Below are 53712 nucleotides of genomic sequence, written 5' to 3'. Positions count from 1 at the left end.
CTTCTCGGGCGGCGGCGACCTGGGCATGGTGCAGGACATGACCACCGACGACACCGTGCGCCAGCGCGTGTGGAAGGAAGCGCGCGACCTGGTCTACAACCTCGTCAACTGCGACAAGCCCATCGTGAGCGCCATGCACGGCCCGGCCGTGGGCGCGGGGCTGGTGGCGGGGCTGCTGGCCGACATTTCCCTTGCGAGCAAGAACGCGAAGATCGTCGACGGTCACACCCGCCTGGGCGTGGCGGCGGGCGACCATGCGGCCATCGTGTGGCCGCTCTTGTGCGGCATGGCCAAGGCCAAGTACCACCTGCTGCTGTGCGAGCCGGTGAGCGGCGAGGAGGCCGAGCGCATCGGCCTGGTATCGCTGGCGGTGGACGAGGCCGACCTGCTGCCGCGCGCCTACGAGATCGCCGACCGCCTCGCGGCCGGCAGCCAGAGCGCGATCCGCTTCACCAAGTACGCGCTGAACAACTGGCTGCGCCAGGCCGGGCCGACCTTCGACGCCTCGCTGGCGCTGGAGTTCATGGGCTTCGCCGGCGCCGACGTGCGCGAGGGCGTGGCCTCGCTGCGCGAGAAGCGCGCGCCGAACTTCGGCTGAGCCGAAGTCCGCGGGATCAGGCCTTGCTCAGCCCCTGCAAGGTCTGCAGCAGCACGACGCGCGTCTGGCCCAGCACCATGCCCTTCCACTCGTCGTTGTCGCAGTAGAACGCGTCGCGCAGGCGGCGGCGGATCTCACGCTTCTGCGCTTCGGACGCCTCGGGGTGGCGGCGCAGCCAGGTGTCGGCGCGCAGGCGGTCGAGCACTTCCAGGTCGGGCAGCGTGCCGAACTCCAGGCCCATGGGCGCGACGCGCGCGTTCGGGCATTCGTCGTAGGCGGTCGAGATCACCGGGCCCGACACGTCGGCCGAGGCCGAGTCGCCCGCGAAGGGCGCGAACACGTCGGCGCCCCACCAGGCGTGGGCCAGCGCGAGGTCTTCGGGCGTGTTGCGGCCCGGGTAGATCTTTTCGCCGTGGCCGTAGGGCCCCAGGCCGGTGTGCACGTCGATCCAGCCCAGGTGCGTGGCCGAGGCCGCGTAGCCGCGCAGGATGGCGCGGATGGTGCGGTTGCTCCACGACGGCGCGGTGCCCCCGTAGAACAGGCCGTCGGGCGAGGTGTACTGCCCGCGCGTGACGGCCGCGCGGAAGGCGGTCATGCCGTGCGTGGCGATGTAGCTCGCCACGGCCGCGTCGTCGGCGGGCGTCGGCGGCCAGCTGGCGGGCAGGACCAGCGGCTCCACGTCGGCGTACTCGGCGTTCACCGGCAGCGGCGCGCTGAAGTCGATGTGGTTGCGGTTCAGGTCGATGTTGTCTTCGTTGGTGCGGTGCAGGTGCGAGAAGCCGTGTGGGTTCACCGCATGCACCAGCAGCAGCGCGACGCCCGCGCGCTCCAGGCGCGTGAGCAGGTCGGCGTCGTTCAGCGTGGCCACCTGCGCGCCCGAGCCGCAGAAGCCCTCGGGGCCGTGCGTGCCCGAGGTGACGAGCAGCACTTTCCTGGCGTCGGCCGCGCCGATCAGCGCGACGTCGGTGGCGAGTTCTTCGCCGAGCGCGCCGCGGTGCGTGGGGTGCACGAACGACTCGATGGTGGCGCCGCGCGCCGCGGCGGCCTCGAGGAACTTGGCGCGGGCTTCGACGTACGTGCCCGAGAAATGGCGGGTGGCGGCGGTGGCAGGCTGGGACATGGCGGGAAGATTCCTGTGCATGAAGGCGGGAAGGAGGAAGACGGTATCAGGCCGGCGCGTGGGCGTTGGCGGCATCGATGTCGCGGCCGGTGTGGTCGCGCAGCCAGAGCAGGCCCAGCAGCGACACCAGCGTCATCGCCACGAGGTACCAGGCCGGCGCGAGCTTGCTGCCGGTGGCGTTGACCAGCCAGGTGCTGACGAAGGGCGCGAAGCCGCCGAACAGCGCCACGCCCACGCTGTACACCAGCGACATGCCGCTGGCGCGCACCGCCTTCGGGAACATCTCGGGCAGCATCGTGATGCCCGGCACCGTCTGGCCCACCAGGCCGATGCTCAGCACGCCGAGCACCACGAACAGCACCGTGGGCGTCGGCGAGGCGTTGAGCCACAGGAAGCCCGGGTAGATCAGGATCGCCAGCGCGATGCGGCTCCACAGGATGAGCGGCTTGCGGCCCACGATGTCCGACCACTTGCCCACGAAGGGCGCGAGCGCGAACGACAGCAGGCCCGTGAGCGCCGCGCCGAACAGCGCCACCGACGGCGTGAGGCCGAGTTCCCGCACCGCGTAGGTCGGCATGTAGAAGGTGACCACGTAGGCCGCCGTGGTGCCGCCCACCAGCGCGAGGATGGCGGCCAGCACCGTCCTGCCGTGCTGCGTGCAGACGATCTTCAGGCTGCTCTCCCGCGGTGCCTTGGCGTCTTCGGGCGCGATGTGCAGCGACTCCTCGAGGTGGCGGCGGATGTACATGCCCACCGGCGCGATCAGCATGCCGAGCACGAAGGGCACGCGCCAGCCCCAGCTCTGCATCGCCTCGGGCGTGAGCGAGAAGGTGAGCGCGCCCACCACCACGGCGCCGAGCATCACGCCCAGGCCCTGGCTCGCGAACTGCCAGCTCGCCATGTAGCCGCGGTTGGCCGGCGTGGCGTGCTCCACCAGCAGCGTGGTGGAGGCGCCGACTTCGCCGCCGGCCGAGAAGCCCTGGATCAGGCGCGCCAGCACGATCACGATCGGCGCCGCGACGCCGATGCTCGCGTAGGTCGGCGTGAAGGCGATCAGCGCGCAGCCCAGCGCCATCAGGAAGATCGTGAGCGTCATGGCCTTCTTGCGGCCCGCGCGGTCGGCGTACGCGCCGATCACGATGCCGCCCAGCGGCCGCATGATGAAACCGACGCCGAAGCTCGCCACCGTCAGCAGCAGCTGGCCATAGGAACTGAAGGTGGGGAAGAACAGCTTGCCGATCACCAGCGCGAGAAAGCCGTAGACCGTGAAGTCGAAGAATTCCAGTCCGTTGCCGATGGTGGTGGCCACGATGGTCTGGCGCCGGCGGGCCGGCGAGGAAGGCGAGGGCTGGGAAGCGAGGGTGTTCATGTGTCTCCTGTGTGTATCGGGGGCGCGGGCCGCGGGGGCCCGAACCGCGGCGGATGCTAGAGACTCGCCGCTGTCATGAAAAGACAATAATTGGGCGTTAACGATAACTTTTGGTTGTCACTCCAAAGATGAAACCCAATCAGTTGCATGCCTTCGTGGCCGTGGTCGAGCAGCTCAGCATCCGCGCTGCCGCGCGCGTGCTCGGCATTTCGCAGCCGGCCGTGACCAAGATCGTGCGCGAGCTGGAGCGCGAGGTCGGCGCGCCGCTGGTGGAGCGCAGCGTGAAAGGCGTGCGGCTCACGCAGTTCGGCCTGGCCTTCGCGCCGCGCGCGCGGCTGCTGCTGGCCGACATGGAACGCGCCCGCGACGAGATCGCGCAGATCCGCGACGGCGCCACCGGCTCCGTCTCGCTGGCCGTGAGCGCCTCGTTCGCGCTCACCGTGCTGCCCGCCGCCTTCAAGGACTTCCACACCCGCCTGCCGGCGGTCGACGTGCAGTTCAGCGAGGCGGTGCTGCCGTGGATGCTCGCGCGGCTGCGCGATGGCTACCTCGACTTCGCGGTGGCGCACATCGTGCCCGGCACGCTCGATCCGCAGTTCGAGGCGCTGGAGCTGTTCCCGGTGCAGCTGGTGGTCGGCCTGCGCGAGCGCCATCCGCTGCGCAACGCGCGCTCGCTGAACGACCTTTATGCCGCCGAATGGGTCCTGCCGGGCGACGACCACGGCGGAACCAACGCCGTGGCGCCGCTGTTCACCCCGCTCGGGCTGTCGCCGCCCACGCGCGTGCTGCAGGGCCACTCGGTCACCGTGGCGCTCGCGCTGGTAGGGCACATGGACCTGATCGGCCTCTTCGTCGAGCCGCTGGCCGGGCTCAGCTTCAAGCGCCACGGCATCCGGCGCGTCGACGTGCGCGAGACATTGCCGGTGCTGAACGTGTGCGTGGTGCGCCGGCGCGGGCAGCCGTCGACGCCGGCGGCGCAGCATTTCATCGAGTGCATTCAGCGGGCGTCGGCGATGAGGGCGGCGTAGCGGCCCGCCGGGCCTTTGCTCAACGCGAGAACAGCACCAGTGCCACGAAAAGCAGTTTGACGCCGAAGGCCACGAGGGCGCTGGCGACCACCATCAGCACCACGAAGGCGACGAAGTAGGCCGCGCGTCGGCCCCAGTGCGGCACGCTCGGCACGGCATACCAGTAGAGCAGCGCGGCCGCGCCGAGGTTGATGGCCTGGACCGCATACATGGTGACGCGCGAGGCTTCGGGCGAGTCAAGGACCGATGGGCCCAGCCACATGCACAGAAGTCCCAGCAGCGGAACCACGGTGACCCAGGCGAGCACGCCGAGCGCCAGGCGTCTGGCCGTCTTCATCGCAGGGCCTCCCGTCCGGTCGATGTTTCACTGGCAGTCATGAATTCCTCCTTGATGGCGTTTCGACATGGAACGCTCTGGCGTCCGATCCTATCGGCAGGGTCCGGCAACTGTTGTCAAATGAGAACTCCTCTCATCCATAATCCCTCCCGCTTCCGCACGCCGGAAGCGTCACCAGGCCGCCGGGAGGTGCGCCGCCAGAAGAACATCCAAGGGATTTGAATGAAGAGAGTTTGTGTGAGCCTCGCGCTCGCCGCCGTACAGGCAGCGCTGGCGCAATCCGTGCCTGCGTCCGCTGCCCCCGAATCGCGGGCAAGCGAGTTGAGCACCGTCAACGTCGAGGCCTCGCGCGCCAACGGCTTCCTGGCCGAGACGGTCGAGGCGGGCACGTTCCGGGGCGCGTCCGTGATGGACGTGCCGGCCACGGTCAACACCGTGACGCGCGAGGTGATCGAGCTGCAGGGCGCGGCGGGCGTGTACGACGTGCTGCGCAACACGGCCGGTGTGACGCGCCAGCAGAACGGCGGTGACACCTTCGACCAGCTCGTCATCCGCGGCATTGCCGTGGAGAACCGCACCAACTACCGCCTCAACGGCGCGCTCGCGATTCCCAACGTGTCGGAGATTCCGATGGAGAACAAGGAGCGCGTCGAGGTGCTCAAGGGCGCGTCGGCGCTGTACTACGGCTTCACCACGCCGGCCGGGGTGATCAACTTCGTCACCAAGCGCGCGGGGCGCACGCCCGTCACCTCACTGGGTATGAGCGTCGACAACCAGGGCGGGCTGCAGGGCCAGGTCGACATCGGCCGGCAGTTCGGCGAGAACGACCAGTTCGGGCTGCGCCTGAACGCGGCCGGCGGCCAGTTGGGCTCGACCATCGACGGCGTGGACGGCGACCGCAAATTCGTCTCGGCCGCCCTCGACTGGCGCGTGAACCGGCGACTCACGCTCAAGGCCGACATCGAGCACTACCGCAAGCGCATCACCGAGCAGGCCGGCATCGCGCGGCTCGCGGCCGTCAACGGCGTCATCGCGCTGCCGGCGCTGCCCGATCCGCACAAGTTGCTGGCGCCGCCCTGGGCCGTGTTCGAAGCCGAGGTCACCAACACCCAGCTGCGCGCCGACTACGCCCTGAGCGACCACTGGGCGCTCAGCGTGGAGGCTGGCCATTCCGAGGCCGAGCGCGACCGGCGCCTGGCGCAGTTCGGCACCTACAACGTGCGCACCGGCATCGGCCGCCTCACGGGCAACGTGCAGCACCTCGAGCAGCGTTCCGACCTGCTGCGCGCCGAGCTGTTCGGCACCTTCGCCACCGGCGCGCTGCAGCATGAGCTGACGCTCGGCGCGGCGCGCAGCGACAAGACGCAGGCGCCTGTCTTCCAGCGCAACTACGGCGGCGCGACCACGCTGCAGAACCTGTACAACCCCGTGCCCATCGGCGCGCTGGCGCTGAGCGCGCTGCCGTCGCGGCCCACCTCGGGCGCACAGGACAGCGAGGAGCTGGGGCTGTACGCGCTCGACCGCATCACCTTCTCGCCGCAGTGGCAACTGGTGGCCGGCCTGCGCCACACGCGCTACCAGAGCTGGCAGGGCGCGAGCGCCACGCTGCCGGCCCTGGACTACAGCGTGCGCAAGACCACGCCGCTGGCGGCGCTGAGCTACAAGTTCACGCCCGACCTCATGGCCTATGTGTCGTACTCGCAGGGCGTGGAAGAGGGCGAGGTGGCGCCGGCCGGCACCGCCAACCAGAACACACGCATGCCGCCGGGCGTGAGCCGGCAGAAGGAAGTCGGCCTGCGCTGGCTGACCGGCGGCGGCACGCTGCTGTCGGGTGCGCTGTTCGACATCGAACGGCCCGGCGCCTACACCGACAGCGCCAACACCTTCGTGGCCAGCGGGCGCCAGCGCTACCGCGGCCTCGAGGTGTCGGCGCAGGGGCGGCTCACGCCCGCGCTGGCGTGGCAACTCTCGGGCCAGTGGCTGGACGCCGAGTTCCGCCGCATCAACGCGCAGTACGACGGCAAGCGGCCCGAGAACACGGCGCGCACCACGGCGAGCGCCTTCCTCTCGTACGACATCGCGGCGGTGCCGGGGCTGTCGGTCAACGGCGGCGCGTACTTCACGGGGCGCCGTCCCGTCGGCGACCTGAACCAGGGTTTCATCGGCGGCACCACCGTCTTCGGCCTGGGCGCGCGCTACGTGGCGCAGCTCATGGGCAGGCGCACCACCTTCCAGCTGAACGTCGACAACGTGGGCGACAAGCGCTACTGGTCGGCGGCCGGCACGCGGCTGGCGGTCGGCACGCCGCGTACGATCAAGGCCCTGGTCAAGATCGATCTCTGAACCCGCGCGCCCCGCCCTGGCGGGGCTTCCTGTTTCTCGTTTTCTTCTGTTTTTCATGGCTTTGCTGCGACGCGTCTGGTTCCAGATCCATTGGTTCATCGGCATCACGGCGGGCAGCGTGCTGGTCGTCATCGGCCTGAGCGGGGCGACGCTGTCGTTCCGCGCCGAGATCACGGACCTGCTGAACCCGATCCCCGCGGCCTCGGCCGCACCGCTGGCGCCGCCCGCGCTGCTCGAGCGCCTGCAGGCGGATTCGCCGGGGCGCCGCATCGCGACGCTGACCGTGTTCGCCGAGCCCGGGCGTCCCGCGCGCGTCGGCTTCGCACCGCCGCCCGGCGAGCGGCGCGGCGAGACGCGCTTCGTCGATCCCGCCACCGGCGCGCTGTTGCCCGACCCCGTGGGCGAGCACTTCTTCGAGTTCGTCGAGGAGCTGCACCGCTGGATGCTGCTGCCGCGCGACGACGGCAAGCCCCTCACCGGCTCGCTGGCCGGCCTGTTGCTGCTGCTGGCGCTGTCGGGCCTGTACCTGCGCTGGCCGCGCCGGCCCTTCGCGTGGCGCCAGTGGCTGCGCATCGACTTCGCGCTGCGCGGCCGGGCCTTCCTGTGGAACCTGCATGCGGTGGTCGGCACCGTCGCGCTGCTGGCCTACGTGGTGTCGACCACCACCGGCATGTACTGGGCCTTCGACGGGCTGCGCAAGGCGGTGGACGGCGCGGCGGGCGAGGGCCGCGTGGTGCGCGCCGAACGCGCGCCGGCCGATGCCCCGGTGACGCTCGACCTGGCGCGCGTCTGGCAGGCGTTCGTCGACACCACGGGCGGCGACTGGGCCCTGGTCACGCTGCGGCTGCCCGCGCGCAACGGGGCGCAGGTCGAGGCCAACTACCTGCGCACGCACCCCGAGCACGAGCGCGCGCGCAACCGCCTGTACCTGCACGCCGCAACCGGCGAGACGCTGCGCCACGAACGCTATGCCGACAAGCCGCTCGCGGGCCGCCTCGTGAACAGCATCTACCCGCTGCACATGGGCACCTACTGGGGCCTGCCGGGGCGCATCGTGATGATGCTCACGAGCCTGGGGCTCGCGCTGTTCGCGATCAGCGGCTGGATGATGTACCTCGGCCGCCGCCGCACCGCGAAGGCCGTGCGCGCCGAGCGTGCGCGGCTCGATGCGGCCGCCGTGCCCGCCCCGGCGGGCGATGCGGGGCAGGTGCTGGTCGCCTTCGCGAGCCAGACCGGCCATGCCGAGCGCCTCGCGCTGCAGACGGCCGGCGCGCTGCAGGCCGCCGGTGTCGCGGCGGTCGTGCGTCCTGTGTCGGCACTGAGTGCTGACGCGTTGCTGCACTTCCGTCAGGTGCTGTGGGTGGCAAGCAGCTTCGGCGAAGGCGAGCCGCCCGACAGCGCGCGCGCCTTTGCCCGTGCGTTCGCGCGGCAGAGCGGCCCGGGCCTGCGCCATCTGCGCTACGGCCTGCTCGCGCTCGGCGACCGCCATTACGCGACCTTCTGCGGCTTCGGCCGCAAGCTCGACCACGACCTGCACAACCAGGGCGCGCAGCCGCTGTTCCCCATGATCGAGGTGGACGGCGAAGACCCGGCAGCGCTCGCGCGTTGGCACGACGCGCTGCGCGAGACCTTCGGGGTGCGCGATGCCGCGTGGCCTGTGTCGACCGCACCGGCTTTCGACGCCTGGCGGCTCGACGGCCGGCGCCTGCTCAATGCGGGCAGCCAGGGCGATCCGCTGTTCGAGATCGAGCTGCGACGCGTCGATGGCAGTGGCACGATGGACTGGACACCCGGCGCACTGGTCGAGATCGTGCCGCGCCAGATGCACGACGACGGCGCCCCGGCGCCCGCGCCGCGCAGCTACTCGGTCGCGTCGATTCCGTCCGACGGCGCCATCCAGCTGCTGGTGCGGCAGGCGCGGCACGACAACGGCCTGGGCGTGGCCTCGGGCTGGCTCACGGTCGGCGCGCCGATGGGCACGGAACTCGCGCTGCGCCTCGTCGCCAACCCGGGCTTCGCGCTGCCCGACGATGCGCGGCCCTGCGTTTTCATCGGCAACGGCTCGGGCTTTGCGGGCTTGCGTGCGTTGCTGCGCGAGCGTGCACGCCGCGGCCACGGCCGCAACTGGCTGGTGTTCGGCGAGCGGCAGGCGGCGCACGACGGCTTTGGCGCGGACGAGGTCGCGGCATGGCAGGCCGGTGGCCTCGTGGCGCGTGCCGACTTCGTCTACTCGCGCGACCAGGCGCAGCGCGTGTACGTGCAGGACCGCCTGCGCGAGGCTGGCGAGGTGCTGAAGCAGTGGGTGGACGAAGAGGGCGCGATCGTCTTCGTCTGCGGCAGCCTCGAAGGCATGGCGCCGGGCGTGGATGCGGCGCTCACCGAAGTGCTGGGCGAGAGCGGCATGGACGCGCTCATCGCCGAAGGGCGCTACCGCCGCGACGTGTACTGATCAGGCGGGCGGAAAGCTCACGCCCGGTTCGCCGGCCTGCCACGGCGCGTGCTTGGTCATGATGCGCGCGAACATGTCCGATGCGGTCCAGCCCGCGAGCCAGGTTTGCAGGCGCGGCCAGGGCTGCGTGTCGAACCACGCCGCATCGACCATCGCGAACTGGCGCACGAAGGGCATGAGCGCCGCGTCGGCCAGCGTGGCATGCGCGCCGGCCAGTTGCGCCGACATCGCGAGCCGGTCTTCGAGCCCTTGCAGGAAGCGCGCGCCCTCGTCGCGCGCCGAGCCTTCCGACGCGGGGTAACGCGCCGGGTACTTGTAGCGGTCGAGCAGCGGCTTGAAGTCGTTGTCGCACGCCGCCACCAGCGCGAGCAGGTCGTCGAGCGTGCCGCGCTCCGGCGTCAGCCAGCGCAGCGGATCGTGGCGGCGCAGCGCCCACAGCATCACGTCCAGGCTTTGCTCCAGCACCGCCGCGCCGCCGTCGAGCACCAGCACGGGGACCGTGCCCTTGGGCGAGGCCGCGAGCATCTCGGCGGGCTTTCGCTTGAGCTCGACCTCGCGCAGTTCACAGCGCTGTTCGCTCGCCACCAGCGCGAGCCGGGCCCGCATCGCATAGGGGCAGCGGCGGAACGAATAGAGCACGGGGAGGGCGGAATCGGGCATGCGAACGACAGGTGGACAAGGGGAGCCGGCCGATTGTCGGCCCGTGCCCGCCGGGTCGCGCGGCGGCGGGTTTTTCCTCACAATCGACCGCCATGGGCGAACGTCTTTTCCTCCGGCTCCACGACGACCCGCTGCACGGGCCGGAGTCGGGCGTGCCCGACGGCACGCTGCAGGTGCTGCCGATCGCGCCGGCCCTGCGGTCGCATGTCTCGCACCTGCTGATGTACCGCGAGACCTTCGCGCCCGGCCACGAGGTGCGCGAGCGCGTGCTGCCCGACGGCGCGATCCGGCTGGTCTTCAACTTCGGCGACGCGCCCTCGGCCGACGACGCGCCGGGGCAGGCGGTCGAAGCCATCGGCGCCTTCGCCGCGCCGGCCGTGGTGCGGATGCGCGACACGGTGGAAGGCCTGTCGGTGGCGCTGCGCCCCGGCGCGGCGGCGGCGCTGCTGGGCGTGCCCGCCGGCGAGATCGCGGGCCGCGCGGTGCACCTCGACGAACTCTGGGGCGGCGAGGGCACCACGTTGCTCGCGCGCATGGCCGAAGCGCGCGGCGATGTCGCACGCGCGCAGCTGCTGCAGCAGGCCCTGATGAAGCGCCTGCAGAAAGCCGGCGCTGGCACGCCGCCGGCCGCCGCGATGCATGCCGCGCGGCTCATCGCCGCCGCCGACGGGCGCCAGGCATTGCGCGAGGTGGCGCAGGCGGTCGGTGTGGGCGAGCGCCGGCTGCAGCAGCTTTTTCATGCGCACGTCGGGCTGTCGCCGCGTGCCTGGGGCCGGCTCGCGCGGCTGCATGCCTGCCTGCGCGCGCTGCGCCTGCACAGCGCGCCGGCCTGCGCCGACATGGCGCTGGACCACGGGTTCTACGACCAGTCGCACCTCGTCAACGAGTTCCGCGCTCTGTGCGGCGTGACGCCCACCGAGTTCCTCGGGCGCAGGGTTTCGGTTTCTTCCAAGACGGCGCGCTGAGGCCGGCCTATCGTGGCGGCTTGTCCTGCCCAAGGACCCTCACCGAACGAAGGAGCAATGAAAAATGACAGCAGCCCCCTCCACCCCTGACGCCGCGCACCGTCCGCTGATGGGCCGCGTGGCCGTGGTCACCGGCGCCAGCCGCGGCGCGGGCCGCGGCATCGCGCAGGAACTGGGCGCGGCCGGCGCCACCGTGTACGTGACCGGTCGCAGCACCCGCGCGCGGCCGGCCGACAGCTACGGCCAGCTGCTCGCGCTGTCCGAGCTGGCCGCCTTGCCCGGCACCATCGACGACACCGCCGACGAGGTCACGCAATTCGGCGGGCGCGGCATCGCCGTGGCCTGCGACCACACGAAGGAAGACGAAGTGGCAGCGCTGTTCGCGCGCGTCGAGCGCGAGCAGGGCCGGCTCGACCTGCTCGTGAACAACGCCTGGGGCGGCCACGAAACCTTCACCGGTGTCTTCGAGGCGCCGTTCTGGGAACACCCGCTGGCCAACTGGGATTCGATGTTCGACCGCGGCGTGCGCAACCACCTCGTGGCCAGCCGCTGCGCCGCGCCGGGCATGGTGCGCCGCAAGCAGGGCCTGATCGTCACCACCACCTTCTGGGACCGCGGCCACTACCTGCGCGGCAACCTGTTCTACGACCTCGCCAAGGCCTCGATGACGCGGCTGGCCTTCGGCATCGCGCAGGAACTGCAGCCGCACGGCGTGGCCTCGGTGGCCGTGTCGCCGGGCTGGATGCGCACCGAGTTCGTGCTCGCGGGCCACAAGACCGACGAGGCGCACTGGCAGGAGCGACCCGCGCTGGCGCGCACCGAATCGCCGCGCTACCTGGGCCGCGCCGTGGCCGCGCTGGCGGCCGATGCGCAGGTGCTCGACAAGACCGGCCAGGTGCTGCGCGTGGGTGACCTGGCGCGTGCCTACGGCTTCACCGACATCGACGGGCGGCAGGTCGAGGCGTTCGAGATGTAGCGTCAGCCGAGTGTGCGCACGTCGATGCGAAAGCGCAGCTCGGGCGCGCCGCCGAGCCCGGGCTCGGTGATGAACTCCTCGACCAGCACGCCGCCGTTGGCGCGGATCACGCGCTGCGAGGCGAGGTTGTCGGGGCTGGTCGTGATCTCGACATGGTCCAGCCCGATGGCGCGCGCATTGGGCAGCAGCGCGCGCAGCGCGGCGGTGGCATAGCCCCGGCCGCTTTTCCACGGCACCACGCCGTAGCCGATGTGGCCCAGGCAGTAAGACGGCAGGGCGTTGGTGCCCGGCTGCCAGCGCAGCTGGATGCTGCCGCAGAACTCGCCGTCCCACAGCCAGCGCCGGTAGCCCGGCAGCCGGGGCACGGTGCCGCCGGCGGGCAACGCGACGGGTGGGCCCTTGGCCTCGCGGTCGACGAGGCCGGCAAGAAAGGCGTCGGGGTCGGCGCGGATCAGCGCCAGCTCTTCGCGGCCGGCTTCGGCCCGCAGGTTGTTCGGCGACCAGCCGCGTTCCAGTGCGGCGATGTAGCCGGGCAGGTGCTCGGGCGAGGGCCAGACGAGTTGCAGTGCGGAAAGGGACATGGGAAACGGTCCTTGTTTTTTGATCAGTACGAGCGCAGGGCGATGCCCCAGCGCCCCTCGGCCTGCACGACGATCCAGAGGTTGGCGTGCGTGCTGAGCACCGCGCCGGCCGCATCGCGCCGCGTGTAGTGCACGACGAAGTGCACCTTGTCGTGGCTCACGAGCACAGGCTCCTTTTTCTCGTACTGTGTGGAGGCCCAGCCGCCGGCCTTGAGCGTGTCGAAGAAGTCGGCGGGGTGCCGGCCGGGCGCGGGCCAGTCGAGCCGCCGCGCACCGGAGAGCATCGTGTGCGGAAAGTGCAGCTCGGCGTCCATGCCGCGCGTGTCCGAGGCGTTGAACGCGGCCGTGAAGCGGTCGAGGCAGGCCGACGCGGCGGCGACGACGGCCGCGTGCGGTGCGTCGGAGGGCGGCGGGGCGACGAAGGCAGAGAAATCGGTCATGCGCTGGATGGTAGGCGAGCGAGCGCCTGTCGGTCACTCTTGCAATAAATGCAACTGAGTTGCGTCAATCCATATAATGCAATTCTGTTGCAACTATGGAGCCTGCCCTCATGGCCGATCGCCTTCCCGTCACCGTGCTGTCCGGCTTCCTGGGCGCCGGCAAGACCACGCTGCTCAACCACATCCTGCACAACCGCGAGGGCCGCCGCGTCGCGGTGATCGTCAACGACATGAGCGAGGTCAACATCGACGCCGCGCTGGTGCGCGAGGGCGGTGCCGCGCTGTCGCGCACCGATGAGAAACTGGTCGAGATGAGCAACGGCTGCATCTGCTGCACGCTGCGCGAAGACCTGCTGATCGAGGTGAAGCGGCTCGCCAAGGAAGGGCGCTTCGACCAGCTCGTGATCGAGTCGACCGGCATCTCCGAGCCGCTGCCCGTGGCCGAGACCTTCACCTTCGCGGGCGAGGACGGCCAGAGCCTGGCCGACGTGGCGCGGCTGGACACCATGGTCACGGTGGTCGATGCCTTCAACTTCCTGCGCGACTACGGCTCGCCCGACAGCCTGGGCCAGCGCGGCCAGTCGCTGGGCGACGAAGACACGCGCACGGTGGTCGACCTGCTGATCGAGCAGATCGAGTTCTGCGACGTGCTCGTGGTCAACAAGACCGACCTCGTGACGGCGGAAGAACGCGAGCGGCTGATGGCCATCTTGCGCAGCCTCAACCCGCGTGCGCGCATCGAAGAATCGGAATTCGGCCGCGTCGCGCTCGACCGCGTGCTCGACACGGGCCTGTTCGATTTCGAGCAGGCCGAGCAGGCGCCCGGCTGGCTGGCCGAGCTGCGCGGCGAGCACGTGCCCGAGAGCGAGGCCTACGGCATCCGCAGCTTCGTGTATCGGTCGCGCCTGCCGTTCCATCCGCAGCGCTTCTGGGACCTGGTGCAGGGCGAGTGGGAGGGCGTGGTGCGCTCCAAGGGCTTCTTCTGGCTCGCGAGCCGGCCGACCCGCGCGGGTGCGTGGTCGCAGGCCGGCGGCGCCTGCCGCTACGGCGTGGCGGGCCTGTGGTGGGCGGCCGTGCCGCGCGAACACTGGCCGACCGACCCCGACGGGCTCGAACTCATCCGCAAGAACTGGGACGACGCCACCGGCGACGCGCGCCAGGAGCTGGTGCTGATCGGCATCGGCATGGACGAAGCCGCGCTGCGCGCACGGCTCGATGCCTGCCTGCTCACGCCCAACGAGATGCGCTTCGGCCCCTCGTGGTGGCAGAACCTGCCCGATCCGTTTCCGTCGTGGAACGTGTGAGCGCGCGGGCGGTTCAGTCGCCGGCGCTGCCGGGCTGCATCGCCTGCTGCACCAGCCGCGCCATGGCCGATGCGTTCTCGCTGCCGACGGCGGTCAGGCCCTGCACGGTGCCTTGACGGTCCTGCAGGGCTTCGTCCTGGCTGGCCTTGAGCTTGCCTTCGAGGCGGTCGATGGGGATCTCGATGCCCACCACGGCGCGCGCCAGCTTGCGGATGAAGGTCTCGGGCGCGTCCGTGGTCTGCCAGGGCACGGGCTGGCCGGCCTCGTTCGCCGCGGTCAGCCGCGCGAGCAGGTCGAGCAGCCAGGCCTCGTCGTCGATGGCGCGCGCGATGCCGTGCGCATGGGCGACGGCGTAGTTCCAGGTCGGCACCACCTGGCCGTGCTCGGCCTTGCCGGGGGACCAGCCGGGCGTGATGTAGGCCTGCGGCCCCTGGAACATCACGACCGAAGGGGCCGGGGCATCGAGCCGACGCCACACGGGATTGGCGCGCGACACGTGGCCGCGCAGCGTGCCGAACGGGCCGCGCGAGCGGTCGAGCAGAAAGGGCAGGTGGTTGGCGACCAGCCCGTCGGCGCCCGGCACGACCCAGGCGCCCAGCGGATGCGCGTCGATCAGCGCGTGGCTCGCGCCGAGGTCGGGCTGGCGGTGGTGCCGGGAGACGTACACGTGCAGCGCGATGAAACTATCGAGCGCAGTCGCCACACATGCCGTGCAGCGTGAGCGCCGTGTGCCGCGTGTCGATGCCCTGCTTGCGCAGCGCCTTGCCGAGCCGGCCCATCACCTTGGGCAATTCGGGGTCGGAGGGCAGGGCCAGCACCTTGTGGCACTGGTCGCATTCGAAGGTGTTGCCCGAGGCGGTGTCGACGTGCCGCGCGAAGCGGTTGACCCGGTCGGCGCCCACGCGGCGGTCGCACAGGCCGGCCTCGACCAGCCGGTCGAGCACGCGGTAGAGCGTGACGCGGTCGGGCGGCTCGCCCGTGGCGGCGGTGTAGGCGGCGGCCACTTCCTCGTGGGTCAGCGGCTGCGAGCCGTGTTCGAGCAGCTCGAGCACGGTCTGGGCGGCGCGCGTCACGCGCAGCCCGCTGCCGCGCAGCAGCGCCTCGCTGTCGAAGGCGGGGCGGGACGACGAGCTTTTCAGGGGCGGGGTGGGGGTCTTCATGCGAAACGCCATTGTGTTGCATCCGGCGCCCCCTTGCGACGGCAAGGACAGCCGGGGGCCCGGATGTTGCGAGGTGCAAGTCAGCCAACCGGCCGTTTCGCCGCGGCCCGGGTCGCCCGAATGCGCTAAGGTCTGGGCATTCGCATTCCTGAATACCTTCGTTGACCATGTCCCGTCCTCCCATCGAAATCGAAACCGCCCCGAACCCCACCGCCACGGTGATCCTGATGCACGGCCTGGGTGCCGACGGCAACGACTTCGTGCCGATTGCCGGCGAACTCGACCTGTCGGCCGTGGGCCCGGTGCGCTTCGTGTTCCCCAACGCGCCGGTGATTCCGGTCACGCTGAACAACGGCTACCAGATGCCGGCGTGGTTCGACATTGCCGGGGCCGATTTCAATGCGCAGGAAGACGCCGCGGGCCTGCGCCGCTCGCAGGCCACCATCGAGGCCGTGATCGCGAATGAAAAGGCCCGTGGCATTGCCGCCAGCCGCATCGTGGTGGCCGGTTTTTCGCAGGGCTGCGCCATGGCGCTGCTGACCGGCCTGCGCCACACCGAGCGCCTGGCCGGCATCGTCGGCCTGTCGGGCTGGCTGCCGCTGGCGGCCAGCACCGCGGCCGAGCGCCATGCCGCCAACCACGACACGCCGGTGTTCCTCGGCCATGGCCGGCAGGACCCGATGGTGCCCCTGGCACGCGCCACGCAATCGCGCGACGCGCTCGCCGCTCTGGGCTACGCCGTCGAATGGCACGAGTACGCGATGGCGCATTCGGTCTGCATGGAAGAAGTGGCCGACCTGAACGATTTCCTGCTGCGCGTGCTGCGCTGAAGCACAGGCCGCTGCGGCAACCCACGAGACAGACAGACACAGAAGGAGACAGCCCATGATCCTCGTCATCGGACACGCGCTGGCAAAGGCCGACACCCTGCAGGCGATGCTGGCCATCAGTGTGGAACACGTGCTGCGCTCGCGCGCCGAGCCCGGCTGCATCTCGCATGACGTCACGACCGACGTGCAAGACCCGCTGCAGCTCACCTTCGTGGAGCGCTGGAGCGACATGGCGGCGCTGCAGGCGCACTTTCGCGTCGATGCGTCGCGTGCTTTCGGCAAGGCGCTCGCGGCCATGGCCGACGGCGTGCCGTCGATCCATGTCTACCAGTCGGAAGAGATCGACCTCGCGGCGGGCCGCGCCAAGGCCTGAATTTCGAACCCCGCTGCGCGCCGCAAGGCCGGTGGCATTTGAGAGGGTAGCTATGAAAAAAGTAGCAAAAAACAGCATAGCCGGATGCGGGATTCCCTGCTTCAGCAGTGCCTGTCCGCCCGTGCTACCTTCCAGCCCCACAGAAGATTGATGGGTCATAAGAACATGAGCAACAGATTGCAGGAGAGGCTGGGTGCACTCCCGGCCGCGCGATTGAAGGGAATGCGTCGCGGCATCGAGAAGGAAAGCCTGCGCGCGCTGCCCGACGGCAAGCTGGCCCTCACGCCGCATCCGCTGGCGCTGGGCTCGGCGCTCACGCATCCGCACATCACGACCGACTTCAGCGAATCGCAGCTCGAACTCATCACGGGCGTGCACGCGGGCGTGGAGTCGGCGCTCGAAGAGCTCACGCGGGTGCACCAGTTCACCTACCGCGTGCTCGACCAGCTCGGCGACGAGCGCCTGTGGGTGTCGAGCATGCCCTGCGGCCTGCCGACCGACGAGACCATTCCGATCGGCCGCTACGGCTCGTCGAACGTGGGCCGCGCCAAGAGCGTGTACCGCATGGGCCTGAGCCACCGGTATGGCCGCCGCATGCAGACCATTTCGGGCATCCACTACAACTGGTCGCTGCCGGAGGTGTCGAGCGAAGAGTATTTCGCGCTGATCCGCAACTTCCGCCGCCAGGCCTTTTTGCTGCTGTACCTGTTCGGCGCCTCGCCGGCCCTGTGTTCGAGCTTTGTCGCGGGCCGCCCGCACGAGTTGCAGCCGTTGGGCGACGGCAGCATGTACATGCCGCACGGCACCTCGCTGCGCATGGGCCGCCTGGGCTACCAGAGCGAGGCGCAGGCCTCGCTGGCCGTGAGCTACAACAGCCTGGAGGGCTACGGCGCCTCGCTGCAGGACGCGCTCACGCGCCCGTGGCCGGCCTACGAGGCCATCGGCATCCGCAACCTGGGCGGCGACTACAACCAGCTGGGCACCAGCCTGCTGCAGATCGAGAACGAGTTCTACGGCACCATCCGCCCCAAGCGCGTCATCCACTCCGGCGAGCGCCCGCTGCATGCGCTGCGCGAGCGCGGCGTGGAGTACGTCGAGGTGCGCCTGATGGACCTCGACCCCTTCGAGACCGTCGGCATCAACGCGCAGACCATGCGCTTCATCGACGTGTTCCTGCTGCACTGTCTGCTGAACGACAGCCCCGACGACACGCCGCAGGAAATCGCCGACCTGGCGCAGAACCAGCACCTCACGGCCGCGCGCGGCCGCGAGCCGGGGCTGAAGCTGCGCCGCGACGGGCGCGAGGTCGGGCTCACCGACTGGGGCCTGGAGCTGGTCGAGCAGTGCCTGCCGATTGCCGCCGCGCTCGACGCGGCGCAGGGCGGCACGCAGCATGTCGATGCGGTGCGCGCCGCCAAGGCCGGCCTCGAGAACCCGGACAGCCTGCCCTCGGCCCGCGTGCTCGCGGCCATCGAGCAGCAGCACGGCAACTCCTTCGTCGGCTTCGTGCGCGCCCAGTCGGAGCAGACCCGCGCCGCGCTGCTCGCGCTGCCGTTCACGGCCGCGCAGCAGGCCGGTTTCGAGCAGATGACGGCCGAGTCGATCCAGGCGCAAAAGCGCATCGAGGCGGCCGACACCATGCCCTTCGAGATCTACCGCGAGCAGTACGTCTCGCCGGCGCGCCTGGGCATGGCCCCCGGCCGCCTGCCGGTCGCAGCCTGAAGCGCCGCCAGGGGCGGGCGGCGCACACCGACAGCGCCGCTGGCCGATGGCCTACAGCCATTGGCCTGTCCGGCCCACCGTGGCCCTGCGGCCAGCCCGGAAGATGGCGCCATGCGCTGCCAAGTTCCGGACCCGAGACTCCCACCATGACGCTCCACGCCTACCTGGTCGAGGACAGTCCGGTGATCCGCGAGAACCTGGTCGACTTTCTCGAGGACGTGGCCGATGCGCACGTGATCGCCTCGGCCAGCACCGCCGACGAAGCGCTCGACTGGCTGCGCGATCACAAGAGCGATTGGGACCTGGCCATCGTCGACCTGTTCCTGCAGCGCGGCAACGGCCTGGCCGTGCTGAACGCCTGCCGCCAGCGCTCGCCGCACCAGAAGGTGGTGGTGCTCAGCAACTACGCCACCGCCGACATGCGCCTGCGCTCGCAGCAACTGGGCGCCGACGCCTTCTTCGACAAATCGGCCGAGCTCGACCAGCTGGTGGCGTACTGCGCGACCGTCCAGCCGTCGCATGGGTGACTCCCGCGAGGGGCGCCCGAGGGCAAACGGGGCTGGGAACTGAGGTAAAACGCCGGGTTGCCGCCCGTCGGCACCCCTTTCCCAACTCCCTACAGACAGCGAGCAGAGACCCATGAGCAACAGCACCTCCATCGACTTCAAGGGCCGCGTGGCCATCGTGACCGGCGCGGGCGGCGGCCTGGGCCGCCAGCATGCGCTGGCACTGGCGGCGCGCGGCGCCAAGGTGGTGGTCAACGACCTGGGCGGCGCGCGCGACGGCTCGGGCGGCTCGGTCAGCGCCGCGCAGGCGGTGGTCGACGAGATCAAGGCGGCCGGCGGCGAAGCCATGGCCAACGGCGCCTCGGTGACCGATTTCGAGGCCGTGCAGGCCATGGTCAAGCAGGCGGTCGACGCCTGGGGCCGCGTCGACATCCTGGTGAACAACGCCGGCATCCTGCGCGACAAGAGCTTCGCCAAGATGGAGCTGGACGATTTCAAGCTCGTGGTCGACGTGCACCTGATGGGCGCCGTGAACTGCACCAAGGCCGTCTGGGCGCTCATGAACGAGCAGAAGTACGGCCGCATCGTGATGACCACGTCGTCGTCGGGCCTGTACGGCAACTTCGGCCAGAGCAACTACGGCGCTGCCAAGCTGGCGCTGGTGGGCCTGATGCAGACGCTGAGCATCGAAGGCGCCAAGAACGACATCCGCGTGAACTGCCTGGCGCCCACCGCCGCCACGCGCATGACGGAAGACCTGTTCCCCAAGGACATGCTCGAGGCCTTCCGCCCCGAGGCCGTGGTGCCCGCGATGCTGGTGCTGGCCGCGCAGGACGCGCCCAACCGCACCATCCTCTGTGCTGGCGCCGGCACCTTCGAGGCCGCCCACATCACGCTGACGCAGGGCGCCTGGCTGGGCATTGCCGCTGACACGCCCGAGCAGCTGGCCGCGCGCCTGTCGGAAGTGACGGCCCGCGAAGGCGAGGCCGTGCCGCAAAGCGGCGCTGCCCAGGGCGCGAACGAAGTCGCCAAGGGCCAGGCGAACGCCGGCCGGGGCTGAACTTTCGTCACTCGGTGCATGGCGCTTGACTTCGAGCGCACTCGAGCATTTCCAATGAATTCACCGGATGTCCGGTGTCTTCATTCATCCAAGGAAATCACGCCATGCACACGATCGACAACAAGGCCCTGGTCCAGCGCATCCACGCGGAGCTGGACAGGGGCAACGGCCAGGCCTTCATCGACAGCCTGGCCGACGACGCCAGCTGGACGCTGGAAGGCAGCACGCCCTGGTCGCGCACTTACCAGGGCAAGCAGGCGATCCGCGAAGAGCTGATCAAGCCGCTGTTCAGGCAGTTCGCCGGGCCCTATGTGAGCAAGACCGAATGCATCATTGCGGAAGGCGACCGCGTGGTGGTGCTGTTCAGCGGCGACGTGCCGACCAAGGCCGGCAGGCGCTACAACAACCGCTATTGCTACGTCTACCGACTCGAAGGAGGCCAGGTGAAAACATTGACCGAGTACTTCGACACCGCGCTGGTCGAGCGGGCGCTCGATGCGCCAACCGCCCATGCCGGCTGACGCCAGCACTGCCACGCCGTCATTCCACATCGGCGAGCTGGCCGCGCGCACCGGCCGCACGGTGCACGCCATCCGCTGGTACGAATCGCAAGGCCTGGTGCCCGGCGTGGCGCGCGACGCGGGCGGGCGGCGCGTGTACGGCGAGCTGCATGTGGGCTGGCTCGACCTGATGGACCGGCTGCGCCGCACCGGCATGTCGATCGCCGAGATGCGCGATTACACGGCGCTCGCGATGCAGGGAAAAACCACGCTGCGCCAGCGGCGCGACCTGCTCGAGGCGCACCGCGCGCGCGTGCACCAGACCATTGCCGACTGGCAGCAGGCGCTGTCGCTGGTCGATCGCAAGATCGATTTCTACGACGCCTGGATGGCCGACGGGCGGCGCCCGCCGCTCATTCCGGTGGAAACGCCGCAGCGCCTGCCCGCGCCGAAGCGCAAGCCGGCGCGCTGAGCTTCGACTCGACTACTCGGCGACGAAGCCCTCGCCGTCGCGGCGGATCGAATCGCGGGCGCGGTGGTTGTTGAGACGGCCCAGCGTGTTGTCGAGCAGGCGCTTGAGCTTGTCGGCCGCGCCGCGGAAGGCCTCGTCGAGGCTGGCGGCGTGCTGTGTCACCGCGAGCGGCTGGTGGTGCGCCAGGCGTGCTTCCATCACGCAGCACTTGTCGCCGCCGCCGGCCTTGTCGTGGTTCTCGTCGCTCAGGTGCACCTCGACGCGCGTCACGTCTTCGACGAAACGGCTCAGGTGCTGCTTGATCTCGGTGTCTGCCCAGCGCTCCAGCGTGTCCTTGTTGGTGATGCCATTGCTCGTGTTGACCTGGATCTGCATTGCGTATGTCCCTGCTGGATGGTGAACGAGCCTTCACTGTGCACCCGAAAGAGTGCCCCTGCGCGTAGGTGTGTTGCCCCTTTTTGCCGGGGCATGGCCGCGTGCTCAGCTCTGGATGTAACTGGTCAGCTGCGTGATCGTCTGCTCGTGCTCGGAAATGATGTCGTCCATCAGGTCTTGAATCGAGATCATGCCGACCACCTTGTCGCCGTCGACCACGGGCAGGTGACGGAACTTGCGCTGGCTCATGAGCGCCATGCAGGCGTGGGTCTGGGTCTGCGGGGTGACGGTCATCACGTCGGGCGTCATGATCTCGGAGACCTTCACCTCCTTGGAGTTCTTGCCCTGCAGCGCCACCTTGCGGGTGTAGTCGCGCTCGGACAAAAAGCCCACGAGCTTCTCGCCGTCCATCACCATGAGCGCGCCCACTTCGAAATGCGCCAGCGTGGCCAGCGCGTCGAACACACTGGTATCGGGCGAGGTGCGCCAGGCGGCGGAATCGTGGCGCTTGAGCAGTTCGGAGACGGGTTTCATCGCAGGCACTCCATTCAGGGGTTTCGATCCGGCCGACGCACGTGGCGGCGCCGTGCTTCGGACAAATCATAGGGGCGGAATCGCCCCGTGCGATGCAAAACCCTCCGGGGTGTTGCGCGTGTCATGCCGCGCACACGAACCCCGGTGTCCTCAGAGGGTGCTCAGGGGGCCGTGGCGAGCACGCGGCTCAGCGCCACGGCGTTGCCCGCGACGTCCTTCACGAGGCCCTGCGCGTCGAAGTTCACCTGGAACTCCGACCAGCTGTCGCGCCAGTAGCGCCACACCGATGCGTCCAGGCTCGGGTTCTCGCTGGCCACCGGGTAGCCGATGGCCATGAGCACCTGTTCGCGCGTCATGCCGGGCATCACCTTGCCCGCGACGATGGCTGCGCCGACCGCGGGCGGGAAGCTCGCGATCTTGCGCTTCGGGTCTTCGGTGACCACGTAGCGCTTGGCGAAGTCGATCAGCGTGATGTTGCGGCTGTAGTCGTTCTTGATGCGCTGGGGCTTGCCCGCGAGATCGACGTTGAAGAAGCGGAAGTCGTAGGCCGTGATGCGCGCCGGCGTGCCCACGGCGACGATGCTCGTGCCCTGTTCGTCGTAGTTGATGTCGCTGATCGAGTCGCCGTACGTGCGCATGTTGCAGCACAGGAAGCCGTCGGTCAGCGGGCCGGGCGGCGGCGATGGGCGCTGGGCATGCGCCACGGTGGCGGACAGGATGGTGGTGGCCGCGAGCAGGGCGGCGGCGGCAAGGCGCTGGACCATGAAAAGGATCTCCCTCGGTGTGACTTTTTGAAACGGCTGCAGGCGCAGCGCGCGGATTCTAGGGGTGATCCGGCGGCCAACAAGCCAGTGAATACGCCAGTTGGTGCTATCAAAAGCGCAGCAGCGAGAAATCGGTCCGTTTCCCGGTTCACAATGCGCACCCGGCTTGCGAGGCCGGACCCCTTCCAGACAGCGCGAAAGAAAGAGCATCCATCGATGGCGATCCAGTGGTTCCCCGGTCACATGTATTCGACCCAGAAGGCCATCACCGAACGGGTGAAGGACATCGACGTGGTGATCGAACTGCTCGACGCGCGCCTGCCCGGCTCCAGCGCCAACCCGATGCTGGCCGAGCTCACGGCCGGGCGGCCCACGCTCAAGGTGCTCAACAAGCAGGACCTGGCCGACCCCGCGCGCACCGAGGCCTGGCTGGCGCACTACAACGCGCTGCCCGACACCCGCGCCATTGCGCTCGATGCCAGCCTGACCATGCCCGCGCAGCGCATCGTGCGCGCCTGCCACGAGCTGTCGCCCAACCGCGGCGGCATGGCCAAGCCGATGCGCGTGCTGATCTGCGGCATTCCCAACGTGGGCAAGTCGACCCTCATCAACACGCTCACCGGCGGGCGCAAGGCCAAGACCGGCGACGAGGCCGGCATCACCAAGCTGGAGCAGCGCATCACGCTGGCCGACGACTTCTACCTGTGGGACACGCCCGGCATGCTGTGGCCGCGCATCATCGTGCCCAAGAGCGGCTACAACCTCGCGGCCAGCGGCGCGGTGGGGCGCAATGCGTTCGATGAAGAAGAAGTGGCGCTGGAGCTGCTCGACTACCTCAAGGCGAACTACGCCGACGGTCTTGTCGCGCGCTTCAAGCTCACGGAACTCGACACCGCCACCCTGGCCGGCATGAAGGACGAGGACGTGCTCGACACCATCGGCCGCAAGCGCGGCGCGCTGCTGGGCAAGGGCAAGGTCAACCTGCAGAAGGCCGCCGAGATCGTGATGCACGAGTTCCGCGCCGGCAACCTGGGGCGCATCACGCTCGAGACGCCCGAAGAGTTCGCCCAATGGCTGGCCGCCGGCCAGCGCGCCGACGCCGAGCGTGCCGCGAAGAAGGCGGCGCGTGGCAAGAAGGGCAAGCAGAAGCCTGAAGCCGCGCCCGCGGACGGCAGTCGCACGGCGGACGAGTGAAGGTTTTGCGCGCGGCACGCTGAACGCCGCGCGGGCCGCCCCTATCATCGAGCGATGCAACGTCTCACGCGCCAGCGCAACGCCGTTTTCTCCGCCTTCAGCGACGCCGGTCGCGTGCTGACCGCCCCCGAAATCCTCGAACACGCACGGGCCATCGTGCCCGAGATCAGCCTGTCGACGGTGTACCGCCAGGTCTCGCTGCTGCTGGCCGACGGCGAGATCGCCAAGGTCGAGCTGCCGGGCGAACCGGCGCGCTATGAAGTGGCCTGCAAGGCTGATCCACACGATCACGCTTCGCACGGCGCCGGTGGCGATGCAGGGCTCCACCACCATCACTACTTCCATTGCTCGCACTGTGGCCAGGTGTTCCTGCTGCACGCGTGCCCGGGGCCGATGCACGACCTGGCCCCCAAGGGCTTCCAGGTGACGCACCACGAGGTCACGCTGCATGGCTTATGCGCGGCCTGCGTCGACGCCGGCGCGAAAGCGCCGAAGGCGCATCCGCCGCACTGAAGACGGCGGGCCCCGGGGTGCGGGGAAAGTTAACAAAGTTATTGAGAATGAATTCGCAATAACGTATATTCGCGTGTCCGAACGAACTCCCCGGCCACGCACATGCAAGTCCTGTCCTCGCTCAAGGAAGCCAAGAAGCGTCACCGCGATTGCCAGGTGGTGACGCGGCGCGGCCGCACCTACGTCATCTGCAAGTCCAACCCGCGCTTCAAGGCGCGGCAAGGCGGCGCGAAAAACAAGAACAAGCGCTGACGCGCGGCGGCCTCGCTGCCGCCTTCCATTCCCCTCGATGACCGCATCGGCGTGCCCACGCCGGGGCGTGCCTGCGCGCGTCTTTCCTTTCCTTCTTCCTTCCATCGGAATCCCTCCGCCATGCTCCGAGCCTCCGGCCTCACCAAACGCTACGGCGCGCACACCGCGCTGGACCGCCTCGACCTCGACATCCGCGGCGGCGACATCTACTGCCTGCTGGGTGCCAACGGCGCGGGCAAGACGACCACCATCAACCTGTTCCTGAACTTCATCGCGCCGACCGACGGCACGGTGCAGATCAACGGCACCGACGTCACGCGCCACCCGGTCGCGACCAAGCAGGACGTGGCGTACATCCCGGAGCAGGTCACGCTGTACGGCACGCTCTCGGGCCTGGAGAACCTGCGCTTCTTCGCCGGCCTGGCACTGGGCCACGAACTGCCGCGCGAACGCCTGCTTGCGCTGATGACCGAGGTGGGGCTCGACCACGCTGCCGCCGACAAGCGCGTCAGCATGTATTCGAAGGGCATGCGCCAGAAGGTGTGGATCGCGGTGGCGCTGGCCAAAGAGGCCAAGGCGCTGCTGCTCGACGAGCCCACCTCGGGGCTCGACCCGCACGCCGCCGCCGAGTTCTCCGACCTGCTGCGCCGCGCGGGCGACCGCGGCGTGGCGGTGCTCACCACCACGCACGACCTGTTCCACGCGCAGCAGACCGCCACGCGCGTCGGGATCATGAAGCGCGGCCGGCTTGTCGAAAGCCTCGACGGCGCGCAGATCGGCCAGACCGACCTGCAGTCCCTCTACCTGCAACACATGAGGGCCTGACCCGATGACGATGCGCTGGATCGCCCGACGCGAATTCACCGAACGCCTGCGCGACGGCCGTCTGTACTGGGCCGGCGGTCTTGTGGCCGTGCTGCTCCTCACCGCGCTGGCCGTCGGCTGGGCGCACCAGCGCGGCGCGCATGCCGAGCAGGTGGCCGCGCAGGCCATGGACTACCGCGACTGGCTGCACCAGGACAAGCGCCATCCGCACGACGCCGCGCACCAGGGCATGCACGCCTTCAAGCCCGAGTCGCCGCTGTCGATGGTCGACGCGGGCATCAACCCCTACATCGGCAGCACCGTGTGGCTGCAGGCGCACCGCCAGAGCGAGGTCAAGTTCAACGCCGCGCAGGACGCGACGGGCCTGCAGCGCTTCGGCAACCTGTCGGTGGGTTGGATCTTGCAGGTGCTCGGCCCGCTGCTGGTGATCGTGCTGGGCTTCAACGCCTTCGCGGGCGAGCGCGAGCAGGGCATCCTGCGCCAGACGCTGAGCCTGGGCGTGGCGCCGCTGCGCCTGCTGGCCGGCAAGGCGCTCGCGCTGTCGGCGCTGCTCGCGGTGCTGCTGGTGCCGGCGGCACTGGTCGCGGCCGTCGCCGTGGCGGTGGGCGCGGAGCCGGGCGGGCGCGTCGACGCGCTGCTGCGGTTAGGCGCGTGGTCGTTGGGCTACGCGGTCTACCTCGGCATCTTCGTGTGCCTGGTGCTGGGCGTGTCGGCGCTGTCGTCCACCTCGCGCATGGCGATCACCGTGCTGCTCGCGCTGTGGATCGGGCAGGCCGTGATGGCGCCGCGCGTGCTGTCCGAGCTTTCGCGCACGTGGTTCCCGAGCCCGACGCGGCTCGAGTTCAACAAAGCGCTGGGCGCGGAACTCAAGGCCGTGTCGAACCAGGTCTGGCAGCAGAACTTCGGCACCACCGAGCGCTGGGGCCGCGACGTGCCGCTGAGCAAGTGGGGCATCGCATTACGCCTGGACGACCAGGCCTCGTACCCCGTGTACGACCGCCACTACGGCCGCCTGTGGGACACCTGGGAACAGCAGCAGAAAGTGCAGGAGTGGAGCGGCCTGCTGCTGCCGCTGCTCGCGGTGCGCAGCTTCTCGATGGGCATGGCGGGCACCGACTTCTCGCACCACCGCCGCTTCACCACGGCCGCCGAGCTGCACCGCCGCAATATCCAGGACCTGATGAGCAAGGACCTCGTGGCGCATGCCGATCCGCTCGGCGACCGCCACTTTTCCTACCAGGCCACGCCCGAGCTCTGGGCCACCGTGCCGCCCTTCGACTACCACCCGCCCGGGGCGGGGTGGGCGCTGCGGCACCAGGCGCGCAGCTTCCTCGTGCTGTGCGCCGGCCTGCTGCTCGCGGCGGCGTTCGCGGCCTTCGCCACCTTGCGCCAGCGCGCGCTCTGAGAGGGGATGCCACCCATGTCGTCCCTCCATCCTCCCCAAGGCCGTCGCCTGCTGGCCGTGATGCGCCAGGAAGTGCGCCTGATGCTCGCCGAGCGCGGCCTGTGGGTCGTCGGCGCGCTGTTCCTGCTGCTCGTGGCCTATGCCCTGGGCAACGGCCTGCTGCAGACCGCCCAGCGCGACCGCGCGCAGGCGGCCGTGGCGCAGGCCGACCGCGACACCCGCACCGCGCAGCGCACGCTGCTCGAAGCCATCCTGGCCGGCACCGCGCAACCCACGCCCTTCGAGAACCCGGCCGACCCCTCGCGCATGGCGAGCGGCTACGGCGGCCAGCACGTGCTGCTGCCGACCGCGCCGCTGGGCCCGGTCGCGCTGGGGCAGAGCGACCTGTTTCCGAGCCAGTACCAGGTCACGAACCAGAGCCGCGTCGTGTTCATGAACCCGAGCGACATCGAAAACCCGTGGCACCTGCTGAGCGGGCATTTCGACCTGGCCTTCGTCATCGTCTACCTGCTGCCGCTGCTCATCTTCGCGCTCAGCTACAACCTGCTGTCGGCCGAGCGCGAGAACGGCACCCTGCGCCTGCTGCTGTCGCAACCGCTGCGGCTGCGCACGCTGCTCGCGGGCAAGCTCACGGTGCGCGCCGCGGTGCTGCTGGGCCCGGCCGTGCTGCTGCCGGTGGCGGTGCTGTGGATCGCGCGCCATGCGGGGCTCACGGCGGGCGGCGCGGGCAGCGCCACGCTGTGGTGGGCGCTGTTGGTCGGCGCCTACGCGCTGTTCTGGTTCGCGCTGGTGGTGGCGGTGAACGCCTTCGGTGCCTCGTCGGCGACGAATGCGATGGTGCTCGTCATCGCCTGGGTGCTGCTGGTGCTCGTGGCGCCGGTGCTGCTCAACCTGGCCGTCACGCAGGCCGCGCCCGCGCCGTCGCGCACCGAGCTGGCCACGCGACAGCGCGTGGTCACGGCCGAGGCGATGAAGCGCTACCAGGACCTGCTGGGCACCGAGTACCAGCACGTGGGGCAGGGTGCCATCCTCGTGCCGCGCGAGGGCAAGATCGAGATCGCCGGCCGCTCGCTGGCCAACTACCGCATCCAGCGCGAGGTCGACGAAGCGATCCGCCCCGCGCTCGCGCGCTTCGACGCACAACAGGCGGCACAGCAGGCGCTGGTGGGCCGCTTCGGCGCCGTGTCGCCGGCGGCCGTGGCCTACGAAGGCATGACCGCGCTGGCCGGCAACGGCGCACGCCGCCATGCGCGCTTCGACGCGCAGACCGTGGCGCACCACGAAGCCTGGAAGGCCTTCTTCTTCCCGCGCATCGACGCGCGCGATGCGCTCGCCCCGGCCGACTTCGACCGCATGCCCACCTTCGCCTGGCACGAGGAGCCCGCCGAGCTCGTGCGCGGGCAGGCCGCGCTGGCCGTGCTGCAACTGCTGGTGCCGAGCCTGCTGCTGTTCGGCCTCGCGGCCTGGCGGCTGCGGCGCTTCTCGGTGGCCTGACGCTTTCTTCATTTCTTCCACGCACCGTTCCATGACCCCGTTCACCCGCACCACCGTCGCGCTGGCCGCCTTCACCGCCTTGCAAGTCGCCTCTGCACAAGACAGCAGCAGCAACAACGCCGAACTCGGCACCGTCACCATCGAAGGCAGCCGCGATGCGAACAGCCTGCACCTCGATGAGTCGAGCGGCTCGGCTTCGCGCCTGGGCCTCTCGGTGCGCGAGACGCCGGCCTCGGTCGAGATCCTGTCGCAGGATGCGATCCAGCAGCGCGGCGCGCGCACTTTCAGCGAAGCATTGCGCGGCATGGCGGGCCTCTCGGGCGGCGGCCCGCCGTCGTCGCCGACCACGCTGTCGCTGCGCGGCTTCACCAGCCTCATGTACCTCTACGACGGCGTGCGCAGCTCGGGCGCGGGCGTCACCAACCGCGTGCAGGACACCTGGAACTACGAGCGCATCGAGGTGCTCAAGGGCCCGGCCTCGGTGCTCGACGGCGAGGGCGCCATCGGCGGCATCGTCAACTTCGTGACCAAGCGGCCCGACCGCAGCAACCCGCACAAGGAGGCGCTGCTCTCGTACGGCAGCTACGGCTCCACGCGCGCGGCCTTCGGCTTCGGCGGCGCACTCGGCGAGGCCAGCGCCTACCGGCTCGACTACAGCCGCAACGACACCAAAGTGGGCACCATCGACCGCAACGGCGAGCGCATCGACCACTTCACGAGCGGCCTCTTGGTGGACCTGGGCGGCTCGGTGAAGCTCGACCTGTCGTTCGACTACCTGCGCGACGACAACGACGCCTACTGGGGCACGCCGCTCGTGCCGCGCAGCTTCGCCACGCAGCCGACGAACGTCGTCAGCACGCCCGACGGCCGCGTGATCGACCGGCGCATGGCGCGCACCAACTACAACGTGCGCGACGACGAGAACTCGTCGGAGACCTACTGGCTGCGCGCGCGCCTCACGGGGCAGGCGGGCGGCGGCTGGTCGTGGCGCAACGAGTTCTCGGCCAACCAGTCCAAGCGCATGTTCCGCAATTCAGAGAGCGCCACCTTCGTGCCGCCCGCCAGCATCGCGCGCGACCAGACGCTCATCACGCACGACCAAGACTTCTGGCTCGACCGCTTCGACGCCACGCACAAGGGAAAGATCGCCGGCCTGGACAACCGCTTCGTCGTCGGCGGCGAATACAGCGAAACGCGCTTCGGCAGCCAGCGCCGCTTCTCGAACAGCAGCCCCGCCACCGCCGCGCAACTGCGCGTGCCCGTGTTCGACCCGTACACCGGCTACTTCGACGACAACCCCGCGCTGACCACCGGCGCGGGCAACCGCGCCGACACCTTCTCGCGCGTGAAGGTCGCCTCGGTCTTCGTGGAAGACGCGCTCAAGCCGATGCGCGACCTCACGCTGGTCGGCGGCCTGCGCCACGACCGCACCGAGGTCGACCGCCGCATCTGGGACCTGAACGCGGGCAGCGTCACGCGCTTCGGCGCGAGCTACCGCGCCACCTCGGGGCGCATCGGGGCGGTGTACGACCTGTCGCCGCAGTCGAGCCTGTATGCGCAGTACACCAACGCCACGCTGCCGGTGGGATCGCTCTTCCTGCTGTCGGCCTCGAACGCTGCGTTCCCGATGTCGCGCGGCAAGCAGGCCGAGGTGGGCTTCAAGCAGAGCCTGCCCGCGGCGAACCTGGAGTGGACGGCCGCGCTGTACAAGATCGAACTCGACAACGTGCTCTCGCGCGACCCGAACAACGCGGCCACCACCGTGAACAACGGCCGCCAGTCATCGCGCGGCCTCGAGCTGTCGGCCGTGTGGAGGCCCACGCGCGAATGGACACTGGCGGGCAACCTGGCGGCGCTCGATGCGCGCTTCGACACGCTGGTCGAAGCCGGCAACGTCTCGCGCGTGGGCAAGACCCCGCCGAACGTGCCCGAGCGCATGGCCAACATCTTTGCCACCTACCGGCCCGACGGCTCGAAGTTCGAGTACTTCGCGTCGTTGAACTACACGGGGCCGATGTACACCGACAACGCCAACCAGATCCGCATCAACGGCTTCACCACGGTCGATGCGGCCGTGAGCTACCGCCTGAAAAATGCGCTGCTGAGCTTCCGCGTGCGCAACCTGACGGACCGTCTCTATGCAACGTGGACCGGCCGCGCCGCGAGCCAGGTGCTGCTGGCGCCGCGGCGGACTTTCGAGGTGTCGGCGAAGTTCGACTTCTGACGCCGCCGTGTTGCGCGCTCAGCGCATCTGCAACCGCGCATCCTTCGGATACCCGATCGTGTAGTCCGCCGACACCCGCGCCGTCTGTCCCGCGTCCAGGTCGAAGCGCCACATCGCCAGCCCCGGCTGCTTGTTCCACGCCTGCTCGGCCGGTTGCGGCGCAAAGCGCGTGGTCACGCGCACCTGCTCGTCGACCGACACCGGCGCGGCCTCCAGCACCTGCACGGCGATCGGCGTGCGGTGGCGGTTCTCGACCACGTAGGCGCGCTGCACCTGGCGCTCGGCACGCGAGCCGACGAAGCCGCCCGAACCCTGGTTGTCGCGCTCGGGTTCGGCCTGCACGCGCACCAGTTCGTCACGACCGAACGAGAGCGAGAGCTTCGCGTCGCTCGGCGCGTTCCAGCGGCCCTGGCCGACGAAGTTGCCGTCGCGGTACAGCTGCATCGGGCCGGCCGGCCACACGCCCGAGGGCTGCGCCATCTCGGCGATCAGGAAGGCGCTCGGGTCCACGCGCGGGCTGGTGCGCGCGGCGAGCTGCGCGGTGTCCTCATGCTGGCCCAGCGCCAGGGTCACGCGCTGGCCGTTGGAAGGCACGTCGATGCTTTGCGGCACGGCGAATTCGGTGGCGAAGCTGTTGTCGAACACGCTCACATCGAACAGCGGCTCGCGTGCGCGCTCCATGGCCATCTTGCGGTCGGCGGCAATGGGCGAGGGGGCGGCGGCCATCGGCGCGGCCATGTACGCCGACTCGGCATTCGCGCGCGGCGGCGGCTCGATGCCGATGCGCCACGCGCTCGGCGTGCGCCCCGTGGTCTCGCGGCGCGGCTGGCCGGTGGACAGCACCAGCTTCACGCCGCGCCAGTCCTCGCCCGTGGCCTGCGCCACCAGCGCCTGGCGCTCGATGCGCACCTTGCGCGTCGTGGTGTCGAGCAGCGCGCGGTAGCTGGGCGTCCAGCCCGGGCCGTTGACCTGGTAGCTGAGCTTCACGTCGGCATCGGCACTGGCGGCCAGCGTGACGGTGACGGCCGTCACCTGCGCGCCTTGGCCCTGCGTGCGACCGCGCTCGGCCAGCAGTGGCTTGAGCTGGCGGTCGAGGTCGGTCTGCTGGCGCTGGATCTGGTGCTGCTTGAGCAGCGCGTCCTGGCCCGAGCGGCGCATCGCGTCGGTCACGGCTGTGAGGTTGCGCGCGTCGACCGGCGCCCGCGCGCCGGGGCCCGACTCGCCGCCCGACAGCCCCTTGAGATATCCCGTGACCATGCCCAGCGCATCGGTCTCGGCCTGCAACGCGGCCTTCTGGTCTTCGAGCTCGCGGATGCGGCCGTCGAGCGCGCTGGTGGCGCAGTTCGCCGAAAGCTCGCGCGCCTCGCTGAGCACGGAGGTCTCGCCCACGCGCACCGCCGCGCCGGCCGACACCTGCAGGCTCTGCACGTCGAGCCCGGCCGGCAGACAGGCGAAGGTGACCGACCGGCTGCCCGCTGCGACGCGCGCCACGCGCTCCACCGTGGCGCTGCCGGGGTAGACCTTGACCTGGGTGATGCGCGAGGCGTCGGCCTGCAGCTGCGCATGGGCGCCGGCACCTGCGGCCAGCCAGAGGGCAGCGACGGCGGTGGCACGCAGGAGGGGACGGGCGGAGAACGGTGTGTGCATGGAAAGCCTTCCGGAAGAAAGTCGGTGACGAATCTCCGCTTCTACGGACGGGGTGGGCGAACGGGGTTAAGGCGTTGCGAAGTTTTTTTCATGACGCCGAGGTGACGCGGGCGCGTTGCTGTCGCGCAGGCATCTGTCGGCGCCGAACCGGTCACCCAAGAGACGGTGCGCGGCGGCCCGGCTTTCTAGAGTGGGCCTCACTTTCCACATTCATCTTGAGAGGACACCCCCCATGCTCGACACGATCCAGGCCATCAACCGTTCGGCCGCCTTCAACCGCTGGGCCGGCTTCGACGTCACACAGGCCGCCGACGGGCAGGCCGAACTGCGCATGAAGTGGCGCGAGGAAGACATGGGCCAGTACGCCGGCTTCCTGCACGCGGGGATGATCGCCGCGCTGCTCGACACCGTGAGTGGCTTCGCGGCCGCCACCGTGGCGGGCCGCGTGCTGGCTTCGCATTTCTCCATCAACTGCATCTCGCCCGCCATCGGCGAGGCCTTCGTGGCGCGCGGGCGCGTGGTGAAGGCGGGGCGCAAGCAGGTGTTCGTCGGGGCCGAGCTGTTCGCGCAGCCTGAAGGCCAGGGCGAAGACAAGCTCAAGCTCGTGGCGACGGCGAACGCCATCCTGGTGCCGGTGGACGAGGCGTCGACGACGCCGAAGCCGAAGCAGGCGGCGTAAGCACCACCGCAGGCTCGGCCTCGGGCTTGCGCTTCAGCCCGAAGAGCGGGCGCAGCCAGCCGATGCGGCGGATCAGCCCGTCGGTCAGCAGCCAGCAGCCGGCAATGGTCACGGCGACCAGTGCCACGGGCTCCCACACCGGGCCCAGCGCGAGCGGTGCCAGCAGCGCCACCCCGGCGACGATCAGCGTCTGGTGCAGCATGTACCAGGGGTAGACCGACTCGTTGGCCCAGCGCAGCCACGGCCAGGGGCGGTTCAGGTGGCGATGGCCATGGCCCAGGATCGTGGCGACCGCGAGCCACAGGTAGGCGGTGCGCAGCACGTCCATCAGCAGCCATTGGGGCGAAACAAGGGCCCCGACGCGCAGCGCGATGAGCGCGCCGATCGCCGCCACCGCCAGCAGCAGCGACACGCGACGCAGCCGTTCAAGCTCGCGCCAGACGCCCGTGTCCACGCCCATCCAGTAGCCGTAGAGGAAGACGGTGAAGTAGATGCTGTGCAGGTGGAAGTCCCACACCAGGTTGTGCGTGGCCGGAAAGTGCCGCGCCAGCAGCACCGTCCACGCCAGCAGCGGCAGCGCGGGCAGCACCAGCAGCTGCCAGCCACGCAGTCCGTTGAAGCGCCGCCGCACCCATTGGCCGGCCGCCGAGCGCCACAGCGGCAGCGTCAGCGCGACCAGCGCCGTGTAGACGAACAGGTAGGGCAGGTACCAGAGGTGGTTCCAGGTGATGCCGAACTCCGCCCCCGCGAACGCGCCCTTGGGCCAGGGCGCGCCCATCGACAGGTAGCGCAGCAGGAAGGTGCCGAAGCCCGGCGCCACCAGCCCGCGCGCCACGCCCTCGGCGTAGGCCTGGTAGGGCACGACCACCGCCATGCCGAAGGCCAGCGGCAGCATCAGCCGCAGCCCCCGGCTGCGCAACAGGCCCCAGGTGCCCTGGCCCCGGCTCAGGAGGCCAAGCGACACGCCCGAGATCAGGAAGACCAGGTCCATGCGCCACAGGTTCAGCACCCGCATCGGCCACGGCAGCCACTCGGCCGTGTGCGGGCTCTTCAGGTGCCAGGGCCAGTCGGCCACGTAGTACATGCCCACGTGGTAGAGGATGACGAGCAGGAAGGCGAGGGCGCGCAGGGCGTCGATGTCATGGCGGCGTGGGTCGGTCAGGTGGGTGGTTGCGGTGGTCATTGCAGGCGCCTCGAAGCGAAGAAGCCGCGATGCTCGGGCCCGCGGCCCCGGCGGGGGTCGGTGAGGGGACGGATCGCTCCCGCTTTGTGACGAGCGGTGCCCCGCAGGGACGAAATGGGCCGACCCCAGGGGGCCGTTTTCGCGAGAATTCCCCGCATGCGAGACCCGCGCAAGAACCTGTACGAACGCTACGAGCCGATCCGGCGGTACGTGGAGGTGGGTTTCTGGATCGTGGTCATGGCGGTGCAGGCCGTGTTCAACACCTCGGTGGCGCTGGTCGATGCAGGGCGGCGCGCCGTGCCGCACGCCACCTGGGAGATTCTGGTGTGGGAGGGTTCCAGCCACCTCGTGCTGCTGGCGCTGGTGCCGGGCATCGTGGCGGTCGAGCGCTGGCTGTCGCCGCTGCCGCGCAGGCATCTGCTGCGCTACCTGGCGGGGCATGCGGTGGCCAGCGTGGTGTTCAGCGTGGTGCACGTGGTGGCCATGTTCGCGCTGCGCGCGCTGGCCTACGCGGCGGTCGGCGAGCGCTACGACTTCGCGGACTGGCGCGGCCAGTGGGGCTACGAATACCTGAAGGACGTGCGCGCGTACGTGTCGATGGTCTTCGGCATCTGGGCCTACCGGCTGTTCATGCTGCGGCTGCAGGGGGAGGCGCGGGTGCTCGACGCGCCGGAGGACGCAGGGGCGGCCCAGGCTGCGATGCCACCGGTGGCCGCCGAGGCGCCCGCCGACGCTGCCGTGCCTCCCGCGCCCGCTGTCGAAGCGCCGCCGGCGCCACCACCCGTGGTGGCCCGCCCCGAACGTTTTCTCGTGCGCAAGCTGCGCCGCGAATTCCTCATCGCCGCCACCGACATCGACTGGCTGCAGGCCGAGGGCAACTACGTCGGCCTGCACGTCAACGGCCACGACTACCTGCTGCGCGCCACGCTCACCGACTTCCTGACCCAGCTCGACCCCGCCACCTTCGTGCGCGTGCACCGCAGCCACGCGGTGAACCTGGGCCGCATCAAGGAGATCGAGCCGCTGGACGGCGGCGACGCCCGGCTGCACATGCGCGACGGCACGACCGTGCCCTGCAGCCGGCGGTATCGCGACGCGCTGCGCGGCGGCGCGGGCTGAGGGTTTCGGCGCGTTCCGATCCGGTGCGCGTCCCGCGAAATCGGCCCATTCCTGGGTCGTTTCGCACCATTCAAGAGCCTGCAGGCACCATTTTTGCTTTCTTGCGCCGGCGCCCCGAGCCGTTCGGGTGCGACGCACCAAATCAAACCAAAAACCTGCAAGAAGCTCTCATGGACGCACTCAAACAGGGCGCTGACGCGCTGTTCATCCTTCTCGGCGCCATCATGGTCCTGGCCATGCATGCCGGCTTTGCCTTTCTCGAACTGGGCACCGTGCGCAAGAAGAACCAGGTCAATGCGCTGGTCAAGATCCTGGTCGACTTCTCGGTGTCGACCATCGTGTACTTCCTGGTGGGCTACGGCGTGGCCTACGGCACGCATTTCTTCGTCAGTGCCACCGAACTGTCGGCAAGGAGCGGCTACGAGCTGGTGAAGTTCTTCTTCCTGCTGACCTTCGCGGCGGCCATTCCGGCCATCATCTCGGGCGGCATCGCCGAGCGCGCCAAGTTCTGGCCGCAGCTGATCGCCACCGCGGTGATCGTCGGTTTTGTCTACCCGCTGTACGAGGGCATCGCCTGGAACAAGGCCTTCGGCATCCAGGGCTGGATCGCCTCGGTCACCGGCCACGAGTTCCATGACTTCGCCGGCTCGGTCGTCGTGCACGCCGTGGGCGGCTGGCTCGCACTGCCGGCCGTGCTGCTGCTGGGCGCGCGCCGCAACCGCTACCGCGGCGATGGCTCGCTCAGCGCGCACCCGCCGTCGAACATCCCGTTCCTGGCGCTGGGCGCGTGGGTGCTGTGCGTGGGCTGGTTCGGCTTCAACGTGATGAGCGCGCAGAGCATCGACAAGATATCGGGCCTGGTCGCCGTCAACTCGCTGATGGCGATGGTCGGCGGTACGCTGGTGGCGCTGGCCATGGGCAAGAACGACCCCGGCTTCGTCTACAACGGCCCGCTCGCCGGCCTCGTGGCCGTGTGCGCTGGCTCCGACCTCATGCACCCGCTGGGCGCGCTCGTGGCGGGCGGCGTGGCCGGCGCCATCTTCGTCTTCATGTTCACCCGCACCCAGAACAAATGGAAGATCGACGACGTGCTCGGCGTGTGGCCGCTGCACGGCCTGTGCGGCACCTGGGGCGGCATCGCGGCCGGCATCTTCGGCACCCAGGCGCTGGGCGGCATCGGCGGCGTGAACCTGTGGGCGCAGCTCATCGGCACCTTGCTTGGCGTGGTCTGGGCGCTGATCGGCGGTGCCGTGGTGTACGGCGTGCTCAAGGCGACGATGGGGCTGCGGCTGTCGCAGGAGGAGGAATACGACGGGGCGGACCTGTCGATCCACCACATTTCGGCGACGCCGGAGCGGGAGGTGAATTGGTAGTCGTCAGTCTTCGCTGAAGCGCATGGCGATCAAATACGCTTCATTTTTGAAGCGTATGGGCACGGCATGGCCGCCCGAAGCACAAATGCGCGGCCTGTAGCAAACTCGTCTGGCCGCTCATTCCATTCCAGCATCCCCCATGACCCAATCGCCCCCCGCCCTCGAAGTCCTCCCCCGCGACCTGTCCGCCTACCGCGAGGGCAACGTCGGCATCGACTACGTGCACCGCTTCGAATCCGGCAAGCCCGGCCCGCACGTGCTGATCAACGCGCTGACGCACGGCAACGAGATCTGCGGCATGACCGCCGCCACGCACCTGCTCGACACCGGCGTGCGCCCGAAGATCGGCACGCTCACCGTCAGCTTTGCCAACGTGGCGGCCTACGAGTCCTTCAACGAGGCGCTGCCGTTCGACAGCCGCCAGCTGGTGCACAACCTCAACCGCGTGTGGTCGCCCGAATGGCTCGACGGCAGCGAGGACAGCCCCGAGCTGCGCCGCGCCCGCGAACTGCGCCCGGTGGTGAGCGCGGCCGACCACATCCTCGACATCCATTCCACGAGCCAGCCCGTGATCCCGTTCTGGGTGTACCCGGCCTTCGACCGCAACGCCGAGGCCGCCATGGCCATCGGCCGCCCGTCGGTGCACCTGGTGATGCCCGACGGCCTGGGCTCGGGCACGCCGCTGATCCAGCACGGCCAGCATGGCCGGGCCGACGGCAAGGGCGTGGCGCTGGTGGCCGAGTGCGGCCAGCATTTCCTGCGCTCGGCCTCCGAGCTGGCCACCGCCATCTCGCTCGACTTCCTGGCGCACTTCGGCCTCATCGACAAGGACCCGGCCGTGCCCGCGCCCGGCGAGCAGCGCCGCTTCGAGCTGCTCCAGACGCACGTGATCAAGTCGGAAGACTTCGCCTTCGTGCGCCCGCTGATCGGCTTCGAGACCTTTGCCAAGGGCGAACTGATCGCCACCAACGGCCCGGACGAAATCCGCGCGCCGTGCGACGACTGCACGATCTTCATGCCCGCGCAGCGCACGATCGTCGGGCGCGAGGCGGTGTACCTGACCAGACCGCTCTGAGGCCGGCGCCCTTCAGTTCAGCAGATCAGCAGGTGCCGCGGTTTGTCCGCGGTGCTGTAGTCGGCATGCCAGTAGTGCGGGTCGTCGCAGAGGCTGAACGCGGCCTGCTTGCCGGCGTGCCGGGCCGTGAAGTGCCGTTGCAGCGTGACGTGCACCGAGCCCTCGTCGGGCCAGTCGATGCCGACATCGACGACGCGGTTGCCCGCGGCGACCTCGGCGGCGACGATCCGCTGCAGGGCGGGGTGCAAGAGGGTGTTGAGGCGGGCGAGGGCTTCGCGGCGTTCGGTGGGTGCGAACGAGGGGGCGAGGCAGGCTTCGGCGAACATCGCTGGACGGGTCATGGCTCGCTTCCCGGCTAGACCGTTGCGGATGCCTTCGATTTCGGGATCGTCCGGCCTCGGCACTTCGGATAGTTGGCGCAGCCCCAGAAGCTGCCATCGTTCTTGGACGATGTCTTTTCGATCATCTTGGTGCCGCAACTCGCACAGGTCGGCCGCCAGTACTCGCCTTCGTAGGCCACGGCGAGCAGTGCCGCTTGTTGTTCCGGCGTGCGCTGGCCGATCAGCTTGAGCAGGGCCGCGCCGTCTTGGGCGTGGATGCCGTTCGCCTTCGCAAACGCCGCCGCTTCCGCCGAGAAGGTCGAGCTCGTCACGTAGGTGCCGCTCTTCAATTGGTGCGAAGCCATCACGCCGAAGAACTCGCGCATTTCCTTCACGCCCACGGCTTTGCCTTGCCAATGCTTGCATTGGACGACGCGTGGGACGTCACTGTGCCTGGACTGGAGCCAGATATCGACGCCGCCGTCCGCGCCGTGCGATTGGCTGCGCGTGGTGAACCCGGCTTGTGCGTAGAGCGCTTCGCACAAGGCCTCGAAGCGACGCCATTCGATGGCCTGGAGTACGGCGGGGCTCCACTGCGACTCCTGCCCCGCATGGGGTGTTGTCGAAGGCGAGGGTGACAGCGTGGGCTCGCGACGCTCGGTTGTCGAGGTGGGCGCGGGGCGTGCGGGAGTGCGAGCTGCTGCGGGCTCGATCTCCACGCGAGCGGCTTGACGTCGGACGACGTAGTGCAAGCCCAGCAGCACGGCCCCGATCGCCAGTGCGACCCAACCGGCAGGTCGGAGCGCCGGCCCCAGCGTGCCCACGATCGGCCCTTTCAGGAAGGCGGGGGCGACCACCAGCAGCAGGATGCCGACGAAGATCGCCATCCAGGCCTTGCCGGCCAGTTCCTGTCGCGCCCGCTCGCGTCGGCGCTCGGCTCGTGTCTGTTTTGCCATCGGTCGCTCGCCTCGCTCCTCGAAAGATCTCTTTATAAGCCGGGGGCGGGCGCCCGGGTCTTCACCGTGCGACCGCGTTGCTCTGTGCATCTCGCAGCGCGTTGTCCGCGGCTTGCCGCGCCTGCGAGCTGCCGGACTCGGGGGCACGCGCTTCTTCCGGTGTTTCGGGCGGCTTGTTGATCTCCTTGACCAAGCCGGCCAGGTGTGAGTCGTCGTCCCCTGCGCACTGCGCGGGTGGTCGCTTCAAACGGGCACCGTCGAAGTGCCAGCCGGCGGTGCCGCCCGTGGCGGCCTTTGTGCGTAGCCAGAGTTGTTCCCAGCGCGGGAATGCCGCCGGGTCGTCGCGCCAGTACAAGGCCTGCAGCATCTGGGACAGGGCCACTTGCGTTTCGCGTTGGGACGGCTGTGTCGAAACGAGGATCTCGGCCACCTCGAAAAGTCGCGGCGTCGAGATGAAGTAGCGCTGCCCCATGCGGGTGCGCTGCGTGTCCGGCCCTTCGGGCATCAGATATCCCGAGCCGCCGCTCCCGCTGTCGGCGCCCAGGACGCAGAGCGCTTCGGCCGGCGTGAAGTGCCGCAGGTCACCGAGCGCCGACGCCGTGGCCTTCCGGTCGCCGCGCGCCACGGTCTGGCTGAACGCCCGGAATTCCTTGTACGAAGCGTCCCGATCCGCCCGACGTGCGGCGTCGGCGATGCTGAAGGCAACGATCACCAGCACGACGCCTCCAGCGAGCCCCGCAACGCTCGCACCGAGGGTCCGGGTCGCGCCGCCTGCGGCCAAGACCGCCACGAGGACGACCAGCACGGCCGCCCCGATCGCATAGGGCAGGAGGTACGCGAACCACAGCGGCAACAGGCTCAGGCCGATGAGACACAGGCCCGTGAGCACGGGGACAACGGCGAGCCAGATGAGAAAGGACTTGGTTCGGGTCGTCATGCGCCGAGATTCCCGAGGGCGGTGAGGGCTTGTTCCTGCGCGCGACTCAACCCGCAACGAACAACGCCGGGTCCACCATCGTCCGGTTCAGCATCACCCCCCAATGCAGGTGCGGCCCGGTCACCCGCCCCGTCGCTCCCACCGCGGCCAGCTGGTCGCCGACCTTGAGCACGTCGCCCACTTTCACATCCCAGCGGCTCAGGTGGCAGTACATCGTCAGCAGACCGCCGCCGTGGTCGACCCAGACGGTGCCGCCGTTGAAGAAGTAGTCGCCGGTGTCGATCACCTTGCCGGCCAGCGGCGCGCGCACGGGCGTGCCGGTGCCGGCCGCGATGTCCATGCCGCTGTGCGGATTGCGCGACTGGCCGTTGAACACGCGGCGCAGGCCGAACGAGCTGGAACGGCGGCCCGGCACGGGCACGCGCATCTGCAGCGCGGTGTCAGGGCGCAGGTCGGTGAGGGTGGCCATCACGCTGGTCAGGTGATCGCGTTCCTTGACGTAGCGGGCCTCGTCCTCGGGCGACAGGTCGACCGTGCGCGGCGCCACCGTCAGGCGCTGTTCGCGGTACTGCTTCGCAGCCACGGTGTAGGCGATCTGGCGTTCGGGCTTGCCCTCGGCGCGCACGCTGATGCTGGCTTCGCCGGGTGCGGTGGCGAGCGGAATGCCGACCAGCGCGGTCCATTCGATCGGATCGCCGAGCACCAGCACTGGCACATCACCAGCGAAGGCCTTGGGACGCGTGGCCGCGGGGCCGAGCGACAGGCGGGCGACGCCGCCGGGCACCAGCAAGGCGCGTGGCCAGACATCGGGCGCCTGCGGCTTGTTGTTGTTCTTCTTGGCCGGGGCCGCGGCGCCGGCGGGCAGCGCCAGCAGGCCGAGGGCGCCGAGCACGGCGCTGCGGCGGTTCAATGCGGCAGCAGGGAGATCGGAGAGAGGAAGGTTCATGTGCATGGACAGGATTCGAATGAAGAGTTAGTGGTGCGGCGGCTCAGCCGCCGCTCTGTTCCCGCCAGGTTCCGGGCGCGAGCCCGTCGAGCGTGTAGGGCCCGATGGCGGCGCGGATGAGGCGCAGCGTCGGCAGCCCCACGGCCGCCGTCATGCGCCGCACCTGGCGGTTGCGGCCTTCGCTGATCGCCAGCTCCAGCCACGCGGTGGGAATGAGCTTGCGCTCGCGGATGGGGGGCTCGCGGTGCCACACGTCGGGCGGTGGATCGAGCCGGCGCGCCCGTGCGGGGCGCGTGGGGCCGTCATTGAGCTGCACGCCGTTGCGCAGCGCCGCCAGCGCTTCGTCGGTCGGCACGCCCTCGACCTGCACCCAGTAGGTCTTCTCCATCTTGAAGCGCGGATCGGCGATGCGCGCCTGGAGCTTGCCGTCGTCGGTGAGCAGCAGCAGGCCTTCGCTGTCGGCATCGAGGCGGCCGGCGACGTAGACACCGGGCAGGTCGATGAAGTCCTTCAGCCCGCGCCAGCGGCCCTCGGGCGTGAACTGGCTCAGGACGCCGTAGGGTTTGTTGAAGCGGATGAGGCGGGAGTCGGTTGGCAGATTCATGGGCGGGTGGCATCGCGTGGCGCATCGGCCAGCTGCGGCAGATAGTCTCGCACCAGTTCTTCCACGGTGTCCGCTTGCAAGCTGTCGCGTCCAGACTTGAGTGGATCGCGATCGGGTCGCTGGGCCAGCCACCGCTTGAAGCGCACGAAGGCGAGTGGATACACGGTGTTCATGCGCGCCATGTGTCCGGTGGTGCCGACCACGACGGCCGAGAAGCGCGGGGCGCTCACCAACTGTTCTGCGTTGTGGGCTTGCACGGCCCAGAAGTCATCTTCAGCGTCGCTGAGCTGCGCCGGGTGGGGGTCTTGCTCTTGCGCTTCGCGACGCAGGATGTCGACCTCGAAGCCCTTGCTGTTGACCGCCGTGTAGCGTTGATCGGCGATCAAGGCGAAGGTCTTGTCGACCTTGCGCAGCAATGCCAACATGGACGAATCGAGCCGCTTGAGCTGCGTTGCCAAGCGAAAACGCTTGCGCGTGTCCCAGAGCAGGTCGACATCGCGCGTGGCCACGGCGGCACTCTGCAGGCGCACGCCCGCTGCTGCTTCGTAGGCGTAGAGCGCGTGCGTGCCCACCACGGTGAAGTGCTCCGCGATGTCCGCGCGCTGGAGCATGTCGAGGATGTCGATGACGATGGTCGGCACGCGGCCGACGAACAGCGCCCGGTTCATGCGCTGATGGCGGGCGAGTGCCTCGCCGAGATCCTTGACGCGTCCCTCGGCTTCTTCCTTTCTGTGGATGAAGCTTGCGTGGATGGCCTCGGTCTCGGGGCTCCGTGCCCCGAGGCTTTTTTGTGCGTTGCGGGTGCTGGTGCGCACGAGGTATTCGACGCCGTTCACCGTCTTCCAGTACATGCCACCGCGCACGCCCGCGGCTTGCACTTCCGCCGCTTCGAGGGCCTCGAACGTGGCTCTGGCATCAATGTACTGGCGCCGGGCGTCGTCGCCGATGTCCTGGAAGTCCATGACTTTCCGTATAAAAACAAAGAGTCTTAATTTATACGGAAAATTATTTCAAATCAATAACTTATGTAAACCTGCGAAGCATGAAAAAAGCCGGAGCCACAACGGCCCCGGCTTCGCAGGAGAACGCGACCAGTGGGCTTACTTGGCCCAGCTGTCTCGCATCCCCGCCGCGCGGTTGAACACCACCTGTCCGCCGGCGGCGGCGCCCTTCGTGTCGCGCACGAAGTAGCCATGCCGCTCGAACTGGATGCCCACGCCCGGCTCGGCCTTCGCCAGCGACGGCTCGACGAAGGCCGTGCACACCTCGAGGCTGTGCTTGTTCAGCTCGTCCAGCAGCTCGCCGCTGCCGGGATTGGCTTCGGCGAACAGGCGCTCGTACAGCCGCACCTCGGCCTGCACGGCATCGGCTGCGGCGACCCAGGTGATGTTGCCCTTGACCTTGATCGCGTCCGCGCCGGGCGTGCCGCTCTTGGTGTCGGGCACCAGCGTGGCCTGCACTTCGAGGAGCTTGCCGTCGGCGTCGCGCGTGGCGCCGGTGCATTCGATGACGTGGCCGTACTTGAGGCGCACCTTGTTACCGGGGAAGAGGCGGAAGAAGCCCTTGGGCTGCACGTCTTCGTAGTCGGTGCGCTCGATCCAGACCTCGCGGCCGAGCTTGAATTCGCGCTTGCCCATCTCGGGGTGGTGCGGGTGCACGGGCGCGGAGCAGTCGTCGAGCACATCGTCGCCGCCCATCAGCTCACCCCAGTTGGTGATGACGAGCTTCACCGGGTCGAGCACGGCCATGGCGCGCGGCGCGATGGGGTCGAGGGTGTCGCGCAGCGCGGCCTCCAGGCTGGCGTACTCGATCCAGCCGCCCGACTTGGTGGTGCCGCTGCGTTCGCAGAACAGCTGCAGCGCGGCGGGCGTGTAGCCGCGGCGGCGCAGGCCGGCGATGGTGGGCATGCGCGGGTCGTCCCAGCCGTCGACGTGCTTTTCTTCGACGAGCTGGCGCAGCTTGCGCTTGCTGGTCATCACGTGGGTCACGTTCAGGCGCGCGAACTCGTACTGGCGCGGGTGCGGGCTGGCGACGAGGCCGCCTTCGGCGAGGCGGTCGAGCAGCCAGTCGTAGAAGGGGCGCTGGTCTTCGAATTCGAGCGTGCAGATGGAGTGGGTGATCTGCTCCAGCGCGTCTTCGATCGGGTGCGCGTAGGTGTACATCGGGTAGATGCACCACTTGTCGCCCGTGTTGTGGTGGGTGGCCCGGCGGATGCGGTACAGCGCGGGGTCGCGCATGTTGATGTTGGGGCTCGCCATGTCGATCTTGGCGCGCAGGATGGCGGCGCCATCGGCGAGCTTGCCGTCGCGCATCTCGCGAAAGCGCGCCAGGTTTTCGTCGGGTGTGCGGCTGCGAAAGCGGCTGTCGGTGCCGGGCGTGTTGAAGTCGCCACGGTTGGCGCGCATTTCATCAGGCGTCTGCTCGTCGACATAGGCCAGGCCGGCGCCGATCAGGTACTCGGCGGCTTCGTACATGAAGTCGAAGTAGTTGCTGGCGAAGTACTCGTGTTCCTGCAGCGTGCCGGGCGCGCTGGGGCGGTCGGCCAGGTAGGTTTCGTAGCCGAGCCACTTCACGGCGTCGCGGATGGAATCGACGTACTCCTGCTCTTCCTTCTCGGGGTTGGTGTCGTCGAAGCGCAGGTGGCACACGCCGCCGTATTCCTTGGCCAGCTGGAAATTCAGCCAGATGCTCTTGGCGTGGCCGATGTGCAGGTAGCCGTTGGGCTCGGGCGGAAAGCGCATGCGGACCTTGGCGGGGTCGGGCATGCCTTGGGCGTGGTGGGCGGCGTCGCCCGGGGAACCGCCCCAGGTGCGGCCTGCGTAGGCACCCTGTGCGAGGTCGTTCTCGATCACATGGCGCAGGAAATTGCTCGGTGCAGCGGTCGTTTTGGTGCCGCTTTTGTCGGTCGGGGAGGTCATCGCGTCATTCTAGAGGGGGGCCTGCAGGGGTTACTTTTGGCAACGCTCTTCACAATGCAGCGTCCACGCGGTTTGCATTTGGGGCGTTCAATACACACATGGGCCCACAACGCCCCCTCAACAAGGAGTTCCACATCATGAGCGTCACACGTTCTACCTTCTTCAAATGGGCCGCCGCCGGTGCGGTGGCCTTCGGTGCGCTGTTTGCCGCCACCTCGGCCAGCGCGCGCAGCGACGTGAGCTGGTCGATCGGCGTCGGCGTGCCCGGCGTGGCCGTCGGCGTGGGCGCACCCGCCTACTACCCGGCCCCGGTCTATGCACCGCCGGCCCCGGTGTATTACGCGCCGCCGCCCCCGGTCTACTACCGTCCGCCGCCGCCGGTGTATTACCGCCCGGCCCCGGTGTACTACGCACCGCCGCCGCCGGTCTATTACGGCCCGCGCTACTACGGTCGCGGCTACTACCGCGGTCACGGCCATGGGCACGGCCACTGGCGCTGATTTACAACGCCATTCGTGACTGAATGAAAAAAGCCGGCCCCGAAAAGGCCGGCTTTTTTGCTGGGCGCTCGATCCGCAGATTTCACATGGCGCGAAACAGGTGGGCGTAGAGCCGGCTGACCGGGATCTTCTCGGCCCGCCCGCGCAGCGCCAGGTGCAGCTTGCCGGCCTCGTCGCGGTGCACCGCCTCGATGGCCGCGCTGCGCACCACCACCGCCCGGTGCACCTGCCAGAAGGTGTCGGCATCGAGCTGGGGCAGCAGCTGCTTCAGGGGCGTGCGGATCAGGTATTCCTGCGTGGCGGTGAGCACGCGCAGGTATTTGTCGGCGGCCTCGAAATACAGCACCTCGTCGATCGGCACCATGCGCACGGTGGCGCCGCCGGCATCGCTCGCGGCAATCATGCGCAGCGGCGCTGCTGACGGCGACGATGCCGACGAAGCACCGCCGGCGGCGCCCAGCACCTGGCGCCACTGGGCGAGCGTGCGCTCCAGCGCCTCGTCAGGCGGGACGGGTGGCGTCATCGACGGCGCCGCCGCCGCCAGCGCCTGCCGCAGCCGCGCCACGGTCTTGCGCAGGCGTTCGGGCTGCACGGGCTTGAGCACGTAGTCGATGGCCTCGGCCTCGAAGGCGCGCGCGGCGTACTCGTCGTAGGCGGTCACGAACACCAGCTGCGGCATCGGCGCTTCGTCGGTGGGCCAGCTGTCGGCCAGCTCGGCGGCGGCGCCCAGGCCGTCGAGGCCGGGCATGCGGATGTCGAAGAACAGCACCTGCGGCAGCAGCCGCAGCGCCTCGCGCACGGCGCTGCGGCCGTCGCGGGCGGTGGCGACCACGCGCAGCTCGGGCCAGGCGGCGGCCAGTTCGGCCTGCAGGGCCTGGGCCAGCAGGGGTTCGTCTTCGGCGATGAGGGCGGTGAGGGGCATCGTCTTCTTGTCGTCGTGGGGCCTGTTCAGGCGGGCAGGGGAAGGTTCAGGGTGACGCGCGTCCCGCCGCCCGTCGGCGCGGGGGCCAGGCTCAGGCGGCCTTGCTCACCGTACACGGTGGCCAGCCGCTCGCGCACCTGTTCGAGCCCGAAGCCGCCACCTTCCGAGGGCTGCTGCGTCGCATCGAGTCCGACGCCGGTGTCGCTCACCTCGATGACCAACTGACCAGCCTCACGGCGCGCACGCACGGCGATCTCGCCGCCTTCGACCTGGGGCTCGAGCCCGTGGCGGATGCTGTTCTCGACCAGCGGCTGCAGCAGCAGCGGCGGCACCGGCGTGTCGCGCAGGTCGTCGGGCAGGTCGAGCGTGTAGCGCAGGCGCTCGCCCATGCGCACCGACATCAGTTCGAGGTAGTCGCCCAGCCGGTCGAACTCGGCCGACAGCGGATGCGACAGCGCGCGCGAGCCGCTGAGCGTCATGCGCAAATAACTGTTGAGCCGGTCGAGCATGGCCACGGCGCGCGGCGGATCGACGGTGATCAGCACGCGCAGGTTGGCCAGCGTGTTGAAGAGCATGTGCGGCTCGAGCTGGGTTTCGAGCAGCTTGAGGCGCGCCTCGGTGGCATTGCGCTGGGCCAGTTCGATCTGGCTCTGCATGTACTTGCTCTTGCCGAGGCTGTAGAAGAGGAAGCAGATGCCGGCCCCCGCGATGATGGTGATGGTGACGCCCGTGGCCAGCTTGTGGCCCCGCAGGTCGAGAAAGTCGAAGGCGGGCGCGCCGCTCCAGGCGTCGCCGATGAGGTTGCCGGTGAGGAAGCCGAAGGTCACGCCCACCACGACCAGCAGCGGGCCCCACGGCCATTTCGGCCAGAGGGCGTCGCGGTGTCCGGTGATGAGGAGCCGACCGCCATCGATGAACAGCCAGCTCGCGGTGCCGATCGCCAGCGAATAGACCATGTGGGCGGCCCAGCTGCCGCCGCCGGCGATGGTCAGTGCGCTGGCGATCATGCAGTTGAAGACCGCGGTGATCAGTCCATGCCGCAGCATGGACTGGAGGTTGGTGGTGCTGAACCGGGCACTGAGCCCGGCGGCAAGGGGCGACAGCGACAGGCCCAGGCTCACCGGCGGTCCTCGCCGCCCAGCGCGCGGCGTTCGCGTTCCAGCAGCCGGTCGTACAGGCCGCCGCCGGGCGCGATGAGCCAGACCACGGCGCCGTGGATCAGCAGGCCCAGGCCCCAGCCCATGAGCGGGTACACGGCCCAGTTGTGGCCGCGCGAGGCGGCCAGCCCCACCAGCCCGACGTTGACGACCACGTAGACGAAGGCATGGATGAACCAGCCCATCTTGGCGCCGGCGCGGCGGCGGGCGCGCCGCTCGATGTCGGCGGACGAAGAAGAAGAGGAGGAAGAGGACATGGGGGTCATGACAGCTCCTTGAGAGAGACAGGTGAAAGGGGAACGAAGTCGCTGGCAGCCGATGCCGGCATCGACGGTGAAGGTGGCAGTGCCGCGCGCTGGCGCAACTCCTCGGTGGTTTCGCCCGGCCCGTCCGCCCGCCAGCCCGGCGGCTTCACGAGGTAGCCGACGAAGGCGCGCAGCGAACGCGCCGAGCGCAGGTCGCGCCACAGGTCGCGCCATTGGCTGAACTCGATCTCGAACAGGTTGTACGAGGTGATCGGCTTCACCAGTCCGTAACGGCAGGGCAGGTCGGCGCGCTCGGGGATGTAGGTGCCGAACAGGCGGTCGAACACGATCAGCACGCCGCCGTAGTTGCCGTCCAGGTACTCCAGGTTCGAAGCGTGGTGCACGCGGTGGGCCGAGGGCGTGTTGAGCACCCATTCGAGCGGGCCGAGCTTCGGAATCCAGGTCGCGTGAATCCAGAACTGGTAGAGCAGGTTCAGCGTGAGCATCAGCAAAATGATCCGCGGCGGCATGCCCAGAAGCGGCGCCAGCAGGAAGAAAGCCAGCGTGCCGGTGAGCCGGCCGGTCCAGCCGAAGCGGTAGGCGGCCGACAGGTTCAGCTGGTTCGGCGAGTGGTGCACGGCGTGGGTGCACCAGAACCAGCGCACGCGGTGCGCGGCGCGGTGGTACCAGTAGTAGCAGAACTCCTGGCCGACGAAGCAGGCGAGCCAGCCGGTCCAGTGGTCCATCGGCAGCGTGAAGAGCCGGTGGGCGTAGAGCCAGTCCATGGCGCCGACCCAGAAGGCCAGCGGCAGCAGCCAGCGCAGCGGGTATTCGCGCACCAGGAAGTCGAACACCGAGATGCCCGCCGCCTTCCAGTCGTAGCTGCGCCAGCCGTTGCGCCACGACAGCACCAGCGCTTCGGCCAGCGAGGCAAGCAGCACCACCGAGATGGAAATCTTGAGGATCAACACGAGCACGGTCATGGCGGTTCCTGGCGGCGAAGGGCGGTCGGGGGTGCCGGAATCTTAGGCCGCGCGGGCGCCGCTGACCATCGCACCCGACGCGGCGGCCAGCCGCCACAGCCGTGCGGCGCGGGCCGCGAAGACGCCGCTGAAGGCGCCGTACAGCGCCGGCACGCCCAGGGCGAAGGCCACGTGGTGGCGCAGTTCGGGGTGCATGGCCAGCGACACGCCCACCACGTACTTGGTGAGGAAGATGCCCATCATGAGCATCAGCGGCACGGCGGTGCCGGCCACCTCGAACTGGCGCGCCGCGGCGTCGTAGCGCGTGGTCGGCGGCAGCGGACGGCGCAGCACCAGCACCATGAGCAGCAGCGCGGCCACGGCCCAACCGATCAGGGCGCCGGCCGACTCGCCGGACACCGACACCACGCCCCAGAACGACAGGCCGGCCATGGCGACCGGCATCACCAGCACGCGGTTCAGGCCGATGCGGTTGGCCACCAGCTGCCGGCCACCGAGCCAGGCCAGCAGGACGAACACGGCGAACACCCACTTCGGGGTGTGAAGAAGGATTTGCATCAGCATGAGAGGCTCCGTTCGGTTGGAAGAAGACAAAGGGGGCAGGGAATCGATGGAGCGGACTGTGCCGATGCCGCCTGGCCCCCGCCACGGCCATGCGACGAAATGCGGGTGGGCGGCGTGAAGTGCCGGTCGCCGGCGCGAATGGCGGGCGCGGCGATGGCGGGGTGCCACGCAAACGGGAGCTTTACCGTCGCTTTACGGCACGGAAAACTGCGGGAGTGATATTTCGCGCTGTACTCTAGGCCGCCTCCCTTCAGGCCGCCTTTTCGCACCCCTTCGCACGCACCGCCCATGGATTCCCAAACGCCCCCCGAACCCCTGCCACCCGTCGTGTCGCCGACCCATCCTCCGGCGCGCCGGCGCCGCTGGGTCGGGAGCCTGATGGCCCTGCTGCTGCTCGTGGCGCTCGGGGGCGGTGCCTGGTACCTGATCCAGCGTTCCAAATCACCGGCGCCCGGCGCGGGCGGACCGGGCCAGGGCGCGGGCCGCCCCGGCGGCGGTGGTCCGGGCGGGCGTGCGGGTGGCGGCGGCCCGGCCTCCAGCACCGTCGGCACCGCCGTCGCGCGGCAGGCCGACATTCCGGTGCAGCTCGAAGCGCTGGGCACGGTCACGCCGCTGGCCAACGTGACCGTGCAGCCGCAGGTGTCGGGCGTGCTCACGGCCGTGCTGTTCAAGGAGGGCCAGATGGTCAAGAAGGGCGACGTGCTCGCCACCATCGACCCGCAGCCCTTCGAGAACGCGCTGGCGCAGGCCGCCGGTGCCCGCCAGCGCGACGAGGCCCAACTGGCCGCGGCGCGCGTCACGCTGCAGCGCTACCAGACGCTGCTCGGGCAGGACTCCATCGCCCGCCAGGACGTCGACACCCAGGCCGCATTGGTCAAGCAGCTTGAAGGCACCGTGGCCATCGACCGCGCCAACGAAAACACCGCCAAGCTCAACCTGGCCTGGAGCCGCATCACGGCGCCGGTGAGCGGGCGCATCGGCCTGCGGCCGGTGGACGCGGGCAACTACATCTCGACCGGCAGCACGGGCGGCGTGGCCACCATCACGCAGATCGCGCCCATCGACGTCGAGTTCGCCATTCCGCAAGACCGCGTGCCCGAGGTGCAGGAGCGGCTGGGCCAGGGCGCCACGCTCGCCACCACCGCCTTCGACCGCACGCGCACGCGCCGGCTGGCCGACGGCAGCTTCTCCACGCTCGACAACATGGTCGACACGCAGACCGGCACCGTGAAGGCCAAGGCGCGCTTCACCAACGCCGACGGCGCACTGTTCCCGAACCAGTTCGTCAACCTGCGGCTGCTGCTGCGCACCGTGAGCAGCGCGGTGGTGGTGCCGGTCACCGCGCTGCGCCACGGCCCGAACGGCGACTACGTGTACGTGGTGACGGCGGAGAACACGGCCTCGCAGCGGCCGGTGACGCGCGGCGAATCGAGCGTCGATTTCGCCTCGATCACCAAGGGCCTGCAGCCCGGCGAAACCGTGGTGACCGAAGGCGGCGACCGCCTGAAGGACGGCGCGCGCGTGCAGACCACGGTCGACCGGCCGGCCGGTGCGGCCTCCGGGGCGGCAGCGCCAGGCGGACGGCGCGGAGGACGTCGGCAGGAAGGCGCCGGCGGCGCCGGTGGCGCGCAAGGCGGCGGAGCCCGTCCGGCCGAAGCGGCGGCGCCGGCTTCGCCATCGCAGGCACCGGCCGCACCCGCCGCCGGAACGGCTGCGCCAGCTGCAGCGCCAGCGGCAGCAACGCCTACACCTGCAGCAGCCCCTGCACCTGCAGCCACACCCGCCAAGCTCCCCACCGCCGAACAGCGCCAGCGCATGCTCGATGCGGCCAAGGACGATCCCGAACAGCTCGAACGCCGCAAGCGTTTCCTCGAAGCCCTCGACCGCGGCGAGCCGGCCGCACTGGAGCGCTGGCAGCGCATGGCCGAGCGCGGCGGCGCCGGTGGCGGCGGCGGCGAACGCGGTGGTGAGGGACGGCGCAGTCCATGAGCCCCTCGCGCCCGTTCATCCTGCGGCCGGTCGCCACCTCGCTGCTGATGCTGGCCATCGTGCTGGCCGGCCTGGTGGCGTTCCGCTTTTTGCCGCTGGCGGCGCTGCCGCAGGTCGACTACCCGACCATCCAGGTCCAGACGCTCTACCCCGGGGCCAGCCCCGAGGTCATGAGCAACACCGTCACCGCGCCGCTGGAGCGCCAGTTCGGCCAGATGTCGGGCCTGGACCGCATGAGCTCGACCAGCGCGGCGGGCGTGTCGATCATCACGCTGCAGTTCTCGCTGGGCCAGACGCTCGACGTCGCCGAGCAGGAAGTGCAGGCCGCCATCAACGCCGGCGGCTCGCTGCTGCCGGCCGACCTGCCCGCGCCGCCGGTGTATGCCAAGGTCAACCCGGCTGACGCGCCGGTGCTCACGCTGGCCATCACCTCCGACACGCTGCCGCTCACCGAGGTGCAGAACCTCGTGAACACCCGGCTCGCGCAGAAGATCAGCCAGGTCTCGGGCGTGGGCCTCGTGTCGCTCAGCGGCGGGCAGCGCCCGGCCGTGCGCATCCAGGCCAACACGCAGGCGCTGGCGGCCAACGGCATCGGGCTGGATTCGCTGCGCACCGCGATCAGCGCGGCGAACTCCAACGGCGCCAAGGGCAGCTTCGACGGCCCCAAGCGCGCCTACACCATCAACTCGAACGACCAGCTGCTCACGGTCGACGACTACAAGAACCTCATCGTCAGCTACAAGAACGGCGCGCCGATCCGCATGGTCGACGTGGCGCGCGTGGTCAACAGCGCCGAGAACGCGCAGCTCGGTGCCTGGTCCGGGCGCAAGGTCGATGGGCAGGTACAGCTCACGCCCGCCATCATCCTGAACGTGCAGCGCCAGCCCGGCGCCAACGTGATCGCCACCGTCAACGCCATCAAGAAGCAGCTGCCCGAGCTGCAGGCCGGCCTGCCCGCGGGCCTGCAGATCGAGGTGCTGAGCGACCGCACCGCCGGCATCCGCTCGTCGGTGCAGCACGTCGAGATGGAACTGGTGCTGGCCGTGGTGCTCGTGGTGCTGGTGATCTTCGCCTTCCTGGGCAGCCTGCGCGCCACCGTCATCGCCAGCATTGCCGTGCCGATCTCGCTGATCGGCAGCTTCGGCCTGATGTACCTGCTGGGCTACAGCCTGAACAACCTGAGCCTGATGGCGCTGACCATCGCCACCGGCTTCGTGGTGGACGACGCGATCGTCATGATCGAGAACATCGCGCGCTACATCGAGGAGGGCGAGAAGCCATTGCAGGCGGCGTTCAAGGGCGCGGCGCAGATCGGCTTCACGATCATCTCGCTGACCGTGTCGCTCATCGCCGTGCTGATCCCGCTGCTGTTCATGGGCGACGTGGTGGGCCGTCTGTTCCGCGAGTTCGCGGTGACGCTGGCGATCACCATCCTGATCTCGGGCGTGGTCTCGCTCACGCTGGTGCCGATGATGTCGGCGCGCTGGCTCAAGCACGAGCCGAAGAAAGACGCATCGGGCACCGGCTTCGGCGCGCGCGCCCAGCGTTTCTTCGACGGCGTGATGGTGCGCTACGACCGCTCGCTGCACTGGGTGATCGCGCACCAGCCGCTCACGCTGCTGGTGGCGTTGCTCACCATGGTGCTGACCGTGGTGCTGTACCTCACCATTCCCAAGGGCTTGTTCCCCACGCAGGACACCGGCCAGCTGCAGGCCCGCGTGCAGGCCGCGCAAGACGTGTCCTTCGACCGCATGGCGCAGCTGCAACAGCAGGCCGCGCGCGCCATTCTTGAAGACCATGACGTCGAGAACCTCAGTTCCTTCGTCGGCGTGGACGCGGCCAACAACACGATGCTGCACACCGGCAGCATGCTCATCAACCTGACCAAGAGCCACGACAACCAGCAGGAGGTGATGGAGCGCCTGCGCGATCGTGTGCGGCAGGTGGCCGGCCTCACGCTGTACCTGCAGCCCATGCAGGACCTGACCATCGACGCCGAGACCGGCCCGACCGAGTACCGCGTGTCGCTCGAAGGCGTGAACAGCGCGCTCGTCACCGAGTGGATGCAGAAGCTCGTGGCGAAGCTGCAGGAATCGGACAAGGTGCGCAACGTGAGCAGCGATGCCGGTGCGCAGGGGCTGGCGGCGTATGTGAACGTGAACCGCGACACGGCGTCGCGGCTGTCGATCACCGCGAGTTCGGTGGATGACGCGCTGTACAGCGCCTTCGGGCAGCGCATCGTGTCGACCATCTTCACCGAGACGAACCAGTACCGCGTGATCCTGGAAGCGCAGCCCGGCATGGTGAACACGCCGCAGACGCTGGGGCAGCTGAACCTCATTGCGGGGTCGGGCACGGCGACGCCGTTGTCGGCCTTTGCGGAGATCAGCGAGCGGCAGGCGCCGTTGCAGATCACGCACGTGGCGCAGTATCCGGCGAGTACGTTGAACTTCGATACGGCGCCGGGGGTGTCACTGGGTGGTTCGGTTGCCGCGATTCGTGCGGCTGCGAAAGAGATCGGGTTGCCTAGCAGTGTGACGATGACTTTTCTGGGGGCTTCTGGGGCTTATGAGAAGTCGTTGTCGAATCAGTTGTGGTTGATTCTGGCGGCGGTGGTTTGTGTGTACATCGTTCTTGGGGTGCTGTACGAGAGCTATGTGCATCCGTTGACGATCTTGTCTACGTTGCCTTCTGCTGGGGTTGGAGCTTTGTTGGCCTTGATGCTGACCGGCAATGACCTGGGGGTGATCGGGATCATCGGGATCATTCTGCTGATCGGCATCGTGAAGAAGAACGCGATCATGATGATCGACTTTGCTATCGATGCGGAGCGGACGCAGGGGAAGTCGGCGCGTGAGGCGATTCATCAGGCTGCGTTGTTGCGGTTTCGGCCGATCTTGATGACTACGTTGGCGGCTTTGTTTGCTGCTGTGCCCTTGATGTTCAGTTTTGGGGATGGGGCTGAATTGCGACGTCCTCTCGGGTTGGCGATCTTTGGGGGGTTGATCGTTAGTCAGTTGCTGACTTTGTTTACTACGCCGGTTATCTATTTGGCGTTTGATCGGTTGGGTGGGGGGAGTGGTCGTCGGTCTTCTTCGGAGCTTGAGGAGGAGACGGCTTGATCTGTTTGTTCTCCTGCTGTTCTTTTGTTTTCCGAGGCCGGGTCTCGCCCCGGCGGGCGACTCACTTTCTTTTGCTTCGCCAAAAGAAAGTAAGCAAAGA

Annotated in this window: 53 protein-coding genes (1 of these 53 only partly in view); 28 read left to right on the top strand and 25 right to left on the bottom strand. The window is 69.3% G+C overall.

Going from position 1 to position 53712, the window contains the following annotated elements; all coding sequences use genetic code 11:
• Positions 1–598 carry the 3' portion of an enoyl-CoA hydratase/isomerase family protein gene (locus AC07OH_RS27495; protein WP_495302813.1) on the top strand. Its footprint begins 200 nt before the window's first position, so only the last 598 of its 798 coding nucleotides appear in the window; its start codon lies off the left edge, out of view; the stop codon is at positions 596–598.
• Positions 599–614: 16 nt separating this feature from the next.
• On the opposite strand, the gene AC07OH_RS27490 is transcribed toward AC07OH_RS27495, so the two are convergent.
• Both AC07OH_RS27490 and AC07OH_RS27485 read right to left on the bottom strand, forming a co-directional pair.
• On the bottom strand, positions 615–1718 hold the full coding sequence (locus tag AC07OH_RS27490; protein WP_495302812.1) for a M14 family metallopeptidase: 1104 nt from the start codon (positions 1716–1718) through the stop codon (positions 615–617).
• 46 nt (positions 1719–1764) lie between these two features.
• A complete protein-coding gene (locus AC07OH_RS27485) occupies positions 1765–3087 on the bottom strand; it encodes an MFS transporter (protein ID WP_495302811.1) in 1323 nt (440 codons plus the stop codon).
• Positions 3088–3215: 128 nt separating this feature from the next.
• Here AC07OH_RS27485 and AC07OH_RS27480 point away from each other — a divergent pair, with 128 nt between their 5' ends.
• Entirely contained in the window at positions 3216–4115 is a 900-nt protein-coding gene (locus tag AC07OH_RS27480; RefSeq protein ID WP_495271692.1) for a LysR substrate-binding domain-containing protein, read from the top strand.
• 19 nt (positions 4116–4134) lie between these two features.
• Here AC07OH_RS27480 and AC07OH_RS27475 read toward each other — a convergent pair whose 3' ends face one another.
• Entirely contained in the window at positions 4135–4452 is a 318-nt protein-coding gene (locus tag AC07OH_RS27475; RefSeq protein WP_495302810.1) for a hypothetical protein, read from the bottom strand.
• Between the two features lie 222 nt (positions 4453–4674).
• Between AC07OH_RS27475 and AC07OH_RS27470 the strand changes: the two genes are divergently transcribed.
• Both AC07OH_RS27470 and AC07OH_RS27465 read left to right on the top strand, forming a co-directional pair.
• Positions 4675–6795 (top strand): TonB-dependent siderophore receptor, encoded by a 2121-nt coding sequence (locus tag AC07OH_RS27470; RefSeq protein WP_495302809.1) that lies wholly within the window; start codon positions 4675–4677, stop codon positions 6793–6795.
• Positions 6796–6850: 55 nt separating this feature from the next.
• Positions 6851–9244, top strand: a complete 2394-nt coding sequence (locus AC07OH_RS27465) for a PepSY domain-containing protein (RefSeq protein ID WP_495302808.1) — start codon at positions 6851–6853, stop codon at positions 9242–9244.
• On the opposite strand, the gene AC07OH_RS27460 is transcribed toward AC07OH_RS27465, so the two are convergent.
• Positions 9245–9904 (bottom strand): glutathione S-transferase, encoded by a 660-nt coding sequence (locus tag AC07OH_RS27460; RefSeq protein ID WP_495302807.1) that lies wholly within the window; start codon positions 9902–9904, stop codon positions 9245–9247. It abuts the gene before it with no gap.
• Positions 9905–9996: 92 nt separating this feature from the next.
• Between AC07OH_RS27460 and AC07OH_RS27455 the strand changes: the two genes are divergently transcribed.
• The gene (locus AC07OH_RS27455) at positions 9997–10869 is read left to right on the top strand and encodes a helix-turn-helix domain-containing protein (RefSeq protein ID WP_495302806.1); all 873 of its coding nucleotides are present in this window, start codon (positions 9997–9999) and stop codon (positions 10867–10869) included.
• A 64-nt stretch (positions 10870–10933) separates the two neighbouring features.
• The gene (locus AC07OH_RS27450; RefSeq protein WP_495302805.1) at positions 10934–11845 is read left to right on the top strand and encodes an SDR family oxidoreductase; all 912 of its coding nucleotides are present in this window, start codon (positions 10934–10936) and stop codon (positions 11843–11845) included.
• Between the two features lie 2 nt (positions 11846–11847).
• Here AC07OH_RS27450 and AC07OH_RS27445 read toward each other — a convergent pair whose 3' ends face one another.
• Both AC07OH_RS27445 and AC07OH_RS27440 read right to left on the bottom strand, forming a co-directional pair.
• Positions 11848–12426 (bottom strand): GNAT family N-acetyltransferase, encoded by a 579-nt coding sequence (locus tag AC07OH_RS27445; RefSeq protein ID WP_495302804.1) that lies wholly within the window; start codon positions 12424–12426, stop codon positions 11848–11850.
• A 23-nt stretch (positions 12427–12449) separates the two neighbouring features.
• The gene (locus AC07OH_RS27440; protein ID WP_495302803.1) at positions 12450–12866 is read right to left on the bottom strand and encodes a hypothetical protein; all 417 of its coding nucleotides are present in this window, start codon (positions 12864–12866) and stop codon (positions 12450–12452) included.
• 110 nt (positions 12867–12976) lie between these two features.
• Here AC07OH_RS27440 and zigA point away from each other — a divergent pair, with 110 nt between their 5' ends.
• Positions 12977–14170, top strand: a complete 1194-nt coding sequence (gene zigA / locus AC07OH_RS27435; protein WP_492680467.1) for a zinc metallochaperone GTPase ZigA — start codon at positions 12977–12979, stop codon at positions 14168–14170.
• Between the two features lie 13 nt (positions 14171–14183).
• On the opposite strand, the gene AC07OH_RS27430 is transcribed toward zigA, so the two are convergent.
• Both AC07OH_RS27430 and AC07OH_RS27425 read right to left on the bottom strand, forming a co-directional pair.
• Positions 14184–14837, bottom strand: coding sequence for an FMN-binding negative transcriptional regulator (locus tag AC07OH_RS27430; protein ID WP_495302915.1), 654 nt, complete (start codon positions 14835–14837; stop codon positions 14184–14186).
• 16 nt (positions 14838–14853) lie between these two features.
• Positions 14854–15330 (bottom strand): Fur family transcriptional regulator, encoded by a 477-nt coding sequence (locus AC07OH_RS27425; protein WP_095747674.1) that lies wholly within the window; start codon positions 15328–15330, stop codon positions 14854–14856.
• Positions 15331–15497: 167 nt separating this feature from the next.
• Here AC07OH_RS27425 and AC07OH_RS27420 point away from each other — a divergent pair, with 167 nt between their 5' ends.
• The 7 genes from AC07OH_RS27420 to AC07OH_RS27390 all read left to right on the top strand — a co-directional run bounded on the left by AC07OH_RS27420 (position 15498) and on the right by AC07OH_RS27390 (position 20793).
• Entirely contained in the window at positions 15498–16160 is a 663-nt protein-coding gene (locus AC07OH_RS27420) for an alpha/beta hydrolase (RefSeq protein WP_495302802.1), read from the top strand.
• A gap of 55 nt (positions 16161–16215) precedes the next feature.
• Entirely contained in the window at positions 16216–16533 is a 318-nt protein-coding gene (locus AC07OH_RS27415; protein WP_062477003.1) for a putative quinol monooxygenase, read from the top strand.
• A gap of 165 nt (positions 16534–16698) precedes the next feature.
• Positions 16699–18255 carry a glutamate--cysteine ligase gene (gshA, locus tag AC07OH_RS27410; protein ID WP_070062562.1) on the top strand — a complete coding sequence of 519 codons (1557 nt, stop codon included), beginning with the start codon at positions 16699–16701 and terminating at the stop codon, positions 18253–18255.
• Between the two features lie 146 nt (positions 18256–18401).
• On the top strand, positions 18402–18782 hold the full coding sequence (locus tag AC07OH_RS27405) for a response regulator (protein ID WP_495302801.1): 381 nt from the start codon (positions 18402–18404) through the stop codon (positions 18780–18782).
• A gap of 112 nt (positions 18783–18894) precedes the next feature.
• Positions 18895–19821, top strand: a complete 927-nt coding sequence (locus AC07OH_RS27400; RefSeq protein ID WP_495302800.1) for an SDR family NAD(P)-dependent oxidoreductase — start codon at positions 18895–18897, stop codon at positions 19819–19821.
• A 104-nt stretch (positions 19822–19925) separates the two neighbouring features.
• Complete coding sequence (locus AC07OH_RS27395; RefSeq protein WP_495302799.1) at positions 19926–20342, top strand: nuclear transport factor 2 family protein; 417 nt, start codon at positions 19926–19928, stop codon at positions 20340–20342.
• Entirely contained in the window at positions 20332–20793 is a 462-nt protein-coding gene (locus AC07OH_RS27390; protein WP_495302798.1) for a MerR family transcriptional regulator, read from the top strand. Before AC07OH_RS27395 ends, AC07OH_RS27390 begins: the two co-directional genes overlap by 11 nt.
• A 12-nt stretch (positions 20794–20805) precedes the next feature.
• Here the strand turns inward: AC07OH_RS27390 and AC07OH_RS27385 are convergent, their stop codons facing one another.
• The 3 genes from AC07OH_RS27385 to AC07OH_RS27375 all read right to left on the bottom strand — a co-directional run bounded on the left by AC07OH_RS27385 (position 20806) and on the right by AC07OH_RS27375 (position 22466).
• Complete coding sequence (locus AC07OH_RS27385; protein ID WP_492696528.1) at positions 20806–21168, bottom strand: HPF/RaiA family ribosome-associated protein; 363 nt, start codon at positions 21166–21168, stop codon at positions 20806–20808.
• Between the two features lie 105 nt (positions 21169–21273).
• The gene (locus AC07OH_RS27380; RefSeq protein ID WP_099791301.1) at positions 21274–21702 is read right to left on the bottom strand and encodes a CBS domain-containing protein; all 429 of its coding nucleotides are present in this window, start codon (positions 21700–21702) and stop codon (positions 21274–21276) included.
• Between the two features lie 161 nt (positions 21703–21863).
• Positions 21864–22466, bottom strand: coding sequence for a cell envelope protein SmpA (locus AC07OH_RS27375; RefSeq protein WP_495302797.1), 603 nt, complete (start codon positions 22464–22466; stop codon positions 21864–21866).
• Positions 22467–22682: 216 nt separating this feature from the next.
• On the opposite strand from AC07OH_RS27375, the gene ylqF reads away from it, so the two are divergent.
• The 7 genes from ylqF to AC07OH_RS27340 all read left to right on the top strand — a co-directional run bounded on the left by ylqF (position 22683) and on the right by AC07OH_RS27340 (position 30373).
• On the top strand, positions 22683–23660 hold the full coding sequence (ylqF, locus tag AC07OH_RS27370; RefSeq protein WP_492680455.1) for a ribosome biogenesis GTPase YlqF: 978 nt from the start codon (positions 22683–22685) through the stop codon (positions 23658–23660).
• Between the two features lie 54 nt (positions 23661–23714).
• A complete protein-coding gene (locus AC07OH_RS27365) occupies positions 23715–24173 on the top strand; it encodes a Fur family transcriptional regulator (RefSeq protein WP_495302796.1) in 459 nt (152 codons plus the stop codon).
• Positions 24174–24275: 102 nt separating this feature from the next.
• Positions 24276–24425, top strand: a complete 150-nt coding sequence (ykgO, locus tag AC07OH_RS27360) for a type B 50S ribosomal protein L36 (protein ID WP_013542562.1) — start codon at positions 24276–24278, stop codon at positions 24423–24425.
• 120 nt (positions 24426–24545) lie between these two features.
• Positions 24546–25250 (top strand): ABC transporter ATP-binding protein, encoded by a 705-nt coding sequence (locus tag AC07OH_RS27355; RefSeq protein WP_495302795.1) that lies wholly within the window; start codon positions 24546–24548, stop codon positions 25248–25250.
• A gap of 4 nt (positions 25251–25254) precedes the next feature.
• On the top strand, positions 25255–26655 hold the full coding sequence (locus AC07OH_RS27350; protein ID WP_495302794.1) for an ABC transporter permease subunit: 1401 nt from the start codon (positions 25255–25257) through the stop codon (positions 26653–26655).
• Between the two features lie 15 nt (positions 26656–26670).
• Positions 26671–28149 carry an ABC transporter permease subunit gene (locus AC07OH_RS27345; protein WP_495302793.1) on the top strand — a complete coding sequence of 493 codons (1479 nt, stop codon included), beginning with the start codon at positions 26671–26673 and terminating at the stop codon, positions 28147–28149.
• A gap of 31 nt (positions 28150–28180) precedes the next feature.
• Complete coding sequence (locus AC07OH_RS27340; RefSeq protein ID WP_495302792.1) at positions 28181–30373, top strand: TonB-dependent receptor; 2193 nt, start codon at positions 28181–28183, stop codon at positions 30371–30373.
• A gap of 18 nt (positions 30374–30391) precedes the next feature.
• Here the strand turns inward: AC07OH_RS27340 and AC07OH_RS27335 are convergent, their stop codons facing one another.
• Entirely contained in the window at positions 30392–32020 is a 1629-nt protein-coding gene (locus AC07OH_RS27335; RefSeq protein WP_495302791.1) for a DUF4139 domain-containing protein, read from the bottom strand.
• Positions 32021–32252: 232 nt separating this feature from the next.
• Here AC07OH_RS27335 and AC07OH_RS27330 point away from each other — a divergent pair, with 232 nt between their 5' ends.
• Positions 32253–32699 carry a PaaI family thioesterase gene (locus tag AC07OH_RS27330; RefSeq protein ID WP_495302790.1) on the top strand — a complete coding sequence of 149 codons (447 nt, stop codon included), beginning with the start codon at positions 32253–32255 and terminating at the stop codon, positions 32697–32699.
• On the opposite strand, the gene AC07OH_RS27325 is transcribed toward AC07OH_RS27330, so the two are convergent.
• Positions 32617–33882, bottom strand: coding sequence for an acyltransferase family protein (locus tag AC07OH_RS27325; protein WP_495302789.1), 1266 nt, complete (start codon positions 33880–33882; stop codon positions 32617–32619). The two genes, AC07OH_RS27330 and AC07OH_RS27325, sit on opposite strands and share 83 nt — an antisense overlap.
• 156 nt (positions 33883–34038) lie before the next feature.
• Between AC07OH_RS27325 and AC07OH_RS27320 the strand changes: the two genes are divergently transcribed.
• From AC07OH_RS27320 to AC07OH_RS27310, 3 genes are all read left to right on the top strand, one after another.
• Positions 34039–35001: a LytTR family DNA-binding domain-containing protein gene (locus tag AC07OH_RS27320; RefSeq protein ID WP_495302788.1), complete on the top strand. Its 963-nt coding sequence runs from the start codon at positions 34039–34041 to the stop codon at positions 34999–35001.
• A gap of 170 nt (positions 35002–35171) precedes the next feature.
• Positions 35172–36374, top strand: a complete 1203-nt coding sequence (locus AC07OH_RS27315; protein WP_062476947.1) for an ammonium transporter — start codon at positions 35172–35174, stop codon at positions 36372–36374.
• 139 nt (positions 36375–36513) lie between these two features.
• Positions 36514–37449: a M14 family metallopeptidase gene (locus AC07OH_RS27310; protein WP_095948925.1), complete on the top strand. Its 936-nt coding sequence runs from the start codon at positions 36514–36516 to the stop codon at positions 37447–37449.
• A 17-nt stretch (positions 37450–37466) separates the two neighbouring features.
• Here the strand turns inward: AC07OH_RS27310 and AC07OH_RS27305 are convergent, their stop codons facing one another.
• The 7 genes from AC07OH_RS27305 to AC07OH_RS27275 all read right to left on the bottom strand — a co-directional run bounded on the left by AC07OH_RS27305 (position 37467) and on the right by AC07OH_RS27275 (position 44130).
• Complete coding sequence (locus AC07OH_RS27305; protein ID WP_495302787.1) at positions 37467–37790, bottom strand: hypothetical protein; 324 nt, start codon at positions 37788–37790, stop codon at positions 37467–37469.
• A gap of 14 nt (positions 37791–37804) precedes the next feature.
• Complete coding sequence (locus AC07OH_RS27300; RefSeq protein WP_495302786.1) at positions 37805–38725, bottom strand: restriction endonuclease; 921 nt, start codon at positions 38723–38725, stop codon at positions 37805–37807.
• 61 nt (positions 38726–38786) lie between these two features.
• Entirely contained in the window at positions 38787–39662 is an 876-nt protein-coding gene (locus tag AC07OH_RS27295) for a hypothetical protein (RefSeq protein WP_495302785.1), read from the bottom strand.
• A 46-nt stretch (positions 39663–39708) separates the two neighbouring features.
• Complete coding sequence (locus AC07OH_RS27290; RefSeq protein ID WP_495302784.1) at positions 39709–40608, bottom strand: peptidoglycan DD-metalloendopeptidase family protein; 900 nt, start codon at positions 40606–40608, stop codon at positions 39709–39711.
• 43 nt (positions 40609–40651) lie between these two features.
• Positions 40652–41212, bottom strand: a complete 561-nt coding sequence (locus AC07OH_RS27285; protein WP_495302783.1) for a pseudouridine synthase — start codon at positions 41210–41212, stop codon at positions 40652–40654.
• On the bottom strand, positions 41209–42174 hold the full coding sequence (locus tag AC07OH_RS27280) for a GSU2403 family nucleotidyltransferase fold protein (RefSeq protein WP_495302782.1): 966 nt from the start codon (positions 42172–42174) through the stop codon (positions 41209–41211). The genes AC07OH_RS27285 and AC07OH_RS27280 overlap by 4 nt, the downstream gene beginning before the upstream one ends.
• 138 nt (positions 42175–42312) lie before the next feature.
• On the bottom strand, positions 42313–44130 hold the full coding sequence (locus tag AC07OH_RS27275) for a glutamine--tRNA ligase/YqeY domain fusion protein (RefSeq protein ID WP_495302781.1): 1818 nt from the start codon (positions 44128–44130) through the stop codon (positions 42313–42315).
• A gap of 137 nt (positions 44131–44267) precedes the next feature.
• Between AC07OH_RS27275 and AC07OH_RS27270 the strand changes: the two genes are divergently transcribed.
• A complete protein-coding gene (locus tag AC07OH_RS27270; RefSeq protein WP_492680433.1) occupies positions 44268–44630 on the top strand; it encodes a hypothetical protein in 363 nt (120 codons plus the stop codon).
• Between the two features lie 82 nt (positions 44631–44712).
• On the opposite strand, the gene AC07OH_RS27265 is transcribed toward AC07OH_RS27270, so the two are convergent.
• From AC07OH_RS27265 to AC07OH_RS27245, 5 genes are all read right to left on the bottom strand, one after another.
• Positions 44713–45552 (bottom strand): LytR/AlgR family response regulator transcription factor, encoded by an 840-nt coding sequence (locus AC07OH_RS27265; protein WP_495302780.1) that lies wholly within the window; start codon positions 45550–45552, stop codon positions 44713–44715.
• 26 nt (positions 45553–45578) lie between these two features.
• A complete protein-coding gene (locus AC07OH_RS27260) occupies positions 45579–46598 on the bottom strand; it encodes a sensor histidine kinase (protein ID WP_495302914.1) in 1020 nt (339 codons plus the stop codon).
• Positions 46599–46669: 71 nt separating this feature from the next.
• Positions 46670–46975: a 2TM domain-containing protein gene (locus AC07OH_RS27255; RefSeq protein ID WP_492680407.1), complete on the bottom strand. Its 306-nt coding sequence runs from the start codon at positions 46973–46975 to the stop codon at positions 46670–46672.
• Complete coding sequence (locus AC07OH_RS27250; protein WP_307696171.1) at positions 46972–47937, bottom strand: sterol desaturase family protein; 966 nt, start codon at positions 47935–47937, stop codon at positions 46972–46974. The genes AC07OH_RS27255 and AC07OH_RS27250 overlap by 4 nt, the downstream gene beginning before the upstream one ends.
• Before the next feature lie 42 nt (positions 47938–47979).
• Positions 47980–48501: a DUF6622 family protein gene (locus AC07OH_RS27245; RefSeq protein WP_495302779.1), complete on the bottom strand. Its 522-nt coding sequence runs from the start codon at positions 48499–48501 to the stop codon at positions 47980–47982.
• Positions 48502–48789: 288 nt separating this feature from the next.
• Here AC07OH_RS27245 and AC07OH_RS27240 point away from each other — a divergent pair, with 288 nt between their 5' ends.
• Together AC07OH_RS27240 and AC07OH_RS27235 are read left to right on the top strand one after the other, a co-directional pair.
• On the top strand, positions 48790–50490 hold the full coding sequence (locus tag AC07OH_RS27240) for an efflux RND transporter periplasmic adaptor subunit (protein ID WP_495302778.1): 1701 nt from the start codon (positions 48790–48792) through the stop codon (positions 50488–50490).
• The gene (locus AC07OH_RS27235; protein ID WP_495302777.1) at positions 50487–53612 is read left to right on the top strand and encodes an efflux RND transporter permease subunit; all 3126 of its coding nucleotides are present in this window, start codon (positions 50487–50489) and stop codon (positions 53610–53612) included. The genes AC07OH_RS27240 and AC07OH_RS27235 overlap by 4 nt, the downstream gene beginning before the upstream one ends.
• Positions 53613–53712 lie beyond the last annotated feature (100 nt).

The sequence above is a fragment of the Variovorax sp. GW821-FHT10C12 genome (assembly GCF_059415405.1).
The sequence above is the reverse complement of the archived record's forward strand: the minus strand, read 5'-3'. Positions and strand labels throughout refer to the sequence as shown.

What these genes read in the sequence shown, in the direction of transcription:
- AC07OH_RS27490 (WP_495302812.1), bottom strand. Translation starts at nt 1,718, where the DNA reads ATGTCCCAGCCTGCCACCGCCGCCACCCGCCATTTCTCGGGCACGTAC.
- AC07OH_RS27265 (WP_495302780.1), bottom strand. Translation starts at nt 45,552, where the DNA reads ATGCCCCTCACCGCCCTCATCGCCGAAGACGAACCCCTGCTGGCCCAG.
- AC07OH_RS27400 (WP_495302800.1), top strand. Translation starts at nt 18,895, where the DNA reads ATGAGCAACAGCACCTCCATCGACTTCAAGGGCCGCGTGGCCATCGTG.
- AC07OH_RS27275 (WP_495302781.1), bottom strand. Translation starts at nt 44,130, where the DNA reads ATGACCTCCCCGACCGACAAAAGCGGCACCAAAACGACCGCTGCACCG.
- AC07OH_RS27355 (WP_495302795.1), top strand. Translation starts at nt 24,546, where the DNA reads ATGCTCCGAGCCTCCGGCCTCACCAAACGCTACGGCGCGCACACCGCG.
- AC07OH_RS27260 (WP_495302914.1), bottom strand. Translation starts at nt 46,598, where the DNA reads ATGCTGCGGCATGGACTGATCACCGCGGTCTTCAACTGCATGATCGCC.
- AC07OH_RS27340 (WP_495302792.1), top strand. Translation starts at nt 28,181, where the DNA reads ATGACCCCGTTCACCCGCACCACCGTCGCGCTGGCCGCCTTCACCGCC.
- AC07OH_RS27330 (WP_495302790.1), top strand. Translation starts at nt 32,253, where the DNA reads ATGCTCGACACGATCCAGGCCATCAACCGTTCGGCCGCCTTCAACCGC.
- AC07OH_RS27280 (WP_495302782.1), bottom strand. Translation starts at nt 42,174, where the DNA reads ATGGACTTCCAGGACATCGGCGACGACGCCCGGCGCCAGTACATTGAT.
- AC07OH_RS27235 (WP_495302777.1), top strand. Translation starts at nt 50,487, where the DNA reads ATGAGCCCCTCGCGCCCGTTCATCCTGCGGCCGGTCGCCACCTCGCTG.
- AC07OH_RS27405 (WP_495302801.1), top strand. Translation starts at nt 18,402, where the DNA reads ATGACGCTCCACGCCTACCTGGTCGAGGACAGTCCGGTGATCCGCGAG.
- AC07OH_RS27295 (WP_495302785.1), bottom strand. Translation starts at nt 39,662, where the DNA reads ATGACGACCCGAACCAAGTCCTTTCTCATCTGGCTCGCCGTTGTCCCC.
- AC07OH_RS27465 (WP_495302808.1), top strand. Translation starts at nt 6,851, where the DNA reads ATGGCTTTGCTGCGACGCGTCTGGTTCCAGATCCATTGGTTCATCGGC.
- AC07OH_RS27365 (WP_495302796.1), top strand. Translation starts at nt 23,715, where the DNA reads ATGCAACGTCTCACGCGCCAGCGCAACGCCGTTTTCTCCGCCTTCAGC.
- AC07OH_RS27315 (WP_062476947.1), top strand. Translation starts at nt 35,172, where the DNA reads ATGGACGCACTCAAACAGGGCGCTGACGCGCTGTTCATCCTTCTCGGC.
- AC07OH_RS27450 (WP_495302805.1), top strand. Translation starts at nt 10,934, where the DNA reads ATGACAGCAGCCCCCTCCACCCCTGACGCCGCGCACCGTCCGCTGATG.
- AC07OH_RS27385 (WP_492696528.1), bottom strand. Translation starts at nt 21,168, where the DNA reads ATGCAGATCCAGGTCAACACGAGCAATGGCATCACCAACAAGGACACG.
- AC07OH_RS27255 (WP_492680407.1), bottom strand. Translation starts at nt 46,975, where the DNA reads ATGACCCCCATGTCCTCTTCCTCCTCTTCTTCTTCGTCCGCCGACATC.
- AC07OH_RS27375 (WP_495302797.1), bottom strand. Translation starts at nt 22,466, where the DNA reads ATGGTCCAGCGCCTTGCCGCCGCCGCCCTGCTCGCGGCCACCACCATC.
- AC07OH_RS27285 (WP_495302783.1), bottom strand. Translation starts at nt 41,212, where the DNA reads ATGAATCTGCCAACCGACTCCCGCCTCATCCGCTTCAACAAACCCTAC.
- AC07OH_RS27440 (WP_495302803.1), bottom strand. Translation starts at nt 12,866, where the DNA reads ATGACCGATTTCTCTGCCTTCGTCGCCCCGCCGCCCTCCGACGCACCG.
- ykgO (WP_013542562.1), top strand. Translation starts at nt 24,276, where the DNA reads ATGCAAGTCCTGTCCTCGCTCAAGGAAGCCAAGAAGCGTCACCGCGAT.
- AC07OH_RS27335 (WP_495302791.1), bottom strand. Translation starts at nt 32,020, where the DNA reads ATGCACACACCGTTCTCCGCCCGTCCCCTCCTGCGTGCCACCGCCGTC.
- AC07OH_RS27470 (WP_495302809.1), top strand. Translation starts at nt 4,675, where the DNA reads ATGAAGAGAGTTTGTGTGAGCCTCGCGCTCGCCGCCGTACAGGCAGCG.
- AC07OH_RS27395 (WP_495302799.1), top strand. Translation starts at nt 19,926, where the DNA reads ATGCACACGATCGACAACAAGGCCCTGGTCCAGCGCATCCACGCGGAG.
- AC07OH_RS27480 (WP_495271692.1), top strand. Translation starts at nt 3,216, where the DNA reads ATGAAACCCAATCAGTTGCATGCCTTCGTGGCCGTGGTCGAGCAGCTC.
- AC07OH_RS27300 (WP_495302786.1), bottom strand. Translation starts at nt 38,725, where the DNA reads ATGGCAAAACAGACACGAGCCGAGCGCCGACGCGAGCGGGCGCGACAG.
- AC07OH_RS27485 (WP_495302811.1), bottom strand. Translation starts at nt 3,087, where the DNA reads ATGAACACCCTCGCTTCCCAGCCCTCGCCTTCCTCGCCGGCCCGCCGG.
- AC07OH_RS27380 (WP_099791301.1), bottom strand. Translation starts at nt 21,702, where the DNA reads ATGAAACCCGTCTCCGAACTGCTCAAGCGCCACGATTCCGCCGCCTGG.
- gshA (WP_070062562.1), top strand. Translation starts at nt 16,699, where the DNA reads ATGAGCAACAGATTGCAGGAGAGGCTGGGTGCACTCCCGGCCGCGCGA.
- AC07OH_RS27445 (WP_495302804.1), bottom strand. Translation starts at nt 12,426, where the DNA reads ATGTCCCTTTCCGCACTGCAACTCGTCTGGCCCTCGCCCGAGCACCTG.
- ylqF (WP_492680455.1), top strand. Translation starts at nt 22,683, where the DNA reads ATGGCGATCCAGTGGTTCCCCGGTCACATGTATTCGACCCAGAAGGCC.
- AC07OH_RS27290 (WP_495302784.1), bottom strand. Translation starts at nt 40,608, where the DNA reads ATGAACCTTCCTCTCTCCGATCTCCCTGCTGCCGCATTGAACCGCCGC.
- AC07OH_RS27415 (WP_062477003.1), top strand. Translation starts at nt 16,216, where the DNA reads ATGATCCTCGTCATCGGACACGCGCTGGCAAAGGCCGACACCCTGCAG.
- AC07OH_RS27350 (WP_495302794.1), top strand. Translation starts at nt 25,255, where the DNA reads ATGACGATGCGCTGGATCGCCCGACGCGAATTCACCGAACGCCTGCGC.
- AC07OH_RS27455 (WP_495302806.1), top strand. Translation starts at nt 9,997, where the DNA reads ATGGGCGAACGTCTTTTCCTCCGGCTCCACGACGACCCGCTGCACGGG.
- AC07OH_RS27390 (WP_495302798.1), top strand. Translation starts at nt 20,332, where the DNA reads ATGCCGGCTGACGCCAGCACTGCCACGCCGTCATTCCACATCGGCGAG.
- AC07OH_RS27420 (WP_495302802.1), top strand. Translation starts at nt 15,498, where the DNA reads ATGTCCCGTCCTCCCATCGAAATCGAAACCGCCCCGAACCCCACCGCC.
- AC07OH_RS27425 (WP_095747674.1), bottom strand. Translation starts at nt 15,330, where the DNA reads ATGAAGACCCCCACCCCGCCCCTGAAAAGCTCGTCGTCCCGCCCCGCC.
- AC07OH_RS27305 (WP_495302787.1), bottom strand. Translation starts at nt 37,790, where the DNA reads ATGACCCGTCCAGCGATGTTCGCCGAAGCCTGCCTCGCCCCCTCGTTC.
- AC07OH_RS27240 (WP_495302778.1), top strand. Translation starts at nt 48,790, where the DNA reads ATGGATTCCCAAACGCCCCCCGAACCCCTGCCACCCGTCGTGTCGCCG.
- AC07OH_RS27245 (WP_495302779.1), bottom strand. Translation starts at nt 48,501, where the DNA reads ATGCTGATGCAAATCCTTCTTCACACCCCGAAGTGGGTGTTCGCCGTG.
- AC07OH_RS27250 (WP_307696171.1), bottom strand. Translation starts at nt 47,937, where the DNA reads ATGACCGTGCTCGTGTTGATCCTCAAGATTTCCATCTCGGTGGTGCTG.
- AC07OH_RS27310 (WP_095948925.1), top strand. Translation starts at nt 36,514, where the DNA reads ATGACCCAATCGCCCCCCGCCCTCGAAGTCCTCCCCCGCGACCTGTCC.
- AC07OH_RS27320 (WP_495302788.1), top strand. Translation starts at nt 34,039, where the DNA reads ATGCGAGACCCGCGCAAGAACCTGTACGAACGCTACGAGCCGATCCGG.
- zigA (WP_492680467.1), top strand. Translation starts at nt 12,977, where the DNA reads ATGGCCGATCGCCTTCCCGTCACCGTGCTGTCCGGCTTCCTGGGCGCC.
- AC07OH_RS27460 (WP_495302807.1), bottom strand. Translation starts at nt 9,904, where the DNA reads ATGCCCGATTCCGCCCTCCCCGTGCTCTATTCGTTCCGCCGCTGCCCC.
- AC07OH_RS27325 (WP_495302789.1), bottom strand. Translation starts at nt 33,882, where the DNA reads ATGACCACCGCAACCACCCACCTGACCGACCCACGCCGCCATGACATC.
- AC07OH_RS27345 (WP_495302793.1), top strand. Translation starts at nt 26,671, where the DNA reads ATGTCGTCCCTCCATCCTCCCCAAGGCCGTCGCCTGCTGGCCGTGATG.
- AC07OH_RS27475 (WP_495302810.1), bottom strand. Translation starts at nt 4,452, where the DNA reads ATGAAGACGGCCAGACGCCTGGCGCTCGGCGTGCTCGCCTGGGTCACC.
- AC07OH_RS27270 (WP_492680433.1), top strand. Translation starts at nt 44,268, where the DNA reads ATGAGCGTCACACGTTCTACCTTCTTCAAATGGGCCGCCGCCGGTGCG.